We start from the raw sequence: 57,671 nt of genomic DNA, 5'->3' as shown, positions 1-57,671 counted from the left end.
TTAGTAATAATTATTTTTTTAATGCGGTATATCTGATTTGCATAAAGAACTACTTATTTCTCATAATTCAATCTCTATTACTCATGATTAAACGAACATTATTACAATTAAATTGTCCAAATAGGCACTTTTGGCACTAAAAAATGTCATGGCTTATCTAGACCATTTAAATAGTTTAACGCAATATTTTTAAAAAGAAAGCATTTTCTTTTAAAAAAGTAAAAAAAATGAAAGTGCATTCATGGTCTCTCTCAACCACGATGCTACTTTCATTTATTTTCAATAATAATTATTTTTCTGTTCGATTACTGCTAATAATATTAAGTTTTTCATCAAAATCGTAAATCAATGGCTTACCATTTGCGACTTCAACTCCATCAATATCTTTATCGCTAATTCCCTCAATATACTTGATCAAAGCCCTGATAGTACTACCGTGGGCAACGATTAGTTGATTCTTATTGTCCAACAGCTCAGGGGCAACGTGATCGACGTAATAAGGAATAATTCGTTGATAAGCTTCATACAAACTTTCAGCAACTGGCATGATGCTAGACTCATAATATTTGTAAGGTCCAACATTAGGGTCTGGTTGTGGCAGTTCCGGTGGCACTGAATAGAAACTTCTGCGCCATTGGTGTACTTGTTCAACTCCAAATTCACGTCTCGTAGCATCTTTATTTTGACCTCGTAAAGCGCCATAGTGACGTTCGTTTAAGCGCCAAGACTTAGTGATTGGCACATAATTAAGATTCAAATCATCTTGAATAATATAAGCTGTGATAATAGCTCTTTGCAAAACAGATGTGTGTACATGATCGAAATAAAAGCCTTGTAACTTTTTAGCGGCCACGTGTGCTTGGACGATGCCCTCTTGAGTTAAACCAACATTATTCCACCCCGTATATTGATTTAAAGCATTAGCAATACTCTCTCCATGCCTTACCATGACAAGTTTTACCATATTACGACATTCCCAACTTTCATATAGAATTACCCTCTAATATTAGCACAATTCTGGTTTCTTATTCATTCCAACCGAGGCAGTCTGTCTCCGGTTGAAAGAAAAATATAGTCTGCTGTGAGGACCGGCTCGAGCCAAAGTACGGTCTCGAGCCTCAATTTTGAGCCGAAAATCACGTCTCAAAAGTCGTCCGTGGTGTAATTGCTAAAGCAATAACGCCACCTTCACTGCTGACTATATTTTTCTTTCAACCTCCGGCTATTTTGTACTTAACTAATACCTTGTTGAGATCACTTCTTCATAATCATAAAATAATTTATTTTTTACAAACTCTATAACAACTAATCTATTAGAGAATTATCTAAACCTCTTGAACACTCAGCCTGCAAAGTTACATGTGTGATATTAAATTTATCTTTTAATAATTTATCAACTTGATCGTAAAGACCGTCAAGTTCAGCCATATTACAGTTCCTTTTAACATTAATATGAGCATCCAACATGATATGATTTTCGTCAATCATCCATAAATGTACGTGATGAACTTTAACAATTTCAGGGATTGTCAAAATTGCAGCCTGAACAGCGTCCAAATCGATTTTTGGACTGGCCTCCATCAGGATATTAATTGTTTCCGAAACAACCGTATAGGCTTCTTTTAAAAGCCAAATGGCAATTACAATTGTTATGATTGGGTCGACCCAATTCCAATTGAACAAAATAACAAAAATTGAAGCTATAAAAACTCCGACTGAAGACAATGTGTCTGTCAGCATATGTAGAAAAGTCGCTTTAATATTTAAATTATGCTTTGAACCGCTCAATAGCATCAACATTGAAATAAAATTAGCTGCTAAGCCAATCAAAGAAACAATCATCATCAATTTACCATTGATATGTTGCGGCTGTGATAGACGCCGAAATGATTCAACAACCATCATCAGTGTTATCACGACTAGGACAATTGAATTAACGAACGCTGCTAAAATTTCCGCCCGTTTGTATCCAAAAGTCTTCTTAGTATTATTCTTGCGCTTGCCAATAACGTTAGCTGCGTATGAAATTACAATTGACAGCGAATCTTCCAAATTGTGGAATGCATCAGAGATCAATCCTAGGCTTCCAGAAAAGAAACCTCCGACAAATTCAGTAATAGTAATCAACACATTCAGCACAGTTACGTAAAAGAAACGTTTACCCGTTACTTTTTCATGATCCATAACATCGCCACCTCGTGTCTATCATACCAATCTTTTCCGAATTTTGTCGCCTCCAGATTCAAGAGATTTTCACCTGCTATGAGGACCGGTGCGAGCCAAGGTCTCGCGCCTCGCTTTTGAGCCGAAAATCACGTCTCAAAAGTCGTCCGTGGAGTAAGGACTAAAGTCCTAACTCCACCTTCATTGCGGGTAAAATCTCTTGAATTCTCCGGCTAATGTATCACTCAAGATATACAATATCTGCAATTAATTAAGTCTGACAAAAGTTACCCACGCTTAATACATGTCCAGCATTAATTCATAAGCAGATTGATTTAAAATCAACTATCAAACTCTAATTCAAAAATACCTTAGCCAGGGGTTGCACGGGATGAAGACCGCAGTGGCAGTGGTGTTAGGCCGGCGTACTTCCGGTCTTACACCACTGGACGTATTTTGAGACGCGGGCTTCGGCTCAAAATCGAGGGTCGAGACCGCACTTCGGCTCGAGCCGGTCCCACGGCAGGCTTCATCCCGTGCAACCCCTGGCGGAACCTCTTAAAGCAAAAAAAATAGAGCCTTATCCGGGTTCCATTTTTCCAACAATATATTTTTATCCTTTTATTTAGCTGTTAGCTTAGCAACAACTTTAATGGGATGAGCTACATCAATGATATCAGAGAATCTATTTGTAACATAATCTCTCATACCGTCACGGGCTTCTTTCTTAGAAACGTTGTGACAAATGCGCTTCTTAGCAATTGTTTGGCCTTCTTTGCTAAAGAAATTACAAGTAACTTCATAATCGCCATGATTACCAAAAAACAACATCATTGTGACCCCCTTCTACACAAAATAACTATCTCATTAACTTCGACCAGATATTTATACCACTTTTTCAAAGTCAGTTCAACAACATAATTTGAAATTTCTTTTTTTAAGAAAAACTAAGCATTTTTTAGTTAATTAATTCCGACTAACTAATTATGATATTATGGTCTTAACGAATTATTTGCAGGGGAGTAACATTATGAAAAGGCAAAACGGCAATAGTAGATCTCGCATGACTCGTGAAGCACTTCGTCGGAAAAGATCGCCATTTTATAAAAAAAAGTCTTTTATCATTCCACTTATTTTGGTCATCATTATAGTAATTGGTATATTTACTTTTTGGAAGATAAATAGTTCCAATAATACAAATTCTACGCGACCATCTCACAAAGTTGAAAAGGTTACATCGAAGAAATCCACTAAGAAAAAGACAACCAAAAAAGCTAAAAAGAATGAGCCTAAAAAGGTTACTAAAGATCAGCCTGCTCAAAAAGTTGAGAAGCAACCTGAACAAAAACAAACAGTTCCACAAATCAAAAATCCTGGTACCTACGATAATTTAACTTACGATACAGATTGGTATACATTCAAAATTTCAAATGAAGTTAAGTTGATCAAAGATGCTAACGGTGATGCTGCTTTGATGGTCAAATATAATTACACAAACAAAACTAACAATAATGAAGTACCTCAACAAGTTCAAAACAATGCAATTATGCTCAAGCAGGATGGCAAGCAATTATCTGCCACAACCGCTACCGGCGACAATGCAGCTATTATTAATAGTAGTAACAATGGTCAAGTTCAACCGGGTAAAAGTTTTGACGGTGCCCTCTTAGTTAAAGTTAATAGCACCACTTCCGAAGTAACAATGTACTTCAAGAATATCCAAACTAATGCTTGGCTTGATAGTACACAACCTTTGAAACTAGACTAAAATATTTTAAAAAAATAAAAAGAAGATGCGGATTTTTATTCTGCATCTTCTTTTATTGTATAGTCTCGTAATTGCACGCTGGCAATAAACAAAGCAATTACTAAAAAGACAACTGTGACATATAAAGATGCCATTGAAAACGTTGTGTGACTCATTTGAGCTACCAATTTATTAGAAAACATTGGGAACATATCACGCAATGCGTGTAATGCAATCACAATTCCCAGATTATGAGTTTTGATATAAATCGTACCAAATAGAATTCCAATAGCAGCCGCAAAAATCACCTGTGCTGAAACGTATCCGATGGGCAATGCTTTTAAATTCATCGTATGGATTAGGCCAAACATGATACTTGAGCCAATAACTGCTCCAAACGCGTTATTGTGCGTTACCTTTAGGAATAATCCAATCAATACGCCACGGAAGATATACTCTTCGGCTAAACCGACTAATAAGCAAATAATAATAACTCTAAATTTAACTTTAAAATCTGGTACAGCTAACATTGGCGAATCCAATAAGGCCACAATAATTATTGCTGGCATGGAAGTTGCCAACTGGGCGCTTACTTTATGACTGTTGAACCAGTAAATCTTTTGGCGAAAATATTTGGCATTTAACAGATAAGCTACCAAAAATACAGCTAGATCACCAACTAATTGTAAAATACTGGTGGATGATTTTTTAGTTACCAAAAGTCCGATGATAGTCATGACAAATGGAAAAATTAAACTGGCAACGATAATTTTTGTAATATTATTTTTTAATAATCTCATAATGACTCCTTTTCATATTTAAACAATACCGTTTCTTGGCACTTATGTCGATTCAAGGAGCATTCTCAATATTCCAAACCAAGGTAGCACTGTAATTCCCTGGTGGCTTCGCCTTAGTGTTGTCAACGTGAAGTATCAAGCCATGGCTCTCATCCCATGTAATTGACTGCAATGGCTGTTCTCTGTCAGTTTGGGCAATGGTCACTTTCTCGTTTAAAGAAATTGGTTGAGAATTTTGACTAACGAAAAACAAATTAGCATCTAAAACATTCTCACCATTAACAAAATTCGTCGTTTGTTTAACAGTCACTTTTACAGGCACACGATTTCGACGAGAATCACGAATTGAAACAACTGGATTAGGTGCCACGGTTTCACTAGTCCGAAATTTATACTTTTCCCGTTCAAAAGGAGTCACTGGTTGAAAATGAATTTTTTTGAACTCTGCAGCAATCCGATCATCTGTATAATGGAGCGTCAATAAATCGCCATCACTTTCATACTTGTGCTTCATATCATCGTAAAATCCTGAAAGAATCGGTTTAAACGAATAACTGTGTTCATCATTAACGCCTTTTGTCTTGGTTTCAATCTCGACTTTATGCTCGTGATTATGTTCTAAATCATCAATCGGAACTTCCAAACTTTTTTCAATAGTATTGAAACTGTGATTATTATGTTCAATCCCATCAAATTTGATTGCAACGACTTCTGTATGTTGGCTTAATGGCAGTTTCAATAACGACTTCTTCAAGTTCTTAATCCCACCATTTTTCAACGTCATCGTGTATTTAACCACATCATCATTCGTTACGTGATGCAATGTTTTATTGTCACTATTACCTTTGGGGAAACTAATATTTTCCATTCTAGTTTCTAAATGAACCGTTGGATCAATTGGTGGTAAAACATGCAAACGAGCCTCGTTAGTTTTAACCGTAAATTTTCCAGCCTCAATTATCGCATAATACCGATTATTATCATCAGACTCATTCAATATTTCAGTAGTCATAGACAACGGATTATCCCTATTACTTGCAACAATCGTATCTTTATCAGCTTTCTTACGATGCCATGTAATATCAGTCTGAGCAGTCTCATTATCTCTAGCAACTGACCTACCTGTTTCAATGTTAAAAGTCGCTCTTTGTTTAACATGACTTTTCTGATCTTCTAATCCACCACCGATTCGGATCTGCTTCGTATCTGAAACACTTGTACCATCTTCATTGACAATATAACCAGTCACGCTCAAAGTCCCCATAACACCATTCTTAGCAGTTACCAAGCCTGATGGATTCACAGTTGCTAATTCATTTTCAGTTACTGAAACAGTTTCCTTACCTTTAAATACACCCAAAGTCCATTGCAATTTACCGGTTGAATCCTGAGGCTTTGTCACATCATTAATGTACGTCCAATTATCAAATAACTTGTTGTCCTTTGTACTGTATAAATAGTTTTTATTTGGCTCAATAGTTACAGACTCAGCTTTAATTTCATTAGAAAGTACGTGAACATGGGCCATTTTTGAATAATAAGTATCATTCCTAAAAGTATTGATTGCTTGATAATAGATATCCCGAACTTTCGAATCCTTATTAGTTTGGACCTTCATACTTGCTGAATCTTTATTTAATCTTTTCCAACCTTTGCCATCAATATTTTCATACCAATCATACTTAGAGGTTCCCCACCATGAAAACAAACCAATATATCGTACAAAGTTACTGTTAATAGATACAGACTCCCCTCGTTTAATATAATAATTTGCCTCAGGCTGTGTACTAAACCCACTAGTACCCCAGAAGATTCCATGTTCAGCACTCTTAGACGGAGGATGAAATGGCTCAATACCTGGATCATCACTAGTCTGAGCACTTACTTTACTAACACTAGAAACGATTAAAAAACTAGCTGTAAGCAAGGAAATGAGCAAGTATATAAAATATTTGCTGTTTTTACGATGCTTCATAAATTAAATTCCTTTTACTATCTTGATTACTTAAAGTATATCTAATGAGATGTTTTCAACAAAGCCAATATAGCCATTTATTTGTTTATGGAAACACATTTTTGATGTTCAACATTTTTAACAAAAATTATCAAAATATTCTTGACATGAAACGCGTTCGATAAAGTATTCTTTAACCGTTGAGATACGAATTCAGTAAAAACAACACGCAGATTCTCCTTTATTGGATTCACCCTTCAAATTGTATTTCACATAATTTATTTGTTTATTAAAAGCCCATGCTGTGGGCTTTTTTGCTGCAATAAAAAAGAACAAATCCAAATGAATTTGTCCCTAATTATGATTCATATTTTTGAATTAATTAATTCCACAACATTTTTAATATCGGTAGCAGTTGTCGGAGTACCTGCAGAATCCCAAGTACAGTTCAATTTAACTTCATGGTGCTGAGTCTGAACAATCAGATACTGAATTTTTCGTGTTAAAGGCTTATTGAACGCCCCTCCACGTGCAGTTTCCGTATTCATGATAGTTTGTCCATCAACAACTACAAACGCCTTAATGGCTGAATATGGCACATCGACAGACTTTCCAGACGCCGGTGAAAAAATTGCCCGAACCTTCTTACTCCAAGTTCCGTAATCATAGTAGTGAATCCCGCGGTCATCAGCCGTCCAATAACCATAGTAATTGGAAAAATACTTCGGATAAATCAGCAGACTTTCTATGGCAAATGCCAACATACCTATGACAATCCAAAGTAGTGGATACATTGGAAATATCGCATAAGAAATAACTGCCACGATTATTCCAAAAAAGATACTGATCAGTAATGGTTCAAAATTGATTTTTCTTGCAAAACTCAATCCTTTTTCCATTTCAATCACCTTATTTTTGCTCTATGAGTACCCTAAAAATAATACATAATGACCAATATTGCCAAAAATAAAGTCTTCAAATATCCCAAATGTCTTCTTTTGGCATTGAAATATGCCGTTTCCAGAGCTGGGAGTATTCATCTGCTGCACGGCACGGTCCGAGCCAAAGTACGGTCTCGAACCTCGGTTGAAACCTTTCCAAAAACAGAAAAGTCTCCAACACGTCCGGTGGTGTAATTGCTAAAGCAATAACGCCACTTTTGCGGTCAATTAATACTCCCAGCTCTTCCAACTAATCTATTTTATAAATGATAGTAATCATGATAACTTCCGATTGTTTAAATAAACGACTGTTAAAATTACTGCACAAATGTTTACATACTATTTTCAGTTTTTAGGTAAATAATATAATCTCTCGAAGTGACCAAGCTTCGATGAATAGAAATCATAAATATCCAACAAATCCAAGAAAGCCAAAGCCGGGACTTGCCAGTGAATTGTACCCGCAATGGAGGTGGCGTTATGGCTTTAGCCATTACACCACGGGACGAGTTTGGATACTTGCCGAACTATGGCAAGGATTCAAATCGAGGGTCGAGACCGCACTCTGGCTCGGACTGGTCCCCATTGGCGAAGTGCAATTCACTGGCAAGTCCCGGCGGCATATTTCAACAACAAAAAAGCCAGCAAAATAAAATTTGCTGACTCGTAAAATATTTACTTTTTAGACTTCTTAGATTTCTTATTAGGATTTCTAGTAAACGCACGTTTAATAACTTGGAAGAAACTAAGTGAACGCACGATATGGTCCGGTTTGATATAAACTCGGATTGCTCGCAAAACTTTCTTAGGGTCTCTAGCTGAGAATGAGAAAGTACCGTTTTTCTTTGTTTCAATAGCAAATCTTGGAATCCACTTGCCACCGAAAATAATTGATACGATCACCAAATGAACTTCTGTCCAAGGAATCTGGATATAGTTATTAGCATCACGATCATCATAAAATTCGAAGCCCTTGTCTCCGACCATGATCTTACCGTAATCTGTCATTCCTAAGTGAGAAGTTGCATTCATGACCAAATCCGACTTCGTATTTAATGATTGAACCATTTAAACTAACCCCTTTATCTCTTTTATAAAAAGTATTATACGTCTTTACTAACTATCAAAAAAGAGGCGGAACTCTTTTGAGTCCACCCCATGTGAAAGTTTAAAATAATTACATAATGTGAAGTACGTGTAGGACAACACCCACAACGAACAATCCAAGAATGACAACGATTGGAGAAACTTTCTTCTTTAGTAACCACATACAGAACAATGTTAGTAGCAAAGCTGCTAAACCAGGGATCAATTGATCCAAGTTATCTTGCAATGTTGTTACTTTATGAGCAGTCAATGATAGACCTGCTTGTTGTTGAATCAAGGCTTCCTTGACTCCTTGTGCACCGGCTGGCAAATGTGCCCAGTCAATGAAAGCACCTTTGTCTAGTTTAACTGATGAAACAGTTGGTGTGAACTTAACAACAACCCAACGGTTAATCAATGAACCTAGAATAAACATACCTAAAATTGAAGCACCCTTTGTGATATCTTGTAGAATACCACCAGATAGGTCATCTGTAATCTTTGAACCGGCTTTGTAACCAAGTTCTTGTGTGTACCACATGAAGGCCATACGAATGGCATTCCATGCTACGAAGTAAATGATAGGTCCCAAAATGTTACCTGTCATAGCAAGTGAAGCAGCTAAGGCACCAATAATTGGCTTAACAGTGAACCAGAACACAGGATCACCAATACCAGCTAAAGGACCCATCATACCAACTTTAACACCTTGAATTGTTACATCATCAATAGGTGCACCATTAGCACGTTCTTCTTCCAAAGCCATAGTAACACCAAGGATAGGTGAAGCTAAGTATGGGTGACAGTTGAAGAATTCCATGTGACGCTTCAAAGCAGCGGCACGATCTTCTTTTGTCGTATATAATTTTTTAAGTACTGGAATTAATGAATAAGTCCAGCCACCATTTTGCATACGTTCGTAATTCCATGAACCTTGAAGGAATGTTGAACGCCACCAAACGGAAATTCTATCTTTTTTTGAAATCTTTACTTGATCTGCCATGTTTGTGTGTTCCTCCCTCTTAGTAGTTATCTATTATGTCGCCGACTGCATCACCAGTGTTAGAGTTTCCTCCACCACCGTTGCCGCCATTACCACCTGATTTAGATAATTTCAAGTAGATAAGCGCCATAGAAATACCGATAGCACCAAGACCGATAAGTGTTAATTGTGTAACTGTAGCAAGTACGAAACCAATTGCGAAGAATGGCCATACTTCTCTTGTAGCCATCATGTTGATAACCATTGCATAACCAACGGCAACAACCATACCACCACCGATAGATAAACCATCTGATAACCATGTAGGCATGGCGTTCAACATTTCTCTAACGGGACCAGCACCAACAGCTAAGATCAATGCAGCAGGAATAGCGATACGAACACCTTGCATTGCAATAGCGATATATTGCCACATTTCAATCTTTCTAAAACTACCTTCTTCGGCAGCTCTATCCATGATGTGAACAATACCAGTTGCTAATGTACGTGCCAAAATTGTTAGTAGTAGTCCGGCAACAGCCAAAGGAACAGCAATAGCAATAGCTGAACCAACGCCGGCCTTACCTTTACCACCAAGAACAAGAATAATAGCTGAAGCAACAGCTGCCAAAGCAGCATCAGGTGCTACGGCAGCACCGATATTAGCCCAACCTAAGGCGATCATTTGTAATGAACCACCTAAGATAAGACAAGGTAATAATTGACCTGTAACTAAGCCGATTAAAGTACAAGCGATAACTGGTTGGTGAAAATGGAATTCATCCAAGATACCTTCCATACCAGCTAAGAAAGATACTATAATGACTAAAATCACTTGAATAGCATTCAATTGCATGATTATAATCCTCCGTGTTATTTCTTACATATATGTATGAATAAAATTATTTTTCTTTGTTCAATTCATCTTGAGCTTTTTTCATGATGTTATCGAGATTATCTGCTGAGTCTGTAGGAACTTTACGAACATCAAACTTGATGCCTTCTTTTTCCATAGCCTTATAAGTATCGATATCATTTTGATCAAAAGCCAAAACTTTGTTTGGTTGAACTTTACCAACTGAATGAGCCATTGAACCAACATTAATTGTCTTCAATGGAACTCCCCCATCAATTGCCTTCTTAACATCTTGTGGTGTTTCGAAAAGCAATAGAGCACGTTCAGCACCAAAGTGCTTGTCGTCTTTTGCAATCTTGATCATTTGCTTGATTGGGACAACGTGAGCATGAACACCAACTGGTGCAGCTTGCATAATCAATTGCTTACGCAAATCATCCTTAGCAACGTTATCTGAAACAACAATGATACGAGTAGGATTTGTTGTCTTACTCCATGCAGTAGCAACTTGACCATGCAATAGACGTGAATCAACACGAGCCAATACATATTTCATTGGTCCTGGTTGACCACCTGTAGGTTCTTGTTTTGGTGCAGCAGCCTTAGGAGCTTCCTTTGGTTGTAGTGATTCTGGACGAACCTTAACACCATCTTTTGCTGTTTCAATAATGTGAGCAGCAATTTCATGTGCTGAGTTCATTGATAGACGTGAAGCATATGCCTCAATCAACATAGGCAAGTTAAGGCCAGCAACGATAGCCCACTTATCCTTATGTGCCTCGAACAAACCATTTACTTGGTTGAATGGTGTTCCACCCCATAAATCAACAAGGAACAATACTTGTTCTTGATCTTCTAGAGAAGAAACAGCTTCTTCCAATTTTGCTTTAAGGTCATCAGGACCCATGCTAGGTTGTAATGTAACGGATTGAACGTCTTTTTGTTCACCGAAAATCATTGAACCTGACATCTTGATGCCATCAGCAAAGTCACCATGGCTTGCAATAACAATTCCAACCATGTTTAATCCTCCTTTATTTTTATGTCATTAAAGCGCTTACTTTGACCACCCATTTCAGGTCAATTCTGACAATAAAAATAGAATAATTTCTAAATAAACCGCTTTAATAGAGCTCACCCTTCATGTGAACCCTTACATAATATCATTTTTTCAGAAAAAAAACAGCTTTTTTAACAAAAAGAACCAAATAAAAACAAAACTAAACTTTTAAGATAAATTAAATAATTCATTTTTCAATTTTCTGGTTCCTCTATAGTGGCTTTCATATCAGGATGTTTAAAAAATAGGTATTATTTAGTCAAAGAGATCTGGACTGATTACGCCCTAATTATTGCTACTTTGTGATGGTTGAAAGTTCTCACTGCTTTTCATTATTTTCAATCAAAAGCCGGTCTAGTCCCCATCATATCAGCATTTTCAATTTAATTAAAAAAGATAAGATATTTTATCTTGATTTATTTCACATGTTACATATATGTAACAGCTTGTTACTTATGTTTGTATTGGTTTTAGTTTGAGAAATATACTGTCGAACTTATCTGAATTTGCTGAAACTGGTAGTTACCAATTTGTATAGCCCATTTTTAGTTAAAATATTTTTTTAAGAATTTATTAAGACAGAAAAAAGGCTGTTAAATTTGAGACATTGCTCCGATTTAACAGCCTTATATACTACTCTAAATTATAAATTCTTTACGTTTTATCAATTTTTCCTGTTGAAGCTATTATACTTAAAACTTCCACTTGGATTCCTCAACTATAAAAAAAAGATTCTCATTAGTGAGAATCTTCCATACTAATTATTTAGCTAGTGGTTTCATTTCAATCATCTTACCAGTCAAACCAACTTGAACTCCGATAGCAATCTTATCTTTACGACTAGGATCAACTAATTGGAACTTGTTTTGTTTAACGATACGCTTGTTTGTACTCTTAAAGCCTGCAGGCAACTCTTCATTTGAACCCTTAATCAACATAACGATGATTGAGAATCCAGAATCATGAACCTTGATTGGTGCATAGTGCAAAGTTGAACTGTAGAATTCAACAACTGTACCAGCTGGGACGAAGAATGTTTGACCATCGTCAGCAGGACTGTATGAGCCTTTAGTATCAAGTGTTGAACGTTGGCCCAAAACCATGATGACATCAGTCAACATAATATTAGTTTCGCTACCTTGGTGATATTCGATAGCTGAAAAATTAGTTGATTGACCAGTACATTCGCCAGCTTCGATTGGCATGTTGGCGTAGATATCCTTACCCATCTCTTGGATAACTGGAATTGCTTCAAGACCTTTGTTAGTTGGTGTGTAGAAGTTAGCTGGACTAGAAATCTTAACGTTCTTATCCATATAATCAGTTACTTCACTGATATCGTAGTTTGTATAAACTTTACCGTACTTTTTAAAGTCTGGATCATCAATTGAGAGGATCTTATATTCTGGATTTAATTTTTGAAATTCTTCTAATGAACTCATGCTGTTCCCCCATGTTTACTATTGTTTATTTCAAACATAATCTAACAGTTGTAAACGTTTTAGTCAATAGTTATTATGGAGGCTTTAGCTAGATTGTTACGGGCACGAATGCCTTTATACTAGGATTAGCAGGACATTTATACCCTCAAATTATCCAGTATAATTATTTTATTCAGCAAACAAAAATAAGGCGCACCGGAAAAACTTCCAGTACGCCTTATCTATATTATATTTAACTCATGATGTTAGTTAATAATCTATTTTAAATATTCGTCCTATAATACTTATTAACTAGTCGGAAGAGCTGGGAAATATTTGTGTGCCGTGGTAGTGGTATAAGTCCGGGAGGAATCTCCCGGACTTATATCACCGGACGTGTTTGGAGACTTGACGAACTTTGTCAAGGCTTCAAACCGAGACCCGAGACCGCATGGCTCGGGACGTTCCGCACAGCTTGAGAATATTTTCCAGCTCTGTAGACGGCATATTTGACTAGCACCATATATTTTTAATTAACTTATGAAGGGTGATATAAGCAACCTTACTTAGTAGTTACTTTAACGACTTCGGTATCCAACTTAGCATCCCTATCCAAAACATTGTATTTCATATAGGAAACACTTGGCATATTGGTAATAATAACCATCATGTCAGTCTTCTTACCAGCTTGTTCGATTTTATCCAAATCAACTTGAGCTAATTGGTCACCATGTTTAACTTCCTGGCCTTCTTTAACCTTGAGGTCAAATGGTTCACCTTTTAATTGAACGGTATCAATACCCATGTGTACCAAAACTTCCAAGCCATTAGCAGTCTTAATACCTAAAGCATGTTTGGTTGGGAAAATTGTTGAAATAGTTCCATCAACAGGTGCGGTAATCTTGCCATCTGTTGGCACAACTGCATATCCGTCACCTAACATTTTTTGAGCAAAGGTTGGATCAGATACTTTTTCGATATCTTCAACCAATCCATTTGCAATACTATAGAAGGTATCTGTTTCGCCAGACTTAACATCACTGACTGGTTCAGCCTTCTTTGGTTGTTCTGCAGGCACATCAGAAGCTGTTATAGCAACGTTTCCATCGTAAAGTTTCTTCAAAGCATCAGCTACAAATTGGACTTCTGTTCCGACAACGATGTGAATATTAACTTTATCCAAAACATTAACGCCGGCAACACCAGCACTCATGATTTGAGATTTATTGATTTTACCAGTATCTTTCAATTGCAAACGCAAACGAGTTGTACAATTATCGATCACACTAATATTATCGTGACCACCAATTCCGGCATAAACTTTCTTAGCCATAACCATATACTTGTCATCAGTCTTAGATGTTGAAACTTCTTCAACTGGTGCCGCATTTGCAACAACTGGTTCACGGCCAGGTGTCATTAAATTGAATTTCTTAATGGCAAAGTCGAAACCAAAGTAATAAATAACTGCCATTACTAAGCCTTGAACTAACAACATGTAAGGTTTATTAGCAATTGGCATATGGAAACTCAAAATATAATCAACTAATCCTGCACTAAATGTGAATCCAGCTGTCCAGTGCATGAATGCCGCAAAAGCCATCGACAATCCAGTGAAAATTGCGTGGATAACATAAAGTGGCCAGGCAACGAACATAAATGAGAATTCCAACGGTTCAGTAACTCCGGTAAAGAATGAAGCAAAGGCACCAGCCATCATTAAACCGGCAGTAGTCTTCTTGTGTTCAGGCAAAGCATTTTTGTAAATTGCCAAGGCTCCAGCAGGAAGTCCAAACATCATAACAGGGAAATAACCAGCTAAGTACATTCCAGTTACGCCTTTAGTACCCTTGTTAGCCCAGAAATTACCAATATCGTTGATACCAGCAATATTGAACTCAAAGACTTGGTTCAAAGCTTGATGCAATCCAGTTGGAATCAAAAGACGGTTGAAGAATCCGAAGAGTCCAGCACCGACCCAACCTAGATTTACGATAAATTTACCAAAAGTAATTAAAGCTCCGTATAATACGGGCCAGATAAATAACAAAATAACTGAAACTAGTAGCATTGCGAGTGTCGCCATAATTGGTACGAGTCGTTTACCACTAAAGAACGATAAAGCCATTGGCAGTTTGGTCTCATGGAAACGGTCGAATAAAGCAGCCGCAATTAAGCCAGCAACGATACCAATAAAAACATTTCCGGCAATTGCGTTAAAGGCAGGATCAACTTGCCCCACTTTGATACCTTTTAACAATGCCACTTGATTAGGCGCTAAAACATAAGTTGGTACGATATATGCTACAACACCAGCCATAGCAGCCGCTCCATCTTTCACCTTTGTCATCCCAATTGACAAGCCCACGGCGAATAATAAAGCTAACTGACTGAGGATAGCACTTCCTCCGACTTGCAAGAACTGTGAAAAGCCCCAGTTCTGCGGTAGCCAGTGTCCAATACCCTCTAATAACGCAGCGGCTGGTAAAACAGCAACTGGCAATTGAAGAGATCGGCCCATTCTTTGAAGATAGGTTTTCATTTTCCTATTTTCCTCCCCAAAATTAAAATATTTTTCTAACGAACCCAATCATACTGGTATACATTACACATGGCAATGGTTTTGTTATAATTTATGTGTTATGTAAGGCAGTTAAACTTTTTCAGTGGTCAATTGGACTAGATGAATTCAAGATTGGTATATTCCATATAGCTATATTCATTAGAAAAAACTAATCATTTTTCTAATATTGACATAATGTATATAGCCTGATATATTTATATCTACACAGAACTTAAGGAGTGAAATTTTAACTGAAAACGAAGCTTATATATTTCTTACATCGAATTAGACATTAGACGGTAGCACATTACTTAAATTAGCAATGCGCTTTTTTTGAACCTAAAAAAATCTAAGGTTGGTATTATTCCACCAAGTTATTAAACTTCTGGAGTAATACAATAATCGGAGGTTTCGAGAGAAAGAAGTCAGCACAGGACGTATTTTGAGACGTGATTTTCGGCTCAAAATCGAGGGTCGAGACCGCTCTTTGGCTCGAGCCGGTCCACACAGCAGACTTCTCTCCCTCGAAACCGGAGACGAATGAGGAGATATCAATTGAAACCTAAACCCTATCAGATAGGATTTAAGAATTTAAAAGAAACATATAAAACAAACGACTTTAAAGAAGGACTTTCTACTAAAGAAGCTCAAAAACGTTTGAGTGAAAATGGTCCTAACAAACTAGAAGCTCATAAGACACCAAAATGGAAAATCTTTTTCCGCCAATTCAACAATATGGTTATCTACGTCTTAATCGCTGCCACATTGATCACATTATTGATGGGTCACTATTCTGACTCAATCATTATTTTCTTAGTGGTTATCATCAACGCCATCATTGGTTACTATCAAGAATCAAACGCTTCTGATGCGCTTGATAAAATTAAACAGATGCTCTCGATTGAGGCAACCGTCTATCGTGATGGTAAACGTACAGACATCCCTGCCGAAGATTTAGTTGTTGGTGATACAGTCTTCTTAGAAGCTGGGGACAACGTGCCTGCCGACTTGAGAATTGTTGACTCCGACAACTTACGTATCCAAGAGTCAGCTTTGACCGGTGAATCCAACTCAGTTGCTAAAATTGCAGACGCTTTGGAAAACGATGTACCTTTAGCTGAACAAAAGAATATGGCTTTCGCATCAACTGCTGTAACGAATGGTAGTGGTAGCGGATTGGTCGTTGCAACTGCTAAAGATACTGAAATTGGTAAGATTTCTGACGAAGTTAGCTCTGTTAAACAACGTAAAACACCACTAATGCAGATTATCGATAGCTTAGGAACTAACGTTTCCTACTTTATCGTGGCCGCATCGGTCGTTATCTTCATTATTGGTTTAATCTTTGATACTTATTCATTACCAGTGCTTTCCCTAGCCGTCGTTGCAATGATGGTTGGTGCTATCCCTGAAGGTATGCCCGCAACAACTTCGGTTATTTTGGCCAAAGGTGTTAGTGATATGGCTAAACGTCAGCACACAATTGTTAAAACTCTACCCGCTGTTGAAACTTTGGGTTCAGTTGACGTTGTGGCGACCGATAAAACCGGTACATTAACTAAGAATGAAATGACTGTTACCGATATTTTGATTGACGATCAAGAGTATCAAGTTACCGGAACTGGTTATGAACCAACTGGTGAAATCGTTCAAAATGGTCAACCAGTCGAAATATCTAGACGTTTAAAACTATTTTTAGAAGCTGGTTATCAAGCAAATGACACTACCCTTGTCCACGAAAATAATCAGTGGGCAATCAACGGTGAACCAACTGATGGGGCTTTCTTAACCCTTTATCACAAGGTTTTCCCATATGGTCAAAAGAATCCTTATCAAGAAATCGACATCTTACCGTTCGATTCGGACTACCGTTATATCGGTAAAATTGTTGAAGATTCTGACAAGAAACGTCTCCTCTTTGTTAAAGGTTCACCTGATAAATTATTGGAGATGGCTCAAAAACAAGATGCCAATTTTAATTACGATTATTGGTTGCAAAAAGTTTTACAGTTCTCTGCCGAAGGCAAACGTGTTATCGCTGTTGGTTACGAAGAAGCTCCTAGTGATGCTGACGAAGTAACTCACGAAATGATTGTCGATGGTCTGAACTTCTTAGGTTTAGTTGCCATCATTGACCCTCCTCGTGAAGAAGTTATCGAATCACTGAAAGTCATGCGTGGCGCCGGTGTTGAAGTTAAAATGATTACTGGCGATAACGCGGTTACTGCCAAATCTATTGGTGAAAAATTAGGCTTAGCTGATGAAATTCATGCTATTACTGGTCCTGAGTGGGATAAACTTTCTGACACTGAACGCATCGAAGCTGCCGATAAGAACCAAGTTTTCGCCCGTACTACACCAAGTAACAAGCTAGAAATTATCAAGGCTTTACAAGAAAACAACAAAGTTACTGCCATGACTGGTGACGGTGTCAATGATGCCCCTGCCTTGAAACGTGCCGATATTGGTGTTGCCATGGGTATCAAGGGTACTGATGTTGCGAAAGATTCCGCGGACATGATTCTGACAGACGACAACTTTGCAACAATGTCATCTGCCATTCGTGAAGGTCGGAGAATTTTCGATAATATCAAGAAGAGTATTCTCTACTTATTGCCAATCTCGTTCTCTGAAGGTCTAATCGTTGCATATGCGATTTTGACTAAACAAGAAATTCCGCTTCAACCGACTCAATTGCTCTGGATCAACATGGTTTCTGCCATTACGATTCAATTCGCGTTGATTTTCGAACCAGCCGAAGATGGCATCATGAATCGGGCTCCTCGAAAGACTGGTAGTAAACTGATGAATCGCCACGATGTTTTCCAAATGACTTATGTGGCAATTCTAATTGCGGCCGTCAGTTTGATTATCGACATCTACTTAAATAATCAAGGTGTCGGTGAAGTTATCTCTAGTACAACCATGGTCAATACTTTGATCATTGGTAAGATTTTCTACTTATTCAATATCAGAACTCCTAAGTTAGCCCTTTCCAAAGAACTATTCTCCAATCCAAAGGCTTTCGTATTCGTTGGCTTGATGATTCTGTTACAGTTATTCCTAACATATGTTCCATTTATGCAAGGAATTTTCTCAACTGGCTCAATTGGTTGGACAGAATGGGGTATGGCGATTGCCGCTGGTGCTATCGTGCTGGTCGTTACTGAAATTGATAAATTGATTCGTCTAAAACTTAAACGATAATCAAGCCGAGTTTGAGACGTAACTGTTATATTCATTAAACGTGCAACAAAACATAGTTTTTTCCGCTTAAAACAAATAGGGACTGTAATCCAAAATCGGATTACAGTCCCTATTTGCCTTAATGCTCTAAAGTTGAACATGTTTTGTCCCACTCTCGTTTTTTCATTTTTCAGAGACTAACGGATAATCATTATCTAAGACATATCCAAAACCACGAACTGTTTTAATACAGTCAGTTGACTTAGACTTCTCTGCTAATTTGTCACGTAAATGACTGATGTGAATGTCAATTGTTCTACTGGATCCGGCTGAATCATAGCCCCAGACGCCCTCCAACAGTTGATCCCGACTGAGGACTTTGCCTCGGTGCTGGACTAAATACCAGAACAAACTGAACTCCTTGGGTGTCAGTCCTAAATCATAGCCATTATGGGTTACGCGATAATGTTTAAAATCAATTACGATATCATTGAATTTAACAGTATCATTTTTAAATTCTTTGTGTGCGTTCTTAGGTACATCTTTAGTGATAGAAAACCGGTCATAAACCCAGAATAACTGTTTAACTTTTGCGACTAGTTCTGGATATTCGAAAGGTTTCGTGATGAAGCTGTCAATGTTGATGTTATAAAATAATGATCTTCGCTTTTTCTCTTTAGCCGGTGCCAAGACAATTATGGGGCCGGATATTTTGCTACGGACGTTCTTGAGAATCTTTAACGACTGCTGTAAATCAGTAGTCGAAAAGTCCCATAACAAGCCGGCGATATCTTCTTTTTCAACTAATTTCTCGACTTCATTTGGATCAGTGATATTACGAATGAACCAACCTTGATTATTAAAATAACCATTGATTTCAATAAAGAGTGGTAGCTTATTGCTGAGCAATACTAGCGGTTGCATGTACACTACTTCCTTCCTGTCATTTAATATTGCAAGGGCTGATACTATTACAATATTAAAATTCAAGGCATCCTTGCTTATAGATTTCTTGAAATAAAACTAACTACAGCCACATCACAATTTGATTATAGCAATGTAAATTAGGTGGGTCATTTATATTGACTAAATCACCTATTGTCTTTGAATATATACAAATACAAATCTTATAATAATTGGCTGCCCCTTGATTCCCCTGCGTTTCTCAGTCTACAAACCAAATGTATATTTTTTTCACAACTTTACAAAAACTTTACATTAAATAAACATTATTTATACACGACCCCGCTATCTTTATAAGTGTTCAGTAAATGATTTTATTAATTCGAATTTGAATAGGGGTTTTAGAAATGAAAAAGAAAACTATTATTTCATTAGTGCTAGGTTTTGCCGCATTGATGTTGGTTCTAACTGGCTGTGGAAATAACAGTAGCAAGAGCACTACTTCATCAAAGAGTTCAAGTAGTGAAGCTTCAGGAAAAATTACTGCCGTTGGTTCAACTGCTTTACAACCACTAGTTGAAAAAGCAGCCGCTAACTTCCAAAAGAAGAACAGCAAGGTTAACATTACTGTTCAAGGTGGCGGTTCAGGTACAGGTTTGAGCCAAGTCCAAGACAAATCAGTTACAATTGGTAACTCAGATATTTTTGCTGAAGAAAAGCAAGGTATTGATTCAAAGAAATTAGTTGACCACAAGGTTGCCGTTGTTGGTATGGCACCAGTTGTTAACAAAGACGCTAACGTTAAGAACCTTACAATGGATCAAGTAAAACAAATCTTTACAGGTAAGATTACAAACTGGAAAGAAGTTGGCGGCAAGGATGAAAAGATCACTGTCGTAAACCGTGCTAAAGGTAGTGGTACTCGTGCAACTTTCGAAGCTGCCGTTCTTAAAGGTGAAGAAGCCGTTAAATCTCAAGAACAAGACTCAAATGGTACTGTTCAAAAGATTGTTGAAAGTACACCAGGTGCTGTAAGTTACCTAGCATTCTCATACATTAATGACAAGATTCAACCAATCTCAATTGATAACGTAAAACCAACTGACGAAAATGTTGAATCAGACAAGTGGAAGATCTGGTCATATGAACACATGTACACTAACGGTAAACCCGACAGTGCTACAACTAAGTTCCTAGACTACATGAACTCAAAAGATGTTCAAGACTCATTAGTTAAAGACATGGGTTACATCAGTATCCACAATATGAAGGTTCAAAAAGATTCTAAAGGAACAGTTAGTTCAAAATAATCAATTATAAGAAGAACTTCAACCTTGCCTAATCTTGGTCGAGGTTCTTTTTTTTAATATACAGGAAGGTGATTCCCGATGGATGATATTCAAAAAAAACTACAAGCGAAATCCAAAGCCACTTTTCAAGACTACTTTGGCAAGGGAATTTGTTATTTTTGTATAGGTTTAATCATTTTACTAGTTACTTGTATCCTCTACTTTATCGCTTCTAAAGGATTAGCAACTTTTACTAAAGATCACGTTAGAGTACTCGATTTTCTAACTAAATCTAACTGGAACCCTGGTGCAACTGATGCCCAAGGACATCCCGACGTTGGTGCCTTGCCAATGATCGTAACTTCCTTCAGTGTTACCCTTTTAGCCGCTCTGTTAGCCACTCCTTTTGCCTTAGGTGTCGCTATCTTCATGGCTGAATTCTCAAGTAAAAACGGTAGTAAAATTTTACAACCCGTAATTGAGTTACTAGTTGGTATTCCTTCAGTTGTTTATGGATTTATCGGATTATCCGTTATCGTACCTTTCATTAGAGGTATCTTTGGCGGTACAGGATTCGGTATTCTTTCAGGTACATTAGTCCTCTTCGTAATGATTCTACCTACAATTACTTCACTGTCAGTTGATAGTTTGAAGTCAGTACCTCTCTATTATCGTCAAGCATCATTAGCACTTGGTGCCACGAGATGGCAAACTATTTACAAAGTTATCTTGCGCGCCGCAGTCCCAGGTATTCTAACCGCCATTATCTTTGGTATGGCTCGAGCTTTCGGCGAGGCTTTGGCTGTTCAAATGGTTATTGGTAACGCTGCTTTGATGCCTAAAAACTTAATTTCTCCCGCATCAACTTTGACAAGTAAATTAACTACCGATATTGGTAACACAGTCATGGGTACTCTACCTAACAATGCCCTCTGGTCATTGGCCTTGATTCTATTATTGATGTCTCTAGTACTCAATATGCTTGTTAAATTCATTGGAAAGCGAGGTCGTTTCTAGATGAATGCAAAAAAATGGGACCGTGTTGCTTCAGGTGTTATTTACACGTTAGTAGCAGCGGTCATCTTAATATTGGTAGCGATTCTAGGTTACATTCTTTTTAACGGAGTGCCGGATATTTCTTGGCATTTCCTAACTTCTCCCGCTCAGTCATTCAGTGCCGGTGGCGGGATCCGTGATCAACTATTCAATTCCCTTTATTTACTAGTCTTAACAATTATTGTTTCATTGCCAATTGGTCTAGGTGCCGGAATTTACTTATCTGAATATGCATCCAACAATTGGTTTACCGACTTAATCAGAACCAGTGTCGAAGTTTTAAGTTCATTACCTTCAGTGGTTGTCGGTTTGTTCGGTTACTTACTATTTGTTATTAAATTAAATCTCGGTTTCTCAATTCTTTCTGGTGCCATTGCTTTGACATTCTTCAATCTTCCTCTATTAACAAGAAATATTGAAGAATCACTTCGCAGCGTACCTGATTTGCAAAGAGAAGCTGGAATGTCACTTGGCCTTTCGAATTGGAAGACTACTACAAAAATCATCTTACCAGCTGCTCTACCTGGTATCTTGACTGGTTTAATCCTCAGTGCCGGAAGAATTTTCGGTGAAGCTGCTGCTTTAATCTACACAGCTGGTCAAAGTGCTCCAACAGTTGATTACACTAACTGGAATATTTTCTCAGCTACTAGTTTCTTGAATCCAATGCGTCCCGCTGAAACACTAGCCGTACACATTTGGAAAGTTAATACTGAGAGTGTTACTCCCGATGCCAACTTAATTTCAAGTGCATCATCTGCCGTCTTGATCATCGTTATTTTGATTTTCAACCTAGGAGCACGTTTCTTGGGTAATAAATTGTACAAAAAAATTACTGCAACGAAATGAGGTCCTAGCTTTTGAAAGAATATAACTTAAATGAATCGTATATAACTGATATCCCGGAAAAGAGGGCACTCTCAACCAAAGATTTACAAGTCTACTATGGTGACAACCACGCCATTTTCGACGCCAATATGGATTTTCCACGTTACAAAATCACCGCTCTGATTGGAGCCTCTGGTTGTGGTAAATCAACATTTCTTCGTTGCTTAAATCGAATGAACGATAAAGTTGCCCGCGTGGACGGCAATATCATGTATCGAAATGTGGACATCAATAGTAAAAAAATCAACGTTTATGAAGTCCGTCAGCACATTGGAATGGTTTTTCAAAGACCAAATCCATTTGCTAAATCAATTCGTGAAAATATCACCTTTCCATTAAAGAATGTTGGTATTAAAGGAAAAGATGAACTGGAAGAACGTTTGGAACAAAGTTTACGTGGCGCTGCCTTGTGGGATGAAGTCAAAGATGACTTGAATAAAAGTGCTCTAGCATTATCAGGTGGTCAACAACAACGACTATGCATTGCCAGATCAATCGCTATGCATCCCGATATCTTGTTGCTCGACGAACCTGCCAGTGCGCTCGATCCAATCTCAACATCGAAAATTGAAGAAACATTGCAAGAATTGAAGAAAGACTATTCAATCATTATCGTGACACATAATCTACAACAAGCATCACGTATCAGTGACTACACAGCGTTCTTACACTTAGGTCACATTATTGAATACAATTCGACAGTTAATGTTTTCACCAATCCAAAGATGCAAGCAACAGACGATTACGTTTCCGGAAACTTCGGATAGCAAAAAGAGTGTGACAAAACATGGTCAGCTTTCGAGCATTAAGGCAAATAGAGCAGTAATCCGATTTTGGATTACTGCTCTATTTGTTTTAAGCGGAAAAAGCTATGTTTTGTTGCACGTTTATGCTACATATTTAAGACAAAGATAGTTATGTCACACTCTTTTGTCCTGATTCAATATATTCGGTCACTTAATAAACAACCTAACCTCGTAAAACTAGTTCATATTTATTCTGATCATCCGTCTTCTTAATAATATAGTGGCGGAAAATCACATGCTTCAAATCTGCTAAATCTTTCTTCTTCTGGCTCATAAATGCACGATGAATCTTGTGATTAAACAATGTGATTATCGCCATCCAGCCATGAGTAACAGCAATTGACCAGTCATTAGCGCTACCGACAACTTGCTCCATATGAATTTCATAACACAGATCAAACGCAGCCCCAGCAACCTCGAAGTCTGGTTCATCGTCACTTGTTGCTTTTTTCAAACCTTCAATACTCTCAATTAACATAGACAAACCCCTCATTTACAAATAAAAAAAGACAAGTCATCTTTTTGACCCGTCTCTTATTTTACTTGTTTATCAAATAATCTAAAGGCTGAAAGCAAATCAATTAAAGATTATCACCTTGAGCACGTAATAATTCACCTAAAGCTGGTTGAGTCTTAGGGTCAATTTCATACTTTTTAGCAAACTCATCAACAGCATCTTGACCATATAATTTAGCATCCATTGGCATGAAAGCAGTCGCAATTGGATCGACTTGTCTAATTACAGCATTAACAACGATTGGTTTCTTGTTGCCATTAGCTTGCAATTCTTTAATTTTGCCAAAAACCTCGTCAGCTTCTTTGATTGAACTAACTGTGAAGCCAATGCCACCAAGTCCCTCAGCAACTTTAGCCCAGTCAGCTCCAGTCAAATCGACACCATACAAGTGTTGTTTAGAAGCAACTTGCTCATAGTAGATGAAGCCAAGTCTTTCATTTGAAAGAACCACGTTGATAACCGGCAATCCATATCTAGCTTCAGTAATCAAATCAGGAGCGACCATTGAAAAGCCGCCATCACCTGACAAAGTCCAAGCTTGAGCATCAGGAACACTCAATGCACCAGCCAATCCAGCAGGTAGACCAAAGCCCATTGTGGCAAATAATCCTGACAAAGCAAAACGTTGGTTGTGATTCATTGGCAATCCACGCACACCAAATTCCGTGACATTACCCGTATCGACACCATAAGTATCGTTAGGACCAGCCATTTCAGCCATTTTCTTAGTGATTGTTTCAGGATTCAAACCTTTACTGTCATCGGTAGCTAGACTATCAAGCCACTTGTCCCAGTTAGCTTTGTTTTCTTGGTTAGCTTTCAACCAAACACCAGCTGGCAAAGTCTCCTTTGTATCAATCAAACCTTGCAAATAACTCTTAGCATCAGCAATCACTGCATAGTCAACATCAACTGTTTTACCAATATCATAAGAATTATTATTTACGTCAATGATTTTGACACCTTCTGGCCAAAATCTAGCAAATGGAAATTCTGAACCAATGAACAAAATTAAATCAGTGTGCTGCAAAGCTTCAAATCCAGACTTAGTACCCAAACGTCCAAAAGTTCCAATAAAGTTAGGATGGTCGCTGCTGATAACACCAGTAGCAGGAACAGTTGTCATAACAGGCACATTGAATTGCTCAGAAAACTTTGTCAAAACATCTTTTGCGCCTAACAAACCACGTCCGGCATAAACTAACGGATGCTTAGCTTCCTTCAACATCTTCAAAGTGTTTTGAATATCTTCTGGATTGATTGTTTGTGTATACGTTTGTTTAACAGTTTTCGGAGTCTTGCTTGGAACGTAGTCAATCTCGGCACTCGTCAAATTTTCTGGCAAGATAACTACAGCAACACCATTTTGACGATAGGCTTCACGGATGGCTTGATTAATAACATAAGGAATCTGTTCAGCAGTTGTTACCGTCCGATTGAAAACAGCAACATCCTCAAACATTGGTCCTTCATCCATTTCTTGGAAATAGTTAGTATTCATATTCTCTTGAGGCACTTGACCAACTAAAGCCAAAACTGGTACGTGATCCATCTTGGCATCATACAAGCCATTGAACAAATGAGTAGCACCAGGTCCAGCTGAACCAAAGGTTACACCGATTTTACCAGTAAATTTAGCATCAGCTGAAGCGGCAATCGCGCCAACTTCTTCGTGACGTACTTGAATATATTTAATTTTATCTTTTTCTAAATAAAGACCTTCAACCGTATGGTTAATTGAACCACCGGGAACACCATAAATGTGATCAACATCCCAGTCCTCAAGTACCTTAACTAAAGCTTGTCCAGCAATCATTTTTGTCATTTTTTCCACTTTCCCTCTACAAAGTTTCGATAAAAAATTTTATTACTTTATATACTGCTTGCAAACGTTATCATCGAACATTTTTACGGAAAAATCAAATAATTAATCTTGTTCATAATTTAATTAGTTATCAAATAATTTAACACGATTAATCTTTATTATGATTTTGTCTCCAGGCCCGAGAACATTCACTTGCTATGCGGACCGGTCCGAGCCTGAGAAACGGTCTCGAACCTCGGTTTGGAGCCTTACCAAAGACCGGTAAGTCTCCAAACACGCCCGGTGGTGTAATGGCTGAAGCCATAACGCCACACCCACAGCGGGTGAATATTCTCAGACCCTCCGTATATTTTTTATATCTTTATAAATATTTTTGAACTATATACGATTACCAGTAAACAACTCACAAGAACAAAAAAACAAGGCTTTCGCCCTGTTCCATTTTCATTAACTATTAAAAAATCGTGATACGACTAAGAAAACTATTCCACCTACAATTACCCCGATTCCAATGATCAGGTAATTCCACAATCCTAAAACTCCTAGTAAAATCAGGATTATTCCGATGATTGGATGATGTAATAAAGCAATCCCCGTTTTGATAAATAACCAAATAATCACGAGAATAGCCGCTCCAATAGCGATTAACAGTGGTGCTGAACTATTAGAATTGGCTGCCATTAATGTGAGCATTTTCAGCCTCCTTTTTAGTAACCCAAATTATAACATTTAATTATTCTGCAGGTATATTTATTTGTACGATTAAATATATTTTAAAAGTTTATGTAAATGTCTGTATTTCTTATGAAAATAATATTACAATCAAGGCTTAAGAATAGATAAGGGGGGGTTCTTATCATTCTGGTTTCAAAGGAGTTTGTATTTTGATATTCAAAGAAAATAGTCACAGAAAGTGGCTCACCATTATTTATGTGGTCGCATTCTTTCTGTTAGAAATACTGATTGTTACCAACAGTCCTTTCATTGGTGGTATCGATCATGCCGCCCAAAGTCTCTTTAGTGCCATAACTTCACCGTTCAACACAAAGATATTTTCGGTTGTTACCTTTCTTGGCAGTCCACTCATGGATGTGATTTATTTAATCATCATGATGTTTTTGCTCTACCGGATAGGTCGAAAGGATTCAAGTTTCTGGGTTGGCTTTGTCTTAATCGGTGGAAATATTATTTCTTACTTGATTAAAATAACTGTGAAAAGAACTCGACCAACTGGCAAAATCATCCCTGCCTCAGGTTTCAGTTTTCCCAGTGGACATGTTTTTGGAACTATGTTAGTTATCATGACATTAATATTTTTAGTTCTACCAATGATCAAAACTTTATCGAATAGGCATACTATCAACGTATTATTAATCATCTGGTTAGTCGTTGTTGCAGTTTCTCGAGTATACTTACGTGGACACTTCCTCAGTGATACTGTCGGCAGCATGTTATTAGCCGGTGCTTGGTGGGAATGTTCAATCATGTTATATCTGAAGTATTATGATTCAATTGGTAATTTCTTAAAACTAAATAACTCAGATCAATAAAAAAAAGACAATCAGCTTAATAGTTGATTGTCTTTTTTCACATTTATTTACTAATAATGTCCTTAATTGCTACAAGTAACTCAGTAATATCCTTGTCGTAAACTTCCCCAATGTTACCAATTCTAAAAGTTGGTACTTGAGAAATTTTACCTGGATAAATTACAAAGCCGTCATGTTTCAATTGGTGATAAAACTCATTGAAATCAAAGTCGTCATTTGGATAAATGAATGAAGTGATGATTGGAGATTGATACTTTTCATCAATCAAAACTTTGAATCCGAGTTCTTCCATACCAGTAGCTAAATGCTTCTGATTACTTTCATAGCGCTTGTGTCTAGCAACTACACCACCCTCTTCTTTTAGCTCTTGTAGAGCTTCATAAAAGGCGTGAACTACATGTGTAGGTGAAGTGAATCTCCACTTACCATGATTCCGTTCCATTTCAGCATATTGATCAAACAAATCAAGTGACAATGTTCTTGATAGGCCTCGTGTCGCTTCAAGGACTTGCTTTCTGGCAATTACGAATGAAAAGCCAGGAACACCTTGGATACATTTGTTTGAACTACTAATTAAATAGTCGATTTTTTCTTCTTTAACATTGATGGGAACACCACCAAAGCTACTCATTGCATCAACGATAGTAACAATTCCGTGTGCATTGACGTAAGGAATAATATCTTCAACAGGATTTAAAATACCAGTAGTTGTCTCACAATGGATCATGGCAAAATGTGAAATATCAGGATATTTATCAAGATATTCTGTTACCTTTTCCAATGTGATTGGTTCTCTTTCATCAACTACCAAATCAACGTGATCAATACCATAAATATCAGCCATTTCACTAATTCGTTTACCGTAAGCACCGTTGATAGCAATCATCAATTTATCGTCATCAGAAATTACTGAACTAATTACTGATTCCACTCCATAAGTACCACTACCTTGAATAGGAACCGCAGTATATTCATCTGCACTAACTTGTGCTACATCCAATAATGATTGACGAAATGATTGAGTAATTTCTTTATAATCATCGTCCCAAGTACAATAGTCAAAGTCCATTGCGGCTTTCACTGATTCACTAGTTGTTAAAGGACCTGGAGTTAAGAGTAAGTATTTTTCTACCATTTTTTATCCATCGATTCATTTAAGTATTCAATAATTTGAACTAAGTCATAGATGCTATCAATTACAAAATCAGTATTAACTGATTCAAAACTACGTTTAACTTCATTACGTTTAGTTATTTGTTCTTCAGTATTCAATTCATCAAATTCGACCTGTGATAATCCCATCAAACTGCTACCTTCAACTATCCCAACGGTCTTAACATTAGCATTTTGACCTTCTTCAATATCAACCAAAGTATCTCCTACTTTGATAATCTTAGCAGGATCATCGATATCGAATTTTTTCATAATGAATTGAATCATTGCTGGTGCTGGACGACCTAGTCCATTTACATCCTCTGATGTAATGACCAAGTCCGGAGTATAGCCCGCTTCTGCAGCCTTGTCCTGAACAATTTTCATCATCTCTGCAGTATAGCCAGTAGTTGTCGCAACTTTTATTCCGTATTCTTTAAGGTAGTTAAAAGTCTTTAATACCCCGGATTTTAATTCAGTAGATTCTTTCAAATAACGAAGTAGCGCTTCTTGAAAATCTGCATAGATTTTCTCACGGTCGTCATTATTAGGTTCTTTTGAATACTTTTGTTGCCATTGTTGTTTAACATCATCAAGTTCTAAGATCTTGCCAATATGGTCCCATTTAGCCATTCCCATATCTTGGCGAATATCTTCATCACTCAATTCAATACCGGCATCTTTGAACGCCTTTTTAAATGCGATAACTGGAGCCAAACTACCGTAATCAACGGTTGTTCCGGCCCAATCAAAAATTACTGCTTCAATCATAAAATTCTCTCCCTACACTTAACGGTTCAGATAGAACTGTCTAATCTTAACCGCAATAAACTCAAGTACAAATGTTACAAAAATAACTAAGTAAACGATGAAACCTGTCTCGTGAAAATCAAAACTCATTCCACTAGCAACGAATAATTGATAACCAATTCCACCCGCACCTGCGGCGGCACCAACGGCAATCGCATTAGCAAAGTTGATTTCTAGACGGATGAATGTCCAAGAAACAAAGGAAGCTACGATTGTTGGCCAAATTGCTTGAAATACGATAACCCAGAATTTTGCCCCGGTAACCTTTAAGGATTCAATTGTTGATTTATCAATTCCTTCAATACTTTCAGAATAGGCTTTTGTTAAATAAGCAATACTATGAAAACTCAACCCCAAGATAGCGGCAGTACTTCCTAAACCGCAGACAATTGAGAAGATCAAAGCCCAAATAATTGTGGGAATTGCTCGAACAATTGCCATTACGACACGGATTCCTGCTCCTAAGTACGCATTTGTTAGATTCTTTGAAGCTAAAACAGCAAACAAGAATCCAAATACTGCACCGATAATAGTAGTTAATATTGAAAGCATTACACTACTTGCCAAAGCTTGAAGCAGCAATGGCACCCCGTCGGTACCTGCATTAGGTTGTAAGAACATTTGATCCAATGTCATGGCTAATTCTTTAAAAGCAACATTGACTTTAACACCTGCAGTATCCAAGTGAGTCAACGTGTACCCTGTAATCAGAACCAAGCCAATGAAAACTGTAAAAATCATTGTTCTTGAGAGAGACCATTCATGCAATTTAATTTGAGGAGATCTTGGAGTCTTGGGCTTTTGAACAATGTTCTCTTCACTATTTATCACAAGATCACCCTCCTAATTTGATTTGAAATAGTCTCTAAAGCAATTACTACAATAATAATTGCCAATACGGTCATACCAGCAGCAGCAAAGCGGAAACTCTTATAGTAAATATCGAAAATGAATCCAATACCAGTACCAGTCAAAATACCGACCAGCGTAGCATCACGAACATTATTTTCAATCATATAAAGAATCCAGCTGAGAATACTTGGTAAGATTTGTGGTAGAACAGCTTGGAAAATAACTTGGAAGTAACTGGCACCAGTGGCTTTTAAAGCCAACATAGTTTCACTAGCTTCATCCTCAATAATTTCCATAAAAGCACGGATCAAGTAGCCAACAGACATCAATAGCAAGGCTAAAAATCCTGTAAAGTCACTTTGCTTAAATGAAAAGAGCAAAATCATTGACCACGCAACCAATGGAATATTTCTAAAGAAAGAAGCAATCCCACGAACGATTGTCTGGACAAATCCATTAACCCCGGTCACTTTCGAGCCCAATAGAGCTACGAATATTGCAATAATGGCGGCTACTACAGTTGATGAGATAGCCAATAATACTGTTTGAAGTAGTTTTTGCCAAATCTTTGGCAAATACGTCATTGAATCTGCTGTCGGTCTGAAGTTAACTCCCAACCAGGCAAACGCCTTAGGTACAGCTAGAAATCCGTTTAAACTATTAAAATCTAATGCCCAACTACCGAATACATAGATACCACCAATAATGGCGATAACCGCTGTCTGATGCCAACCTTTGTGTGCTAAATACTTTTTAGGAGATTGCATCATTCAAGCTCCTCTGTAATGTCTTGATCATAAAGTGTCCGTAAAATATCTTCTGACAATAAATCTGCACTCTCATCGAAAACTAACTTACCTTTTCTAATTCCGATAATTTGGTCAGCATATTTTTTGGCCATGTTGATTTGGTGAAGATTGGCAATACAGATTAGGTTGTATTCTTCGGTTAAGTCTTTTAATAGTTCCATGACGTTTTGTGCAGAAGCTGGATCCAACGAAGCGATTGGCTCATCACATAGGATGACCTTTGGGTGTTGAATCAAAGAGCGGGCAATTCCGACACGTTGCTTTTGACCACCACTCAATTCTGAACATCTCTTTAAAGCAAAGTTTTCCAAGCCAACTTTCTTTAAAAGTGACATTGCTTCTTCTTTTTCTTCTTGAGTATATCGTCCAAAAACACCGGCTAGTGTTGATTTATACCCTAGTCGACCGTGCAAGACGTTTTCAATTACAGTTAAACGTTCTACCAAATTGTAGTTTTGGAAAACCATTCCAATTTGACGACGAAATTTACGTAATTCTGTCTTGTTAGCGGTACGGATGTCATTTCCATCTAATAGAATCTGACCATCGTCATCTTTGATCAACTGGTTCAAACTTCTTAAAATAGTCGTTTTCCCAGCGCCAGAAGGTCCAATAATAGCTACGAATGTACCTGGCTTGATATTAAATGAAATGTCAGTCAAAGCGGGTCTATCTTTCTCGTAACTCTTCTGTAATTTTTTTACCTCTAACATAGCTACCTCTTATTTACCAATTAGTTCGTGAGTTGGTTTGTACCAATCATCAGTAACTTTTAGAAGAGTCATCTTGTCGCTCTTCTTTTGCCATAATGTTGGTGTCTTACCTTTACCATCTGAGAATAGGTTTTTGTTGTTTGTGATATCTTTTGATGTAAAGTGCTTTGCAATTGCATCTGTATCTTTCTTGCTTAGAGCTTTTGTATTAACTACGAAAGGTCCGTTTTGAACTGGTAGAACTGAGATATTAACTAATTCCTTACCCTTAAATTCTGAGAATGGAGCATCAGCATCATCTTTAACCTTGAATGTTGAACCAACCTTGTCATAACTACCTTCGGAAACTTTTAGGAATGGTGTCAAATCAATATCATCAAAGGCAGCAACGTCAACGTCACCCTTCAATAAGTTGATTGCTGAACCTGGGTGAGTACTACCATAAAGAACTTTATCGAAGAATTTGCCACCTTCTGAAAGGTCATCCTTATTCTTCAACTTGAAGTGCTTTTGAATTTCATCTGTTGGAACGGCGAAACCTGATGTTGAACTTGTTGAAACGAATGAAGCTTTTTGACCCTTAATCTTGTCGATATCGTACTTGCCGTCTTTCTTGTATTGATCGGCTTTATCTTTGTTAACCATTAGGTATGAACGGTAACTAGCACCCTTTGTAGTACCATCTGGACCTGATTGAAGAAGTAATGGTTCAACCTTGCTGTTTTGTGCGTGAGCTTGGATATAACCATCAGCACCCATGAAGGCCAATTGTGCCTTACCTGATGAAATAGCTTCGATAGCTACGTTGTAATCTGTTGTTGTTTGAATGTTGATTTTCTTACCTGTTGCCTTGTGTAATTCTTCTTGCAAGGCTTTACGTGAAGCAGTAAAGTTCTTTGCTGATTCGTTTGGATAGAAGACCATAGTAATTTCTTTACTATCTGCACTTCCTGCTTTTCCCGCAGCTGAACTCTTTGATGAGCAACCTGCTAAAACCCCTGTAAGTAGCAAGAATACCCCTAGAAAAGCGGTTAATAATCGCCCTTTTTTCATAAATAACTCCCAACTTTCTCTATCTATTTTTTTTGAACATCTTTAGATTAACAAAGCTATGTAAAGTATCAGTTAACTTTCTGTAAAATAATTAACTGGAATCTTTACACGTTTTATACACTTTATATACATTTAAGTAAGCTATAATGGAATTGAAAATAAATAGGAGGTAGGTTTATGGCTACAAATATTCCTTATATCGAATTAGCAAATGGCGTCATGATTCCCCAAGTTGGTTTGGGAGTCTTCAGAATGGATGACGAACAAGTTTTAAATAGTGTTAAATGGGCTATCGAGAGTGGTTACAGACACATCGATACTGCTAGTTTCTATGACAACGAAGAAGCTGTCGGCAAGGCTATTAAAGAATCAGGTATTGATCGTAAATATCTATTCATCACAACTAAAGTTTGGAACAACATTCGTGGTTACGATGAAACAATTGCTCAATTCAATAATTCACTACAAAAATTAGGTTTAGATTACTTAGACCTTTACTTAATTCACTGGCCTGCTGCTGGATTTGAAGAAAACTGGCGTGCAATGGAAGATCTTTATAAAGCTGGTAAGATTCGTGCTATTGGTGTTTCAAACTTCAAAGCTCACCACATCGAACAATTGATGAAAACTGCTACGATTGCACCAATGGTCGACCAAATTGAAACACATCCTTATCTACAAGAGACTGACCTTCACGAATATCTTCAAGAAAAACACATTGCTCACGAATCATGGAGTCCACTTGGCGCTGGTTTGAACAAGGTTGTGGATAATCCTGTTATTAAAGAGCTTGCTGAAAAATACAGTAAGTCACCTGCTCAAATCATCTTACGTTGGCACATTCAACGTGGTGAAATTGTCATCCCTAAGTCAACTCATGAAAGTCGTATCAAAGAAAATATCGATTTGTTCGATTATCACTTTGATTTAACAGCTGACGAAATGGCTAAAATTGCTACATTGGACAGTGACCAACGTGTTGGTGCTGATCCTGATGACAAAGAATTTTTGGAAAAATCAACTACTTATACAAATCAAAATAATGCCAAATAAAAAATTCCAAGTTAGGATATTAATCCTAGCTTGGAATTTTTTTATGCTGACATCTTTTTCAAATGTTGCTCCATCGATTCACGATAAATTCGTTTAATAGTTTTTTCATAATCATCATTATTAACTCCAAAGACGATCTTCAAATCACTGCCTTCTTGGAAAACAAACCGAACATGAATTAAACTATTATCCAAATAATTCATAATTTTACCTGCAATGGCTGGTCTTCTACTCAACTGCAGAGAAACCGCCGCTACCAAGGCAATATTTTGATTAACTTCAACGGAATCAACACCACAAGTGTGCTTCAACTTTGTAATTAAAGCTGGCAAATGTGTGGCTATTTCGCCGTGCTGACATAAGAAACTGAAGCCATCATTTCCAGATGGAACAGAACTAATTGTTAAATTGAACTTTTGGAAGACTGACAAAACTTTTTGTAAAACTTCCAAATGTTTATTCAACTGATATTTGCGAATAGTAATAACTGTACAGTCCTTGCGTCCAGCAATACCAGTTACAATATGGTCATCTTTCTTATCTTCATCAGCACTGACAACCATTGTTCCACCAGCTTCAGGACGATTTGTATTCAACACAGCTGTGGGAATCTTTTTCTCACGTACCGGACGGACAGCTTCTTCTTGAAAGACGCCAATACCCATATATGATAATTCTTGTAATTCATCATAAGTCAAACTGTCGATTTTTTGTGAATGAGCAACAATTCTAGGATCAGCCATCAAAATTCCGGAGACATCTGTCCAATTTTCATACAATTCGGCATCGACTAAATTTGCCAAAATTGAACCAGAGATATCGCTACCGCCACGAGGCATTAAGTGAACTGAACCATCAATATTGGCACCATAAAATCCGGGCACTACTAATTGTGAATGGATGTTTAATACCTTTAACAATCGTTGTTGTGATTGATCATAATCAATGGCGTCATTTGCAAAAATCAAAATATCTTTAGCATCAACAAAATAATATCCTAAATATGCAGCCATCAATTTAGCAGTTAAATATTCACCTCGAGATATCAAATAATCGTGTGAACAATTAGCCAAATTATTAGCAATATTAGCTAGATCAGCTTCAATATTAACATTCAAATTGAGGTCGTCTCGGATACCAATAATCCGTGAACTGATAGCTTGAAATATCGGTTCTGAATCTTCATCAGCAACTAATTTTCGTTCCAAATTTAGCAACATGTCAGTTACCTTGATTGGTTCAGCAGCACTCTTACCGGCCGCACTAACGACAACGATTTGACGCTTAGCATCACTGTCAACAATCCGTTTTACTTTTTTAAACTGTCCAGCATCTGCCACCGAACTACCACCAAATTTTGCGACTTTCATTATGCGACAGCCCCCTGACTAGGCAGACTGACCATAAAGGCCGTTGCATCTTTTTGTAGAACTTTCTTCATTAAACGGTGCATTTCGCCAACTGGAATTTGATGAACAGCTAGATAGGCACCTTCCATTGTTGGTTGAAAATCTCCGAATAGTTCACTGACATCTGCATTGCTACGAACTAGATAATCACCTTTAGTCAATTCGGGGCAATATTCCATCTTCTTATTGAAGTCACGTTTCAAATGGCTCTTAGATTCTTTGATATCCAAAACATCTTGAACAACGGCATTAGCTGTTGGAAACATCCCTGCCCCTTGTCCAAAGAAATCAAGTTTACCAATAGTGTCGCCATTCAATGAAATCAAATTGTAGTTATCAGGTGTATTAGCTTCCAAAGTCCGATCAAGGAATAAAGCTGGTTCTACAACGTAGTCGAATTTGTTGCCTTTTTGATGTGTGCGACCAATCAATTTAACGGCTAAACCTTTAGCTTGAAAATACTTCACATCAGCACAAGTAATGTTGCGAATTCCAAACACGGGTAAATCTTGGTGATCGTGAATATCGATATCATAAGCAATATCAGCACTGATGCAAAGCTTATTTGCTACATCAATACCATCGATATCAGCGCTTGGATCAGCTTCTGCATAACCAAGTTGTTGAGCTTTTTTCAAAACATCAATGAATGATTCACCATTGCGACTCATTTGGTCGAGAATAAAGTTACTTGTTCCATTGAAGATACCGGAAATTGAATTAACATTGTCGATACGCAGCGCCTTTTCCAACCCCTGAATCCAAGGAATACCGCCACCAACCGAGGCTTCAAAATAAAATTTAACATTATGTTTATCAGCTGCTTCAGTAAATTCTTTGAGATATTTGGCAATCACGGCTTTATTAGCTGTAATCACATGTTTACCATGGTTCAACGCTGCCAAAATATATTCGTGAGCTGGCTCAATTCCACCAATTGCTTCTACTATAATGTCTGTTTGAGGATCATTTAAAATTTCATTCATGTCGTCAGTCATTTCTGGCATCAAACGAGCTTTATTTTTTCTAATTAAGATGTGACTCACAGAGAGGTCTTGCGTTTGTACATTGGCCTTCTTAATTATTTTGTACACGCCTTTTCCTACTGTTCCAAATCCTAAAATTGCAATTTTCATAGGTTTAACCTCCTGCTTCTTTGTTTTATTGTGTTCATTAATAATAAACACTTGTTTTTAATTTATAGACAGTTTACTATATAGATAATTTAAAAGCAAGGAGTTATTACTCATGAATAAAAACTATACAAGCACTCGTAACAAGCAAATCCAACTCTCATCTAAGGAAGCCATCAAAAAAGGCTTTGCCGATGATGGTGGGCTTTTCGTCTACCCCGAATTATCCCAACTCAAGGTTGATCTCAACTCTATGGAAGAAATGAGTTATCAACAAGTTGCCGAAGTCGTTCTCGAAAAGTTATTGCCAGACTTTTCCACAGTTGAAATAAAAACCAGCATTGCCAACGCTTACGACCATAGTTTTGACGCCACCGAAATAACTCCGCTTGTTAAAGTTAACAATTTCCACGTACTCGAACTATTCCACGGACCAACTAGTGCCTTCAAAGATATTGGCCTCCAAATGCTGCCTCAATTGATGAAACGTGTCTTAAAGAAAGATAACAAGGTCATGATTTTGACAGCTACAAGTGGTGACACTGGAAAAGCTGCCTTGGAAGGATTCAAGAATCTTGATCAAACAGCTATCACAGTCTTTTACCCACACAATGGTGTCAGTAAGGTACAGCAACTTCAAATGGAAACAACTGATGGCAATAATACTGAAATCACTGCCATTAAAGGAAACTTTGACGACGCTCAGAGCAATGTTAAAAAAATCTTCAACGACCAAAGTTTGAAACAAAAACTCGGCGATAACATCAGTCTATCTAGCGCCAATTCCATCAATATCGGTCGCTTGATTCCCCAAGTTGTCTACTACTTTGACGCTTACTTACAATTGGTCAAACAACAGGAAATCAAGCTGGGGGAGAAAGTTAATTTCACTGTCCCTACTGGTAACTTTGGTGATGTGTTAGCCGGATTTTACGCTAAACAAATGGTACTACCTGTAAATAAATTTATCGTTGCCAGCAATGCTAATAATGTTCTAACAAAGTTCTTCAACACAGGTATCTACAATCGCAATATTCCTTTCTTGCAAACTGATGCGCCAAGTATGGATATTCAAATTTCTAGCAACTTCGAACGTCTGCTTTATTACAAGAGCAACGAAGATACTGATTACGTTAAGAGCTTAATGGATGAACTGGAATCAAAGGGTTCTTATCAAGTTTCTGAAGCAATCTTGAAGAGCATCCATGAAGACTTCTATTGTGAGTTCGCAACTGATAAAGAAATTGAAACTACTATTAAAGACGTTTATCAAAAAGATAATTATCTGATGGATCCACACACAGCAGTTGGTTACAAAGTCATGCGTGAATATCAAGCGACTGACCCTGATACGCCATCAATTTTATTGAGTACTGCTAGTCCTTATAAATTTGTTCATGTCGTAACTAAATCACTCCTAGATGAAACATTTGACGATGATTACGAAGCTATGCAACGGTTACAAAAATTCACTAATCAACCAATTCCTCCAAATTTAGCAAAAGTCTGGGACTTGCCAATTCTTCACCAAGATGTCATCCCCCAAGACGATATGGAAAAATACGTTTTAGAGAAAGTTGAGGATAATTTCAATGATAAAAATTAGTGTCCCCGCAACAAGTGCCAATCTAGGTGTCGGTTTCGACTGCTTAGGCTTGGCCGTCTCCCTTTATTCAACAGCGTCATTTGAACCGAATGATAATAAATTAAATATCAGTGGTTGTGCTCCCAAATATCAATCTGAAGATAATCTTATTTATCAGGCTTTTGTCAAAGGCTGCCAATTTCTAAAACAGGATGTTCCTAACGTCAAAATCACGATTGATAATCATATTCCGATTTCTCGTGGACTTGGTAGTTCGGCATTTTGTATTGTTGCCGGATTAATGGGTGCCAATGAGTGGTTTGACAGTGGTTTAACTAAAGAACAACTGTTGGATTTAGCCACTGAAATTGAAGGCCATCCTGACAATGTTTCACCCGCAATTTACGGAAATCTAGGTGCTTCATTTATTGATGCCAATGATGTCCAAACAGTCCACTTTGAAGTTGCCTCAGATTTACATTTCGTCGCCTTGATTCCTAACTATCAAGTCAGCACTGAAAAAGCCCGTCAGATTTTACCAAAAGAGATGTCATATCAAACAGCCATTTATCAAATTGGTCATGCAGTTGCTTTATCCAAAGCCTTTGAACTCGGTGACTTGAAGTTGATCAAATCAGCCATCGTTGACAAGATGCATGAACCTTACCGTTCTCAACTTATTCCTGACTATCAAGTTGCCAAGGAAATTTGTCAGGAAAACGGCGGTGTAATGTACATCAGCGGCAGTGGTTCCACTATGATGGCCATTACTACTGACAGTGAAGCCGCCGATAAAATTATTTCAAATATCAAACAGAGCTTTCCCAATTGGGAAACTCACCATCTAAGTGTTGATACTAAAGGTGCTACTGCAATTTAACTTTTTAATTTCTCCCCGATTATAAACACTCAAAAAGCGTTCTAAAATTGATTTTAATTAATCAATCTTAGAACGCTTTTTATCTTTAATTACATTTTAGTACCAAAAATAGACTGAATATAAGCATATTTGAATATTCTGAAATTCAATTAAGACCGACTAATTAGTCGGAAGAGCTGGGAAATATTTGTGTGCCGTGGTAGTGGTATAAGTACGGGAGTTAACTCCCGTACTTATACCACCGGGCGTGTTTGGAGACTTGACGAACTATGTCAAGGCTTCAAACCGAGGTTCGAGACCGTACTTTGGCTCGGACCGTCCCGCACAGCTTGTGAATATTTTCCAGCTCTGTAGACGGGATATTTAACTAACACTACACGTTATCCTTTAGAAACCATCTGCAATTGCCGACGATACTCTAATGGAGTTTGATGATACTGTTCTTTAAAGGCTGCGTAAAAGCTTTTTTCATCTGGAAAACCGGTATTCGCAACGATTTCTGTGAACTTATCGTCTGTTCTTTCAATCAACTCAGCTGCCTTTTGAATCCGCAAATGAGTTAAATATTTCTTCGGAGAAATCCCTAAATACTTTTTGAACAGCTTAGAGAAATAAGCATAACTATAATTATACTTTTTCGCCATATCTGATAATTGGATCTCATCTCGATATTGTTGATGAAATTCTGCAATTATTTGTGAAATCACTTCCGGAATATCATGTTTGAGTTCCTTATCAAGGGTAAAATTCTTAATCAAAATACTGATTAATTCAACTGAGGTGGTCAATTGGTTCAAATGATTATCTTCAGATAAATTTTCCGTTTGAAAATCTTTCGTCTTATTAATCAAGTTAACTAAATCCATAAAAGGCAAAATTTGACTGTCACGTGTTGGCGCCTTGATTAAATCAAAGCTCTTCTCTTTCACGGTTTGAGGTAAACAATGTTTGAGCCAATCATAATCAATCAACAACGTGACAATTCGTTGATCATCGGTAATATACGTATTAAAACTGTGAATCAAGCGTGAATTAATTACATAAACATCCCCAGCTTCCAATTGATATTCCTGATCTTCGATAAACATAGTTCCCGGATTTCCTTTAGCCACGTAACAGACTTCAATTGCTTCGTGCCAGTGTGGGACAATAAATTTCTTTCCTATTGGACGATGATAAATGCACTTAATGGGATTTATGTAATCAAACTCTAACAGTTCCATTGGTGTTGCCATAATTAAACACTCCTTTTGCTTCAAGACAACAAATGGTAGTTGTTTGAACATATTTAAGGTTATTATCATAATTGTAAGCGTATACAATAGGGCTTGTCAATGAGATATTACTAATATCTACAATTTAAATCATCTCTAAGGAGCAAAAAATGGCACATATTCAGGTTAATTACTTTTCAAATGTTCTCGTAAAGGATTGTCAAATGGATGTCTTGCTTCCTCAAAGGACAGCTGACAATCCCGAATGGACTAAAGATACACTAACTGATTTGCCCGTAATTTATTTACTGCATGGTATGAGTGATGACAACACTTCTTGGTTGCGTAAGACTCGTCTTGAACGATTGGTCAAACATTTACCAATTGCAATAATTTTACCCAATGCCGACCTTAGCTGGTATGCCAACACAACCTATGGCATGGATTACTATGATGAAATTGCGATTGAATTACCAAAAATCATCCACGAACTCTTCCCTCAGATCTCAACTAAACGTGAGAAAAACTTCATTGCTGGGGCTTCTATGGGTGGCTACGGAGCTTATAAAATTGCTCTATCCACCAATCATTTCAGTCATGCGGCCGCTTTATCAGGTGCTTTCAATCCCAGCGGCTCAAGTGAAACTCTCGAAAGTTTCCGCAGCAAGGAATACTGGAATGGAGTTATCAACCAACGTGACGATTTCGAAAATTCACCTGAAAATCTCATCCACTTAGCTAAGCAAAAATTAGCTCTAAATGAACCAATGCCAAAACTTTACGCTTGGTGTGGTCGACAAGATTTTCTCTATCAAGATAATCAAACATTTATCAAAAATTTAGGGGCTTTAAATATCTCAGTTGACACTGAATTTACTAATGGCAAGCACGATTGGTATTACTGGGACAAATTTATCGAAAATATTTTGGAATGGTTGCCTATCGGTTATGTTCCAGAAGAAAGATTGTGTTAAGGATGCCGTTCCGCACAGCTTGTGAATATTTCCCAGCTCTGGAGACGGCATATTTAACCAGCACCACACGTAAAACTATATATTAAGGGGGATCCATCATGGACTACTCAACAGATGCAAAACAAATCATTGCCGAAGTTGGTGTCGATGAAAACATCAACACATTGATACATTGTATGACGCGACTTCGTTTTACCCTCAAGGACGAAAGTAAAGCTGATGGCGCTGCACTTGAAAAAATGGGTGTTGTTATCAAAGTTATGCAAGCTCAAGGTCAATATCAAATCGTTATTGGTAACAAAGTCACTGATGTATTTGATGCTATCTTGAAACAGCTACCTCGTTTGGCGACTGAAGATGGTCAAGCAGTTACTGAAACAGTGACAACTGAAAAAGCTGTTCCTCAAGGCTTTGGAGCTAAATTTAAACACGGTTACGATGAATTTATCGGTGTCCTAACAGCTTCTATGATGCCAATTATCGGAGTCCTTGCCGGTTCTGGTATTACTAAAGGTATTCTAGCCGGTTTGGTTAGTGCCAATGTTTTGAGTGACAAATCCGGTATCTTCATGCTTATTAACACGATGGCCGACACAATTTTCTACTTTTTACCTGTTATTCTCGGATTCACTGCCGCTAAGAAATTAGGCTCAGATCCAATTGCTTTGGCAGTCATCGGCGCTTTCCTAATTCACCCTAATATTATCGGAATTGCTTCAGCCAAGGTCCCCGAAGTCGGACTGTGGAGCGGTTTTGCAGTCAAAGTTATGAACTACTCGGGATCAGTTTTTCCAATCATCGTTGCTGCCTGGTTAGGTAAATACGTTGAACGTTATCTCAAGAAAGCTATCCCTGAAATGATTCAAAGTATCTTCGTTCCTATTTTAGAAATCATTATTCTATCATTCGCTTTACTACTATTAGTTGCTCCAGTTATCACCGTTTTGAGTAAAGGTTTAGCTGATGGAATTTCAGCATTACTATCATTCAATGGTATTATCGGTGGGGCTATCTATGGTGCTTTCTATCCAATCTTGGTAGTCTTTGGTCTACACTGGCCACTCATCCCTATCGTTATCAACGATTTAGCCGTTACTGGTCAAAGTGTTATCTGTGCTTTAACATCAATCACAGCCGTTGGTATCGCTGGTGGCGTGCTTGCAGTTGCTATTAAAACTAAAAAGAAGAAACTCGAAGCTCTCGGTTATTCAGCTGGTGTTTCAGCTTTCTGTGGAATTGCCGAACCTTCACTATACGGTATTCTTTTGAAATATAAACGTGTCTTCTACATGGTTATGATCGGTAATGCTGTCGGTGGTGCTGTTGCCGGTGGTATGCACTTAGTTATCTACGGATTTACTGGAAGTCTGATTGGTTTCCCATCCTTTATCAACCCTAAAACTGGTATTGACGGTAACTTTACCGCTTATGTCATCTCACATTTAATTGCCTTTGGAGTTGCCTTCGTTTTAACATTCCTCTTTGGATACAACGACAAGATGGAATCATCTGATGCAGAAGCTTAATAAATTATAGAAAAGACCTTCGGGTCTTTTTTTATTGCCAATTGTATTTTAAGTAAAAATAAGCTACTATCAAGTTAGATACTTATTTTAGCTTAAAAGTGGTGATTGCTTATGCAAAAAGAACGCTTAGATTTAATTTTAAAGACTTTACAGGAAAAACAGACTTTAACTCTCAAAGAAATCATTGATTTAACTGACTCCTCACGTGATACTGCCCGTCGAGACATCGTCAAATTGACTGAGAGTAACTTAGTTGAACGCAGTTACGGCGGCATCAGCATGCCCAATACTTTCAAAAAATTGGATGGTTATTTAGAACGAAGCGATGATTACGTTAATACCAAGCGTGAGTTAGCCAAAAAGGCTGCCATATATGCCAACCAAGCAACCCAGATTTATTTGGATGTTTCGACAACGGTTGAATTCATGCCGAAATATTTAACCAATCAGAATCTCTTTGCCGTAACTAATTCACTCGACATTGCCGATCAATTAATCCGTCATTCACCTTGTAAGGCTCGAATTCTCGGAGGTAATCTGGATGCCGAAAAACGTTGTGTAACTGGCACTAGACCATGTCTAGATTTAGAAAATTATACTTTCGACTATGCTTTTTTAAGCAGTGTGGGGATTGACGAAAACGGTATTTATTACGCTTATGAAGACGATATCGACTACAAAGCTAAGATTCGCAAACAAGCCAAGAAATTAGTTTTACTCTTAGATAGCAGCAAAGTTAATGTTAAACACAACTTTAAAGTCCTCAACCTTGATCAAATTGATTACATCATTACCAACAGCCATTTACCACAGAAGTTGGAGAATCGTTTATTAAAATCTAAAACGCAAATGATTTACATCTAAGGAGAAATTATTTATGTCGAAAACAATTTTATTTGACGTCGATGGGACGCTTGTCGATACTGAGAAAACTATCATTAAATCATGGCAAAAGACCTTGAAAGATACGCTGAATATTGAACCGGCAGCCGAAGAGTTATTTTACGTCTTAGGAATTCCCGGAACCAAAGCTGTTCAGAAGTATTCCAACAGTCCTCAACAAAGTAAAGAATTACTGACTCTGTGGGAACAAAACGATCACAAGATGTTTCATTACTCAGAACTATTCGACGGCATCATCAGCATGTTGCAACAATTGAAAGCCAATAACATCAAATTAGGTGTCGTTACTTCAAGAACCAATCAAGAACTACAACTAGTGTTGAATAATTTTGACCTCGAAAAATACTTTTCCACATTCATCACCGCTTCAAAAACAAAACTCCATAAACCAAACCCTGAACCAATCCTCAAGGCAATTGAAACACTACAAATTGACCCAGCTGAAACATTGTATATCGGCGATTCAATTTATGATTTTCAGTGTGCTCGCAACGCTAATGTCGAATTTGCTTTAGCCAGTTGGGGATCTAAAGATAACCCCGAGTTTTCAAAAGTTGATTATTTATTGAAACAACCAACCGATTTAGTTAAGTTGGTTTAAAAATTTACAAAAAAAACTAGTAATCATTAAGCGATTACTAGTTTTTTTATACTTATTAAAATAATTGAAGCATAAAAATATCAGAATCCAGAGATGACGCTGCCTTCTAAAACACAATAGCCGAAGGTTGCAAGGATGGAGACTGCTGTGAAGGTAGAGTCAGGACGGTGATTTTCCGTTCTTACTCTACGGGGCGACTTTGGAGACTTGCCGAACTCTGGCAAGGCTTCAAAGCGAGGTGGGAGACCTTGGCTCCCGCCGGTCCCCATAGCTGTCTGCCATCCTTGCGGCCTTCGGTGGCAACCACCCAACTAATTTAAATATTTAAATACTTGTTGCCCAGCCTGACGACCAAAAATAACTGTCTCAGCAATTGAATTTCCACCGATACGATTATTTCCGTGTAATCCACCGACAACTTCACCGGCAGCGAACAATCCAGCAATAGCTTTTCCAGCTTCATTAAGAACTTGAGTCTGATGGTTAATTGCCACGCCACCCATTGTATAGTGAACAGCTGGTGCAATATGGATTGCATAAAATGGTCCGTCAGAAATATCTCTTTCCATACCAGTTGTACGACCGAAATCTGCATCATCATGATTCTTAACTGCTTGGTCCCACTTCGATACAGTCTGTTCCAATTTGTCAGCGTCAACATTAATTTCTGCTGCTAACTCGGCAATTGTTTGTCCAGTTGTAACTAAACCAACATGGTCATAAAACTCAATAGCTTTAACACGATTTCTAATGTCACGATCAAGAATCAAGTAAGCACCAGTTCCACCTAAATCATCGATTGCCTTAGTAACATTCTTTCTCGTGTCCAATTCATTGACGAAACGTTGACCATCATTATTAACCAAAATGGCACCCTCGCCACGAACTGCTTCACCAATCAAGAATGCGTGTGGAGTATCCTGTTGAACTGTTGGGTGCACTTGGACTTGGTCCATATCCACTAATTTAGCACCGACTTTTTCAGCCAATTTCAATCCGTCACCAGTTGCTCCAGGTTGATTAGTTGTCCGTAGATTTAACAAGTCAGAACGATATTTTGCCAACAAATCTTTTCCAGCACCAAAACCACCAGTAGCTAAAATTACAGTTGGCGCTTTGATCTGAACTTCTTTTTCGGCATCAGCTTTGACACCAGCAATATGGCCATCTTCAAGCAACAAATCAGTTACTTTAATATTGTCGAACAATGGAATTTTATCCTTAGCAATCCACTTCAACAATTCAGTTACCAAGTACCCACCAATTGGTGCTAAAGTGCTGGGACGATGTGTTCTCATTGTTTTCATCCCACCAGAAATTGTTAGGTCATTCAACTTAATATCGTGTTGAGCCAACCAATCAATTGCTAAAGCTCCGTGTTCTGTGAAAAACTTCAATAGTTCAGTATTATTTTGTTTGCCACCGCCGACATAAGTTTCATTATAAAATTCTTCAAAACTATCAACAATTTTGTGGTCAAGTTGAACTGAAGTTTCTGCAGCATTCATACCCGATGAAGCTCGAGTAGTATTGCCACCCAATTTATCCATCTTTTCCAAAATAACTGGTGAAAGTCCCAATTCGTGTGCTTGAATGGCAGCGGTTAAGCCAGCCCCACCGGAACCAATAATGATAACGTCATAATGATCCTTTAATTGTTCAATTTTAGTTGGTTCAAAGACAAATTTTTCTGCCATGCTATTTCTCCTCAATGTTAGTCATATCAATCGGTACAACCCATTTATCGAATTGTTCCTCAGTTACCAAGCCAGATTTAAGTGCAGCAACTTTCAACGTTGTGCCATCATGTAACGCTTGTTGGGCAATTTCGGCACTTTCATGATAGCCAATGTGTGGTGACAAGGCTGTAACGGTCATCAATGATTGGTCGACTAGTTCTTCCATACGCTCTTCATTGACTGTCAAACCGGCAATCATCTTGTCAGCAAAGCCATACATTGTACCAGTTAATAAATCAGCTGATTCCAAAAATGTATAAATTAATACTGGTTTATAAACATTCATTTCAAAGTTACCTTGACTGGCAGCAACATTGATAGTGACATCATTTCCCATCACACGCACTGCAGCCATCGTAATTGCTTCAGCCTGTGTTGGATTAACTTTACCTGGCATAATTGAAGATCCTGGTTCATTAGCTGGAATATTCAATTCGCCATAACCAGATCTGGGACCACTACCAAGAAAACGGACATCGTTAGCAATTTTCAATAAATCACTTGCCAAAGTTTTGATAGCGCCATGGACAACGTTTAAGCCGGAATGAGCTGCTAGGCCAAAAAATTTGTTAGTGTCAGCTGTAAATTCATGCTCATAAACGACACTCACTTGTTCAGCAATTTTATCAGCAAAGTGAGGTGCAGCGTTCAAACCAGTTCCGACAGCCGTGCCGCCCATTGCCAATTCGCCAAGAGTTTTGTTCAACGTCTTCAAATAAGACAAATCATGTTCAAGCATGCTGACCCAACCACTGACTTCTTGTCCGAAAGTTAAAGGTGTCGCATCTTGCAAATGTGTCCGACCGATTTTGACAGTCTTCCAATACTTAGCTTGTTTTTGCTTCAACTCATCAATCAAATGTTGAATTGAGACTTCAAGTTTATCAACTGCTATAGCAGCTGTAATGTTCATTGCTGTTGGAAAAATATCGTTGGAACTTTGACCATGATTAACATCATCATTAGGCAAAATTTCAATTTCAGAATTGATTCTCTGGGCAACATGCGCCACAACTTCATTGACGTTCATATTAGTTTGCGTACCAGAACCCGTTTGATAAACGACCAAAGGAAAGTCTTTTCGCAAGTCAGCATCATCAAGGCTTAAAAGTTGATCAATTGCCTCAACAATTAAATCAGCTTTCTTAGCATCGATTGCTTGAACTTCTTTGTTGGCAATTGCAGCTGCTTTTTTAATTTGCAACAATGCTTTGATAATTTCCAATGGCATCTTAGCACCAGTTGAAAAATTATTACGACTACGTTCAGTTTGCGCACCCCAGAGTGCTTCAGCTGGAATTTTGACAGCCCCTAACGTATCTTCTTCAATTCTATAATCAGACATATTTTCCCTCCAAAACAAAATAATTACCTCAATTATAACGGAGTTGGGAGCCGTGACAAAATAAAAGATGCCGCATGAGGTGTGGGAATGTAGCCTGCGGTGTGACCGGCGAAAGCCTTGTGTCTCGCACCTCGATTCTGAGCTTCGCAAAGTACGCGAATCTCAGAATACGTCGGTGGTGTAAGAAAGGAAAAACACCTTTCTAACACCACCCTCACTGCGGTCTATATTACTGCCCACCTTCAGCTAAATTATTTTTCACTTATTTGGTATTAAACAAATACTTTTTAATATTATTTAATTTGTAAATTTAATATGATGCTTTTTGGATATTTTGAAAACGAAATTCAGAATAAGTGATTTCATTAGTGCGATAGAAATGATAATCAATTAAAGATTAAATTAGTCGGAAGAGCTGAGAGTATTCATCTGCTGCGAAAGTGGCGTTATGGCTTTAGCCATTACACCACCGGGCGTGTTGGAGACTTTTCGACCTTTGAAAAGGCTTCAACCGAGGTTCGAGACCGCACTGTGGCTCGAACCGTACCGCGCAGCAGATGAATACTCTCAGCTCTGGAAACGGCAAATAAAAAAATCCCTCAAGATTTAATAATCATTGAGAGATTTTTATTTCTAAATTAATACTCCGATACTCAAGAAGATAAGTATCAAAACAACTATCATAATTAAAAGTTTTGTGACAAATTTCATCCACTTATCGAAACCGACGTTAACCATTGCCAAGGAAACTAAAATCAGGCCTGTTGGTGCAACTAGTCCGATTAATCCTTGTCCCCAGTTATAAGCGTTGATAATCATGGATCTGTCAATTCCAACTACATCGGCCAATGGTGCCATGATTGGCATTGATAGTACGGCCAAACCTGATGATGATTGGATGAAGAATCCAAGGATAATGTAAACGAAGAATAGTACACAGATGAACAAGACACTGTTCATACCTTTAATTTGGTTACTGAAGTAGTTCATTATGGTATCGCTGACGTAACTATTTTCCATTACGATACCAACTGATCTAGCTAAACCAACTGTCAAAGCGACTCCAAGTAAATCTCCAGCCCCGGAAACAAAACTGTCGACAAATTGAGTTTCTTTCAAACCAGCGGTAAAAATCAAAACGTATGTTACAGCTAAGAAGACTACGGCAATTTCTGTGAAGTACCAGCCTAATTGCTGCACACCATAAATCATAACTACGAAACCTAAAGCAAAGACGATTAGTGATAACTTCTGGCGCATCGTAAAGTCACCTTTACTGTCCAAATCTAAATCGCCCAAGAATTTCTCTTTATCCGACTCTGCTTGATCAGCAACAAATGATTTCGATGGATCTTTTCTAACTTTTTCAGCATAGTGAATCGTGTAAATAATTGAAATACCAATAGATGCGACCCACATCAAAACTCTCATTGTCATTCCGTCGGTAAAGTTGATACCAGCAGCGTTTGAAGCGATAACTGTTGAGAACGGATTAATGGTCGAACTCATCGAACCAATCGCGGTACCTAAATATACCGCCGCAACCACGGTCAACGTATCATACCCTGCCAGTAGGAAGATTGGAATTAGTATTGGATAAAAGGCAATCGTTTCTTCAGCTAAACCAAAAGTGGTCCCACCTAAACCAATCAGCGCTGTAACGATAACAATCAACCATTTCTGCTTACCTTTTAGTTTTTCAGACAGCCTCATCATCCCAGAGTTCATCGCTCCAGTTTTATTAACGACCCCGATAACACCACCAAGGATCAGCACGAAAACAATGATATCGACACTATCAACAATACCTTGAACTTGTGACGTCAAAAATTGATTAATAGTCCCTAAGACACCACGTTTTGGTTTCTTAATTTCGTGATACGTGTTGGGAATTGCAGCCGGACGATAAATTGTACCATCCTTAAATTTGGAAACTTTAATCTTAATCTTGTACTTGTCGAGTGTCTTTTGTGTAGCACTCTCTTTAAGTTTCTTACCAGAAGCTTCGGTAATAACAAATTTATCCAAATCTGAATTGTATTCCAAGGTACTATATTTACCCGACGGAATAAAGAACGTCAGAACTTGAACCATAAGTAAAACAATAATAATAACGGTATACGCGGAAGGAAAGCTATGTTTCTTCTTTTTAGCATTAGCCATAATTGTCCCCTCTTTTCCCATATAATTAAATCCTTCACAAATTAATTATAACAGGAAAAGAAAACGTTTCCATTACATTATTAGAATATTAATTTATTTACGTTTACTGTCCTTAATGGCACGTAAAGCGCGTTTGCGAGTCTTTTTATTAGGGCTCTTCAACATACGATAAGCTGTTGCAGTGTTCATTTTTTCCATAATAAATTTCTCCTTACCAACTAGCTTTCTTAACGCCAGGAATCTGACCGGCATGAGCTAATTGTCTAAAATTCAAACGAGACATCCCAAACTTGCGCATGTATGCATGTGGACGTCCATCTAATGAATCACGGTTCTTTAAGCGAACGGGACTTGAGTCTCTTGGTAGTTTAGAAAGAGCGATATAATCACCCTTAGCCTTTAATTCCTTACGAATTTCAGCATAACGAGCTACCAATTCTATTTGTTTTTTGTTTCTAGCAATTTTTGATTTTTTTGCCATTATAATAACCTCTTTATTTTTTATAGATAACATTGTGGTGCTAATTAAATATGCCGTCTCCAGATCTGATAGTATTCCCCTGCTGTGCGGACCGGTCCGAGCCAAAGTACGGTCTCGAACCTCGGTTTGAAGACTTGCCAAAAACCGGCAAGTCTCCAAACACGCCCGGTGGCGTAATGGCTAAAGCCATAACGCCACTTCCACTGCGAGTAAATACTATCAGATCTTCCGACTAAGTGTTTTTTAACAAAATAATTATAAAAACACTCTTGCATATGGATATAATTTTTTTAAATATCTCAATGATAAAAATTATAAATAGATATTGGGTTAAAACTTCTATTAAGTTGATTTTAATAGTTAGATATTGCCGATAGCAATCAAAATATCTAACCCCAAAACTAAGTACAAACATCCTAGCCGGAGGTGGGCAGCAATTCACCCGCAGTGAAGGTGATGTAAGGACGCAAGTCCTTATATCACGGGACAACTTTTGAGACGTGGGTTTCGGCTCAAAAGCAAGGTTCAAGACCGCTCTATGACTCGAACCGGTCCCCACAGCGGGTTGAGATTGCTGTCCACCTCCGGCGGCATCCCCGAATAAAACTAAATAGTAATTTTTACCATCTGTACATATTATTCATTTTATTAATTAATGTCAAATAATTAGTTTCATTTTAAAATAAATAAAAAGCTTGCATTTAATTCGGTACCGAACTATAATTCTTTTTGCAATAAAGTTCGGTACCGAATTAATTTAATATAAACGAAATGAGGACTTTTAAATATGAGTAAACTTACAGAGGACTTAATGAAGCAACTCCGCTTTATCAGTGAGGCTGGCAATTTCTATATGGGACAAAAGAAACAGAAACTTACTGGGCAACAACGAGTTCTGGCTATTCTCAAACTTGAGGACGGTTTAACTCAAAATTATCTAGCTGAGGTTTTGGATCTGCGCCCTAGTTCAATCGCTGAACTATTGAAGAAAATGGAAAATAATGGCGACATTACTCGGACTGAGGACGAAAAAGACAAACGTACTAAGCACGTTCACCTAACTGATACTGGTCGTCAAAAGGCTGATGAGAATGCTTCTCTGAAAAATGAAGACTATAGTGAGACCTTCTTTGCTGGTTTAAATGAGGATGAGAAAACTCAATTCAGTGAATATCTTCAAAAGATTTCTGACGGTTGGGATGAAGATTTTAAAAATAATTCCGCTAAATTCGTTGATCCAACTGATAAATTTAAAGCCATGTTAAATATGCGTGATCAGATGATGCACATGCGTGATGACATGACTGATGAAGAAATCCAGAATTTGCGTCATGAAATGCACAAGAATATGCGAAACATGCCATTTGATGGTCGCTGCCGTCCTAATTTTAACGGTCACGAAAACTTTGGACACGGACACCGCCCAGACTTTCCCAATAACTTTTGGAATGGTTATAAATTTTAATTTAGTGAGGATAATACAATGCACGATGGAGCAATGATGCGAGCTGAATTACCAAAGCGTAATGGTACATTCAAGTTTCGAGATTTTATGCATTTAATCAGTAGTGTTAACCCTAAGAAAGGCTTATTTATTCTAGGGATGCTGCTGAGTTTAGTTACTAGTGGTGCCAGTTTGATTGTGCCACAGCTTACGAAAGGCCTAGTTGACACGAGTGGGCTTTCTAAAATTGACGGTAAAATGTTGGCCGTTTTGATTCTAGCTTTCTTAATTCAATTGGGATTTGGGACAGTTGGAGGTTACATTCTGCGTTATGTCGGCGAAAGCTCTGTTAAAACATTACGTGAAAAACTCTGGGCTCACCTCTTGAATTTACCAGTCGATTATTTCGATAATCACAAATCTGGTGAAACTAGTTCACGTTTAGTCAATGATACGAGCGTTATCAAGGATTTAATTACGTCACAATTTCCCAACTTTATTACTGGTGCGATTCAATTAGTCGGTTCAATGATTATTCTTTTCTTCATGGACTGGCGCATGGCATCATTGATGTTTGGGATAATTCCAATTTTCGTACTGATCCTATTACCAATTGGTAGAATCATGTCAAAATTGGGACGGAAATTACAAGCTGCTACAGCCGACTTCAATGCTGATGCCAGTGAAAAATTATCTGAAGTTCGTTTGATCAAATCTAGTAATGGTGAATCTTTTGAAAAAACTACTGGTGGTAATTTAATTGATAAAATTTTCAAAGTTGGAATTAAAGATGCCCGTGTTGAGGCTGTTTTACAACCAATCATGACAACTGCTATGCTGGGTATCTTCGTCGGAATACTAGGATACGGTGCTGTTAGAATTCAACAAGGTACTTTATCAAGTGGTTCTCTAGTCGCGTTCCTTCTATATTTATTCAATATCATTACACCTGTGGCCAGTTTTGCTACATTCTTCTCCCAAGTTCAAAAAGCTATGGGTTCAACTGAACGAATTCAAGAAATTTTGAATACTGAACCAGAAGTTGCCACAACTGGAAAATCCGTTGATGTTGAAGGTCAAACTATTACCGCTGCACATTTGGATTTCAGTTATGATACTGACAAACAAATTTTGCACGACGTTTCTTTCGAAGCTACGCCTAATACTGTAATCGCCTTTGCCGGACCTTCTGGTGGTGGTAAATCCACAATTTTCTCACTACTAGAAAGATTTTATCAACCAGATGATGGAACGATTTTAATTGGTAAACAAGATATTAAAGATATCGACCTTGCTAGCTGGCGTTCACAAATCGGTTATGTCTCTCAAGATAGTGCCGTCTTTGCGGGTAGTATCCGTGATAATTTGCAATACGGCTTAGATAAACAATTAACCGATGATCAGTTATGGCACGGACTAGAATTGGCTTACGCTGACGAATTCGTCCGCAACTTCCCTGACCAACTCGATACTCAGATTGGTGAACGTGGTGTTAAACTATCCGGTGGTCAAAAGCAACGAATCGCCATTGCCCGAGCCTTTCTCCGTGATCCAAAGATTTTAATGTTGGACGAAGCTACCGCTAGCTTGGATTCAGAGTCTGAAGAAAAAGTTCAACGTGCCTTGGATCAATTGATGGTTGGCAGAACCACTTTAGTTATCGCACATAGATTGTCAACAATCGTTGATGCAGATCAAATTTACTTCATTGAAAACGGATCTGTCACTGGACATGGAACGCACCAAGAATTGATGCATGATCACGCACTATATGCTGAATATGTTAAAGAACAAGTCGTTAACTAATTCAAAAGCAGGTAACTGAGACTTTTTCTCAGCACCTGCTTTTTTGATGTTCATATTTAAAAAATAGTTGGCACTAAGCCACCGTCAACACGTAATGCTTCGCCAGAAAACGATGATGAATCCGGACTAGCAACGAATGCTGTGAAACGACCTACTTCTTCAGGACGAATCAAACGTTGGATTTGCGAACGTGAACGGTGATGTTTCATGAAATCTTCCTCCCACATGTCTTTAGGTAAATCGCTGTCTTGATACATATCATCAAGCATCTTCTGGACGCCTTCAGTCAAAGTGGAACCTGGCATGATGGTGTTGACTGTCACATGAGTAGCAACAGTCAACTTAGATAAACTCTTTGCCAGCGAGAGATTCATCGACTTTGTCATACTATATTGAGGCATTTCTCCGGACGGCATGATGGCCTCTTCACTTGCAATAAAGATGATACGACCGAAATCTTGAGTAAGCATTTTTGGTAAATAAAATTTAGCTAGAGAATTTCCCGCTAAAACGTTGACATGAAAGAATTTATCCCAAGTTTCATCATCAATATCGTAATAATCCATTGGTTGAAAAATACCCATATTGTTAACTAAAATATCAACTTTCGATACTTGATCAAATAATTTCTGACGGTCAGCTTCGTTTGCCAAATCTGCCGCAACTCCCAATGGATTTGTATCGGGAAAATCACGCTTAATTTCTGCCACAACCATATCAACTTCTGGCTGCTTTCTTCCATTAATAATGACATCAGTTCCCTCGCGGGCCATTTCAATCGCAATTGCCTTACCGATACCCTTAGTTGAGCCGGTAATTAAGGCTACTTTATTTTTTAAATGAAGATCCATTAAAAATACCTCCTAATTAGAAATCGAATTCGTCTGGATTGGGACCAACACGTAAGTCTTCATTCATGGCGTTGATTTTATCCATATCAGTTTGATCCAAGGTAAAGTCAAAAACATCTGCATTGCTTTGCATTCGTGCTGGGTGAACTGACTTAACAACGAGTAGGACATCCCTTTGAATATCCCAACGCAAAATTACTTGAGCAACTGACTTACCGTACTTTTCAGCAATATCCTGTAACGTTGCATCCTTCAAAATCTTACCTTGCATGAGTGGTGACCAAGCTTGAATCTTAATGTCATGCTTAGCTGCATAGTCACGAAGTTCACTTTGAATCAATTTAGGATGTGATTCTACTTGGTTCAAAACAGGTGTAACTGTAGCAAATTTAGCCAATTCCTCTAAATGGTGAATTTGGAAATTACTGACACCAATCGCTTTGATTTTACCTTCTTTATATAATTGTTCCAATGCCAAATATGAATCTTTGAAAGAATCATCACCAGGCCAGTGAATCAAATATAAATCTAGATAATCTAGTCCTAATTTTTGAAGACTGTCATTTGCGGCCGCAATCGTTTCATCATAAGTTAAATGGTTGTTCCAGACTTTAGAAGTGATAAATAAATCTTCACGTTGTAAATTATTTTCTTTTAGACCACGACGGATACCTTCACCGGTACCCTCTTCGTTGCCATAAACTTGCGCAGTATCAATCAGACGATAGCCTTGTTTGATGCCGTTAGCTACAACATCTGCTGTTTCCTCGTTAGGAATTTGGAACACACCTAAGCCCAATCCAGGAATGGCTGTGCCATTGTTTAGTTCAATACGATCATTTAATGAAGTAATCATGTTAATTCTCCTTGTTGTTGAATTCGTATTATTAATATAAACCGAATTGGATAACTTGGATAGTATGTACTTTTTGGTGATATAGGTACTTTTGGGTGCCTATCATGTAACGTGTGGTGTTAATTAAATATGCCGTCTACAGAGCTGGGAAATATTCTCAAGCTGTGCGGAACGGTCCGAGCCAAAGTTCGGTCTCGAACCTCGGTTTGAAGCCTTGACACGGTTCGTCAAGTCTTCAAACACGCCCGGTGGTATAAGGACGGGATAATATCCCGTCCTTATACCACTATCACGTCACACAAATATTTCCCAGCTCTTCCGACTAATTAATCGTTACTAATTGAACCTAAGAATATTCAATTTCTTTTATTATGTCCAACTCAATTTATACACTGAAACATAATCTGTGAGAATATCTACATCAAATTATCTACTAGCACTCCGCCTTATGTAATAATATACTGTCTCCATCAAAAAAGGGATGCTATCATCTAGCACCCTTTTTATTACGCTTTAATACTGAGATTATTCTTAATGTCACCGGCATATTCCTTCAAATTCTTCTGAACATCCCCACCAGCAGCAATAATTTTAACCACGGCATTTTCGATGAGAACTCCATCAACCAAGTCAGCAACTTTTTCAATTTGCTCTGTAGCAGTAATAATCGGGACGTCACTGACTGCTCTAATTTGTTGAACTGTCGCTTGTAATTGTTGTGTGGCCAATTCATCGCTCACACCAGCTTCTCCAAAGATTGAAATCACATAGATAAATCCTTCAGCAACTTGAGCTAATTTTTCAATTCGACCAGCTGATGTTGGTGCGACTGTTGGAATCAAATCAATTCCATACTTGTCAGCAAATGGTTTTAATTCGGCTTGTTCTTCAATTGGAGCATCAGGAATAATCAAACCATCAACATTTAACTCCTGACACTTCTGACAAAACTTATCGTATCCATACTTGAATGGAATATTTAAATACGTATCAAAAATGATTGGTACATCACTATTTTGACGAACTTTTTCAACAATTTCAAAAACAACATTTCTATTAACTCCAGCCTCAAACGCACGTAAGTCAGCCTTTTGAATCACTGGCCCATCGGCTACTGGATCTGAGAATGGTACTCCTAATTCAATAATATCAGCTCCATTTTCGGCTAAGGTCAAAATACTTTGAACGGTAGTTTCGACGTCTGGATCATCTGCAACTACAAATGGAATGAACACTTTTTTATCTGCAAATACTTCTTTTAAATTAGTCATCGATATCTACCCCTCTATACTTAGCAATTGATGCAACGTCTTTATCACCACGACCTGATACTGTACAAATAATAATTTGGTCTTTGCGCATTGTTGGAGCTAACTTCATCACATAGGCAATGGCATGACAACTTTCAATAGCAGCGATAATTCCTTCTGTTTTGGCGATATATTCAAAGGCATCTACAGCTTCATCGTCAGTGATACCAACATATTTAGCACGTTTCAATTCCGCTAATCTGGCATGCTCTGGACCAACACCTGGATAATCCAAACCGGCAGAAATTGAATAAACTTGATCAATTTGACCGTCAGAGTTTTGTAAAAATAATGACTTCATACCATGGAAAATCCCTACGGTACCACGTTCCATTGTTGCGGCTGTTTGGTCAGTATCGACACCCTTACCAGCAGCCTCAACTCCAATTAACTCAACGTCTTTATCATCAATATACTTGGCAAAACTACCGATTGCATTACTACCGCCACCAACACAAGCGACAACGGTATCTGGTAAGCGACCTTCAGCTTTCAAAATTTGAGCTTTGGACTCTTTACTGATAACACTTTGGAAATCGTGCACCATCTCAGGAAATGGATATGGGCCAACGGCTGACCCTAACACGTAGAAAGTATCATCAATTCTTGAAGCCCAGTTTTGCAAAGCAGCGTTAACGGCATCTTTTAAAACCATTGAACCGCTAGTTACAGGATGAACTTTGGCACCAAGCAATTCCATCCGATAAACGTTTAATTTTTGACGATCAGTATCAATTTTTCCCATGAAAATTTCACATTCCATTCCGAAAAGTGCAGCAATCGTAGCTGTAGCAACACCATGTTGACCAGCTCCTGTTTCAGCAATCAAACGTGTTTTACCCATTCGCTTAGCAATCAGTGCTTGGCCGATAACGTTATTGATCTTGTGAGCACCTGTATGATTCAAATCTTCACGTTTGAGATAAATCTTAGCCCCACCGAGATCTTTCGTCATCTTGTCTGCGTAATATAAAAGTGATGGACGATTAGCATAATTATTTAGCAAATCGTGTAGTTCCTTGAGAAAATCAGGATCATCTTTATATTTATTGTACGTATCCGCAACATTATTTAATTCATTCATCAAACCTTCGGGAATATATTGACCGCCAAATTCACCGTAATGACTGGCATCTTGAGTATCTTTTTGCATTTCTTTCATGAGTAGTTCCTCCAAATTAATTTAATATTATGTTTTAATCAATTTGAAGTTTGCCATCGTTCATTTTTCATTGTGCTGCCTCCTGAGGATAAAAAAAATCCGCCCATAAACTTATACAGTTTAAAGGGGTTCTATACTTTCTGGTATTGATGAATAATCAATACCAGTTTTTTTATGTCTTTTTCTAAGCAAAACAAAAGAACATTACTGTTCTCATGTTAGGATTTAAGCGACCAAACCCAATCCAAGGAGAG

Annotated in this window: 50 protein-coding genes; 16 read left to right on the top strand and 34 right to left on the bottom strand. The window is 37.8% G+C overall.

All coding sequences use genetic code 11. From position 1 onward, the window contains the following. Positions 1 to 289: 289 nt before the first annotated feature. From AAA923_RS10300 to AAA923_RS10290, 3 genes are all read right to left on the bottom strand, one after another. Entirely contained in the window at positions 290 to 964 is a 675-nt protein-coding gene (locus tag AAA923_RS10300; protein WP_338216887.1) for a 2,3-bisphosphoglycerate-dependent phosphoglycerate mutase, read from the bottom strand. Between the two features lie 341 nt (positions 965 to 1,305). After that, positions 1,306 to 2,184, bottom strand: coding sequence for a cation diffusion facilitator family transporter (locus AAA923_RS10295; RefSeq protein WP_338216885.1), 879 nt, complete (start codon positions 2,182 to 2,184; stop codon positions 1,306 to 1,308). A gap of 600 nt (positions 2,185 to 2,784) precedes the next feature. Continuing rightward, positions 2,785 to 2,997 (bottom strand): hypothetical protein, encoded by a 213-nt coding sequence (locus tag AAA923_RS10290; RefSeq protein ID WP_223876480.1) that lies wholly within the window; start codon positions 2,995 to 2,997, stop codon positions 2,785 to 2,787. A 196-nt stretch (positions 2,998 to 3,193) separates the two neighbouring features. Here AAA923_RS10290 and AAA923_RS10285 point away from each other — a divergent pair, with 196 nt between their 5' ends. Further along, on the top strand, positions 3,194 to 3,931 hold the full coding sequence (locus AAA923_RS10285; protein WP_338216882.1) for a DUF5067 domain-containing protein: 738 nt from the start codon (positions 3,194 to 3,196) through the stop codon (positions 3,929 to 3,931). Between the two features lie 35 nt (positions 3,932 to 3,966). Here the strand turns inward: AAA923_RS10285 and AAA923_RS10280 are convergent, their stop codons facing one another. From AAA923_RS10280 to nagE, 9 genes are all read right to left on the bottom strand, one after another. Continuing rightward, positions 3,967 to 4,710: a CPBP family intramembrane glutamic endopeptidase gene (locus AAA923_RS10280; RefSeq protein ID WP_338216881.1), complete on the bottom strand. Its 744-nt coding sequence runs from the start codon at positions 4,708 to 4,710 to the stop codon at positions 3,967 to 3,969. 52 nt (positions 4,711 to 4,762) lie between these two features. After that, positions 4,763 to 6,685, bottom strand: a complete 1,923-nt coding sequence (locus tag AAA923_RS10275; RefSeq protein WP_338216879.1) for a hypothetical protein — start codon at positions 6,683 to 6,685, stop codon at positions 4,763 to 4,765. Positions 6,686 to 7,029: 344 nt separating this feature from the next. Then, on the bottom strand, positions 7,030 to 7,563 hold the full coding sequence (locus tag AAA923_RS10270; RefSeq protein WP_338216878.1) for a hypothetical protein: 534 nt from the start codon (positions 7,561 to 7,563) through the stop codon (positions 7,030 to 7,032). Between the two features lie 717 nt (positions 7,564 to 8,280). Further along, a complete protein-coding gene (locus AAA923_RS10265; protein ID WP_338216876.1) occupies positions 8,281 to 8,673 on the bottom strand; it encodes a DUF956 family protein in 393 nt (130 codons plus the stop codon). A gap of 109 nt (positions 8,674 to 8,782) precedes the next feature. After that, on the bottom strand, positions 8,783 to 9,694 hold the full coding sequence (locus AAA923_RS10260) for a PTS system mannose/fructose/sorbose family transporter subunit IID (RefSeq protein WP_338216874.1): 912 nt from the start codon (positions 9,692 to 9,694) through the stop codon (positions 8,783 to 8,785). A 19-nt stretch (positions 9,695 to 9,713) separates the two neighbouring features. Continuing rightward, positions 9,714 to 10,529 (bottom strand): PTS mannose/fructose/sorbose transporter subunit IIC, encoded by an 816-nt coding sequence (locus AAA923_RS10255; RefSeq protein ID WP_338216872.1) that lies wholly within the window; start codon positions 10,527 to 10,529, stop codon positions 9,714 to 9,716. 46 nt (positions 10,530 to 10,575) lie between these two features. Next, complete coding sequence (locus tag AAA923_RS10250; RefSeq protein WP_338216870.1) at positions 10,576 to 11,550, bottom strand: PTS sugar transporter subunit IIB; 975 nt, start codon at positions 11,548 to 11,550, stop codon at positions 10,576 to 10,578. Positions 11,551 to 12,350: 800 nt separating this feature from the next. Continuing rightward, the gene (locus AAA923_RS10245; protein ID WP_041498842.1) at positions 12,351 to 13,031 is read right to left on the bottom strand and encodes a DUF4867 family protein; all 681 of its coding nucleotides are present in this window, start codon (positions 13,029 to 13,031) and stop codon (positions 12,351 to 12,353) included. A gap of 541 nt (positions 13,032 to 13,572) precedes the next feature. Then, positions 13,573 to 15,552, bottom strand: a complete 1,980-nt coding sequence (gene nagE, locus AAA923_RS10240; protein WP_338216867.1) for an N-acetylglucosamine-specific PTS transporter subunit IIBC — start codon at positions 15,550 to 15,552, stop codon at positions 13,573 to 13,575. Between the two features lie 576 nt (positions 15,553 to 16,128). On the opposite strand from nagE, the gene AAA923_RS10235 reads away from it, so the two are divergent. Next, on the top strand, positions 16,129 to 18,780 hold the full coding sequence (locus AAA923_RS10235) for an HAD-IC family P-type ATPase (RefSeq protein WP_435890175.1): 2,652 nt from the start codon (positions 16,129 to 16,131) through the stop codon (positions 18,778 to 18,780). Between the two features lie 162 nt (positions 18,781 to 18,942). On the opposite strand, the gene AAA923_RS10230 is transcribed toward AAA923_RS10235, so the two are convergent. Next, entirely contained in the window at positions 18,943 to 19,683 is a 741-nt protein-coding gene (locus tag AAA923_RS10230) for a winged helix-turn-helix domain-containing protein (protein WP_338216864.1), read from the bottom strand. A gap of 386 nt (positions 19,684 to 20,069) precedes the next feature. Between AAA923_RS10230 and AAA923_RS10225 the strand changes: the two genes are divergently transcribed. The 4 genes from AAA923_RS10225 (at position 20,070) to pstB (ending at position 23,662) form a co-directional block, all read left to right on the top strand. Continuing rightward, positions 20,070 to 20,972: a phosphate ABC transporter substrate-binding protein PstS family protein gene (locus AAA923_RS10225; RefSeq protein ID WP_338216863.1), complete on the top strand. Its 903-nt coding sequence runs from the start codon at positions 20,070 to 20,072 to the stop codon at positions 20,970 to 20,972. 78 nt (positions 20,973 to 21,050) lie between these two features. Continuing rightward, complete coding sequence (gene pstC, locus AAA923_RS10220) at positions 21,051 to 21,968, top strand: phosphate ABC transporter permease subunit PstC (protein WP_338216861.1); 918 nt, start codon at positions 21,051 to 21,053, stop codon at positions 21,966 to 21,968. Further along, a complete protein-coding gene (pstA, locus tag AAA923_RS10215) occupies positions 21,969 to 22,856 on the top strand; it encodes a phosphate ABC transporter permease PstA (protein ID WP_338216860.1) in 888 nt (295 codons plus the stop codon). It abuts the gene before it with no gap. Positions 22,857 to 22,867: 11 nt separating this feature from the next. Next, the gene (gene pstB / locus AAA923_RS10210; RefSeq protein ID WP_338216858.1) at positions 22,868 to 23,662 is read left to right on the top strand and encodes a phosphate ABC transporter ATP-binding protein PstB; all 795 of its coding nucleotides are present in this window, start codon (positions 22,868 to 22,870) and stop codon (positions 23,660 to 23,662) included. Positions 23,663 to 23,864: 202 nt separating this feature from the next. Here pstB and AAA923_RS10205 read toward each other — a convergent pair whose 3' ends face one another. The 3 genes from AAA923_RS10205 to AAA923_RS10195 all read right to left on the bottom strand — a co-directional run bounded on the left by AAA923_RS10205 (position 23,865) and on the right by AAA923_RS10195 (position 26,736). After that, positions 23,865 to 24,179 carry a hypothetical protein gene (locus AAA923_RS10205; RefSeq protein ID WP_338216856.1) on the bottom strand — a complete coding sequence of 105 codons (315 nt, stop codon included), beginning with the start codon at positions 24,177 to 24,179 and terminating at the stop codon, positions 23,865 to 23,867. A gap of 103 nt (positions 24,180 to 24,282) precedes the next feature. Continuing rightward, entirely contained in the window at positions 24,283 to 26,043 is a 1,761-nt protein-coding gene (locus AAA923_RS10200) for a thiamine pyrophosphate-binding protein (protein WP_338216854.1), read from the bottom strand. 447 nt (positions 26,044 to 26,490) lie between these two features. Next, positions 26,491 to 26,736, bottom strand: a complete 246-nt coding sequence (locus AAA923_RS10195) for a hypothetical protein (RefSeq protein WP_338216853.1) — start codon at positions 26,734 to 26,736, stop codon at positions 26,491 to 26,493. Between the two features lie 191 nt (positions 26,737 to 26,927). On the opposite strand from AAA923_RS10195, the gene AAA923_RS10190 reads away from it, so the two are divergent. Further along, entirely contained in the window at positions 26,928 to 27,593 is a 666-nt protein-coding gene (locus AAA923_RS10190; protein ID WP_338216851.1) for a phosphatase PAP2 family protein, read from the top strand. Between the two features lie 43 nt (positions 27,594 to 27,636). Here the strand turns inward: AAA923_RS10190 and phnW are convergent, their stop codons facing one another. Genes phnW through AAA923_RS10160 form a run of 6 tightly spaced genes read right to left on the bottom strand, consistent with a single transcriptional unit; the run spans position 27,637 to position 32,982 of the window. Next, the gene (gene phnW, locus AAA923_RS10185) at positions 27,637 to 28,728 is read right to left on the bottom strand and encodes a 2-aminoethylphosphonate--pyruvate transaminase (protein WP_338216849.1); all 1,092 of its coding nucleotides are present in this window, start codon (positions 28,726 to 28,728) and stop codon (positions 27,637 to 27,639) included. Further along, a complete protein-coding gene (gene phnX, locus AAA923_RS10180) occupies positions 28,722 to 29,516 on the bottom strand; it encodes a phosphonoacetaldehyde hydrolase (protein ID WP_338216847.1) in 795 nt (264 codons plus the stop codon). The genes phnW and phnX overlap by 7 nt, the downstream gene beginning before the upstream one ends. A gap of 18 nt (positions 29,517 to 29,534) precedes the next feature. After that, a complete protein-coding gene (locus AAA923_RS10175; protein WP_338216845.1) occupies positions 29,535 to 30,386 on the bottom strand; it encodes a PhnE/PtxC family ABC transporter permease in 852 nt (283 codons plus the stop codon). Then, positions 30,383 to 31,174 carry a phosphate/phosphonate ABC transporter permease gene (locus AAA923_RS10170; RefSeq protein ID WP_041498881.1) on the bottom strand — a complete coding sequence of 264 codons (792 nt, stop codon included), beginning with the start codon at positions 31,172 to 31,174 and terminating at the stop codon, positions 30,383 to 30,385. Before AAA923_RS10170 ends, AAA923_RS10175 begins: the two co-directional genes overlap by 4 nt. Further along, positions 31,174 to 31,929 carry a phosphonate ABC transporter ATP-binding protein gene (phnC, locus tag AAA923_RS10165; protein WP_338216840.1) on the bottom strand — a complete coding sequence of 252 codons (756 nt, stop codon included), beginning with the start codon at positions 31,927 to 31,929 and terminating at the stop codon, positions 31,174 to 31,176. Before phnC ends, AAA923_RS10170 begins: the two co-directional genes overlap by 1 nt. A gap of 9 nt (positions 31,930 to 31,938) precedes the next feature. Continuing rightward, positions 31,939 to 32,982: a phosphate/phosphite/phosphonate ABC transporter substrate-binding protein gene (locus AAA923_RS10160; RefSeq protein WP_338216839.1), complete on the bottom strand. Its 1,044-nt coding sequence runs from the start codon at positions 32,980 to 32,982 to the stop codon at positions 31,939 to 31,941. A gap of 177 nt (positions 32,983 to 33,159) precedes the next feature. Here AAA923_RS10160 and AAA923_RS10155 point away from each other — a divergent pair, with 177 nt between their 5' ends. After that, on the top strand, positions 33,160 to 34,035 hold the full coding sequence (locus AAA923_RS10155; RefSeq protein WP_338216837.1) for an aldo/keto reductase: 876 nt from the start codon (positions 33,160 to 33,162) through the stop codon (positions 34,033 to 34,035). A 41-nt stretch (positions 34,036 to 34,076) separates the two neighbouring features. Here AAA923_RS10155 and AAA923_RS10150 read toward each other — a convergent pair whose 3' ends face one another. Both AAA923_RS10150 and AAA923_RS10145 read right to left on the bottom strand, forming a co-directional pair. Beyond that, positions 34,077 to 35,405, bottom strand: coding sequence for an aspartate kinase (locus tag AAA923_RS10150; protein ID WP_338216835.1), 1,329 nt, complete (start codon positions 35,403 to 35,405; stop codon positions 34,077 to 34,079). Next, positions 35,405 to 36,580, bottom strand: a complete 1,176-nt coding sequence (locus tag AAA923_RS10145; protein WP_338216833.1) for a homoserine dehydrogenase — start codon at positions 36,578 to 36,580, stop codon at positions 35,405 to 35,407. Before AAA923_RS10145 ends, AAA923_RS10150 begins: the two co-directional genes overlap by 1 nt. Before the next feature lie 112 nt (positions 36,581 to 36,692). On the opposite strand from AAA923_RS10145, the gene thrC reads away from it, so the two are divergent. Together thrC and thrB are read left to right on the top strand one after the other, a co-directional pair. Then, entirely contained in the window at positions 36,693 to 38,183 is a 1,491-nt protein-coding gene (thrC, locus tag AAA923_RS10140) for a threonine synthase (protein WP_338216832.1), read from the top strand. Further along, complete coding sequence (gene thrB / locus AAA923_RS10135) at positions 38,170 to 39,042, top strand: homoserine kinase (RefSeq protein ID WP_338216830.1); 873 nt, start codon at positions 38,170 to 38,172, stop codon at positions 39,040 to 39,042. The genes thrC and thrB overlap by 14 nt, the downstream gene beginning before the upstream one ends. A 380-nt stretch (positions 39,043 to 39,422) precedes the next feature. Here thrB and AAA923_RS10130 read toward each other — a convergent pair whose 3' ends face one another. Continuing rightward, a complete protein-coding gene (locus tag AAA923_RS10130; RefSeq protein ID WP_338216828.1) occupies positions 39,423 to 40,277 on the bottom strand; it encodes a helix-turn-helix transcriptional regulator in 855 nt (284 codons plus the stop codon). A 149-nt stretch (positions 40,278 to 40,426) separates the two neighbouring features. On the opposite strand from AAA923_RS10130, the gene AAA923_RS10125 reads away from it, so the two are divergent. The 4 genes from AAA923_RS10125 to AAA923_RS10110 all read left to right on the top strand — a co-directional run bounded on the left by AAA923_RS10125 (position 40,427) and on the right by AAA923_RS10110 (position 44,260). Beyond that, entirely contained in the window at positions 40,427 to 41,230 is an 804-nt protein-coding gene (locus AAA923_RS10125) for an alpha/beta hydrolase (protein ID WP_338216826.1), read from the top strand. A 98-nt stretch (positions 41,231 to 41,328) separates the two neighbouring features. Beyond that, positions 41,329 to 42,756, top strand: coding sequence for a PTS transporter subunit EIIC (locus AAA923_RS10120; protein WP_338216824.1), 1,428 nt, complete (start codon positions 41,329 to 41,331; stop codon positions 42,754 to 42,756). Positions 42,757 to 42,867: 111 nt separating this feature from the next. Then, positions 42,868 to 43,620 (top strand): DeoR/GlpR family DNA-binding transcription regulator, encoded by a 753-nt coding sequence (locus AAA923_RS10115; protein ID WP_338216823.1) that lies wholly within the window; start codon positions 42,868 to 42,870, stop codon positions 43,618 to 43,620. A 13-nt stretch (positions 43,621 to 43,633) separates the two neighbouring features. Further along, the gene (locus AAA923_RS10110; protein WP_338216821.1) at positions 43,634 to 44,260 is read left to right on the top strand and encodes an HAD family hydrolase; all 627 of its coding nucleotides are present in this window, start codon (positions 43,634 to 43,636) and stop codon (positions 44,258 to 44,260) included. 311 nt (positions 44,261 to 44,571) lie between these two features. Here AAA923_RS10110 and AAA923_RS10105 read toward each other — a convergent pair whose 3' ends face one another. The 5 genes from AAA923_RS10105 to rpsN form a co-directional block, all read right to left on the bottom strand. Further along, positions 44,572 to 45,957, bottom strand: coding sequence for a flavocytochrome c (locus AAA923_RS10105; protein ID WP_338216819.1), 1,386 nt, complete (start codon positions 45,955 to 45,957; stop codon positions 44,572 to 44,574). 1 nt (position 45,958) lies between these two features. Beyond that, a complete protein-coding gene (locus AAA923_RS10100) occupies positions 45,959 to 47,344 on the bottom strand; it encodes a class II fumarate hydratase (protein WP_338216817.1) in 1,386 nt (461 codons plus the stop codon). Between the two features lie 633 nt (positions 47,345 to 47,977). Continuing rightward, positions 47,978 to 49,507: a YfcC family protein gene (locus AAA923_RS10095; RefSeq protein WP_338216816.1), complete on the bottom strand. Its 1,530-nt coding sequence runs from the start codon at positions 49,505 to 49,507 to the stop codon at positions 47,978 to 47,980. A 93-nt stretch (positions 49,508 to 49,600) separates the two neighbouring features. After that, positions 49,601 to 49,705 (bottom strand): putative metal homeostasis protein, encoded by a 105-nt coding sequence (locus tag AAA923_RS10090; protein ID WP_169751859.1) that lies wholly within the window; start codon positions 49,703 to 49,705, stop codon positions 49,601 to 49,603. A 13-nt stretch (positions 49,706 to 49,718) separates the two neighbouring features. Beyond that, the gene (rpsN, locus tag AAA923_RS10085) at positions 49,719 to 49,988 is read right to left on the bottom strand and encodes a 30S ribosomal protein S14 (protein WP_338216814.1); all 270 of its coding nucleotides are present in this window, start codon (positions 49,986 to 49,988) and stop codon (positions 49,719 to 49,721) included. A 787-nt stretch (positions 49,989 to 50,775) separates the two neighbouring features. On the opposite strand from rpsN, the gene AAA923_RS10080 reads away from it, so the two are divergent. After that, complete coding sequence (locus AAA923_RS10080; protein WP_338216813.1) at positions 50,776 to 51,453, top strand: MarR family winged helix-turn-helix transcriptional regulator; 678 nt, start codon at positions 50,776 to 50,778, stop codon at positions 51,451 to 51,453. Positions 51,454 to 51,471: 18 nt separating this feature from the next. Continuing rightward, complete coding sequence (locus AAA923_RS10075; protein ID WP_338216811.1) at positions 51,472 to 53,238, top strand: ABC transporter ATP-binding protein; 1,767 nt, start codon at positions 51,472 to 51,474, stop codon at positions 53,236 to 53,238. 56 nt (positions 53,239 to 53,294) lie between these two features. Here AAA923_RS10075 and AAA923_RS10070 read toward each other — a convergent pair whose 3' ends face one another. The 4 genes from AAA923_RS10070 to trpB all read right to left on the bottom strand — a co-directional run bounded on the left by AAA923_RS10070 (position 53,295) and on the right by trpB (position 57,417). Then, entirely contained in the window at positions 53,295 to 54,089 is a 795-nt protein-coding gene (locus AAA923_RS10070) for an SDR family NAD(P)-dependent oxidoreductase (protein ID WP_338216809.1), read from the bottom strand. 16 nt (positions 54,090 to 54,105) lie between these two features. After that, positions 54,106 to 54,945: an aldo/keto reductase gene (locus AAA923_RS10065; protein WP_338216807.1), complete on the bottom strand. Its 840-nt coding sequence runs from the start codon at positions 54,943 to 54,945 to the stop codon at positions 54,106 to 54,108. 506 nt (positions 54,946 to 55,451) lie between these two features. Continuing rightward, the gene (gene trpA, locus AAA923_RS10060) at positions 55,452 to 56,216 is read right to left on the bottom strand and encodes a tryptophan synthase subunit alpha (protein ID WP_338216805.1); all 765 of its coding nucleotides are present in this window, start codon (positions 56,214 to 56,216) and stop codon (positions 55,452 to 55,454) included. Continuing rightward, a complete protein-coding gene (gene trpB / locus AAA923_RS10055; protein WP_338216804.1) occupies positions 56,209 to 57,417 on the bottom strand; it encodes a tryptophan synthase subunit beta in 1,209 nt (402 codons plus the stop codon). The genes trpA and trpB overlap by 8 nt, the downstream gene beginning before the upstream one ends. Positions 57,418 to 57,671 lie beyond the last annotated feature (254 nt).

It is taken from the genome of Companilactobacillus muriivasis, assembly GCF_036246245.1.
In the GTDB taxonomy this organism is placed as follows: Bacteria; Bacillota; Bacilli; order Lactobacillales; family Lactobacillaceae; genus Companilactobacillus; species Companilactobacillus muriivasis.
The sequence above is the reverse complement of the archived record's forward strand: the minus strand, read 5'-3'. Positions and strand labels throughout refer to the sequence as shown.

Bases quoted from the DNA above. Each gene is read 5' to 3' on its own strand.
- AAA923_RS10300 (WP_338216887.1), bottom strand. From the start codon at position 964: ATGGTAAAACTTGTCATGGTAAGGCATGGAGAGAGTATTGCTAATGCT.
- AAA923_RS10295 (WP_338216885.1), bottom strand. From the start codon at position 2,184: ATGGATCATGAAAAAGTAACGGGTAAACGTTTCTTTTACGTAACTGTG.
- AAA923_RS10290 (WP_223876480.1), bottom strand. From the start codon at position 2,997: ATGATGTTGTTTTTTGGTAATCATGGCGATTATGAAGTTACTTGTAAT.
- AAA923_RS10285 (WP_338216882.1), top strand. From the start codon at position 3,194: ATGAAAAGGCAAAACGGCAATAGTAGATCTCGCATGACTCGTGAAGCA.
- AAA923_RS10280 (WP_338216881.1), bottom strand. From the start codon at position 4,710: ATGAGATTATTAAAAAATAATATTACAAAAATTATCGTTGCCAGTTTA.
- AAA923_RS10275 (WP_338216879.1), bottom strand. From the start codon at position 6,685: ATGAAGCATCGTAAAAACAGCAAATATTTTATATACTTGCTCATTTCC.
- AAA923_RS10270 (WP_338216878.1), bottom strand. From the start codon at position 7,563: ATGGAAAAAGGATTGAGTTTTGCAAGAAAAATCAATTTTGAACCATTA.
- AAA923_RS10265 (WP_338216876.1), bottom strand. From the start codon at position 8,673: ATGGTTCAATCATTAAATACGAAGTCGGATTTGGTCATGAATGCAACT.
- AAA923_RS10260 (WP_338216874.1), bottom strand. From the start codon at position 9,694: ATGGCAGATCAAGTAAAGATTTCAAAAAAAGATAGAATTTCCGTTTGG.
- AAA923_RS10255 (WP_338216872.1), bottom strand. From the start codon at position 10,529: ATGCAATTGAATGCTATTCAAGTGATTTTAGTCATTATAGTATCTTTC.
- AAA923_RS10250 (WP_338216870.1), bottom strand. From the start codon at position 11,550: ATGGTTGGAATTGTTATTGCAAGCCATGGTGACTTTGCTGATGGCATC.
- AAA923_RS10245 (WP_041498842.1), bottom strand. From the start codon at position 13,031: ATGAGTTCATTAGAAGAATTTCAAAAATTAAATCCAGAATATAAGATC.
- nagE (WP_338216867.1), bottom strand. From the start codon at position 15,552: ATGAAAACCTATCTTCAAAGAATGGGCCGATCTCTTCAATTGCCAGTT.
- AAA923_RS10230 (WP_338216864.1), bottom strand. From the start codon at position 19,683: ATGCAACCGCTAGTATTGCTCAGCAATAAGCTACCACTCTTTATTGAA.
- AAA923_RS10225 (WP_338216863.1), top strand. From the start codon at position 20,070: ATGAAAAAGAAAACTATTATTTCATTAGTGCTAGGTTTTGCCGCATTG.
- pstC (WP_338216861.1), top strand. From the start codon at position 21,051: ATGGATGATATTCAAAAAAAACTACAAGCGAAATCCAAAGCCACTTTT.
- pstA (WP_338216860.1), top strand. From the start codon at position 21,969: ATGAATGCAAAAAAATGGGACCGTGTTGCTTCAGGTGTTATTTACACG.
- AAA923_RS10205 (WP_338216856.1), bottom strand. From the start codon at position 24,179: ATGTTAATTGAGAGTATTGAAGGTTTGAAAAAAGCAACAAGTGACGAT.
- AAA923_RS10200 (WP_338216854.1), bottom strand. From the start codon at position 26,043: ATGACAAAAATGATTGCTGGACAAGCTTTAGTTAAGGTACTTGAGGAC.
- AAA923_RS10195 (WP_338216853.1), bottom strand. From the start codon at position 26,736: ATGCTCACATTAATGGCAGCCAATTCTAATAGTTCAGCACCACTGTTA.
- phnW (WP_338216849.1), bottom strand. From the start codon at position 28,728: ATGGTAGAAAAATACTTACTCTTAACTCCAGGTCCTTTAACAACTAGT.
- phnX (WP_338216847.1), bottom strand. From the start codon at position 29,516: ATGATTGAAGCAGTAATTTTTGATTGGGCCGGAACAACCGTTGATTAC.
- AAA923_RS10170 (WP_041498881.1), bottom strand. From the start codon at position 31,174: ATGCAATCTCCTAAAAAGTATTTAGCACACAAAGGTTGGCATCAGACA.
- phnC (WP_338216840.1), bottom strand. From the start codon at position 31,929: ATGTTAGAGGTAAAAAAATTACAGAAGAGTTACGAGAAAGATAGACCC.
- AAA923_RS10160 (WP_338216839.1), bottom strand. From the start codon at position 32,982: ATGAAAAAAGGGCGATTATTAACCGCTTTTCTAGGGGTATTCTTGCTA.
- AAA923_RS10155 (WP_338216837.1), top strand. From the start codon at position 33,160: ATGGCTACAAATATTCCTTATATCGAATTAGCAAATGGCGTCATGATT.
- AAA923_RS10150 (WP_338216835.1), bottom strand. From the start codon at position 35,405: ATGAAAGTCGCAAAATTTGGTGGTAGTTCGGTGGCAGATGCTGGACAG.
- AAA923_RS10145 (WP_338216833.1), bottom strand. From the start codon at position 36,580: ATGAAAATTGCAATTTTAGGATTTGGAACAGTAGGAAAAGGCGTGTAC.
- thrC (WP_338216832.1), top strand. From the start codon at position 36,693: ATGAATAAAAACTATACAAGCACTCGTAACAAGCAAATCCAACTCTCA.
- thrB (WP_338216830.1), top strand. From the start codon at position 38,170: ATGATAAAAATTAGTGTCCCCGCAACAAGTGCCAATCTAGGTGTCGGT.
- AAA923_RS10130 (WP_338216828.1), bottom strand. From the start codon at position 40,277: ATGGCAACACCAATGGAACTGTTAGAGTTTGATTACATAAATCCCATT.
- AAA923_RS10125 (WP_338216826.1), top strand. From the start codon at position 40,427: ATGGCACATATTCAGGTTAATTACTTTTCAAATGTTCTCGTAAAGGAT.
- AAA923_RS10120 (WP_338216824.1), top strand. From the start codon at position 41,329: ATGGACTACTCAACAGATGCAAAACAAATCATTGCCGAAGTTGGTGTC.
- AAA923_RS10115 (WP_338216823.1), top strand. From the start codon at position 42,868: ATGCAAAAAGAACGCTTAGATTTAATTTTAAAGACTTTACAGGAAAAA.
- AAA923_RS10110 (WP_338216821.1), top strand. From the start codon at position 43,634: ATGTCGAAAACAATTTTATTTGACGTCGATGGGACGCTTGTCGATACT.
- AAA923_RS10105 (WP_338216819.1), bottom strand. From the start codon at position 45,957: ATGGCAGAAAAATTTGTCTTTGAACCAACTAAAATTGAACAATTAAAG.
- AAA923_RS10100 (WP_338216817.1), bottom strand. From the start codon at position 47,344: ATGTCTGATTATAGAATTGAAGAAGATACGTTAGGGGCTGTCAAAATT.
- AAA923_RS10095 (WP_338216816.1), bottom strand. From the start codon at position 49,507: ATGGCTAATGCTAAAAAGAAGAAACATAGCTTTCCTTCCGCGTATACC.
- AAA923_RS10090 (WP_169751859.1), bottom strand. From the start codon at position 49,705: ATGGAAAAAATGAACACTGCAACAGCTTATCGTATGTTGAAGAGCCCT.
- rpsN (WP_338216814.1), bottom strand. From the start codon at position 49,988: ATGGCAAAAAAATCAAAAATTGCTAGAAACAAAAAACAAATAGAATTG.
- AAA923_RS10080 (WP_338216813.1), top strand. From the start codon at position 50,776: ATGAGTAAACTTACAGAGGACTTAATGAAGCAACTCCGCTTTATCAGT.
- AAA923_RS10075 (WP_338216811.1), top strand. From the start codon at position 51,472: ATGCACGATGGAGCAATGATGCGAGCTGAATTACCAAAGCGTAATGGT.
- AAA923_RS10070 (WP_338216809.1), bottom strand. From the start codon at position 54,089: ATGGATCTTCATTTAAAAAATAAAGTAGCCTTAATTACCGGCTCAACT.
- AAA923_RS10065 (WP_338216807.1), bottom strand. From the start codon at position 54,945: ATGATTACTTCATTAAATGATCGTATTGAACTAAACAATGGCACAGCC.
- trpA (WP_338216805.1), bottom strand. From the start codon at position 56,216: ATGACTAATTTAAAAGAAGTATTTGCAGATAAAAAAGTGTTCATTCCA.
- trpB (WP_338216804.1), bottom strand. From the start codon at position 57,417: ATGAAAGAAATGCAAAAAGATACTCAAGATGCCAGTCATTACGGTGAA.